General features: G+C 63.8%; 56 protein-coding genes, 1 pseudogene and 1 riboswitch (1 of these 58 cut by a window edge). Of the genes and pseudogenes, 24 read left to right on the top strand and 33 right to left on the bottom strand.

Annotation, left to right across the window (positions count from 1 at the left end; all coding sequences use genetic code 11):
- Positions 1–102: 102 nt before the first annotated feature.
- Complete coding sequence (locus HMPREF3227_RS09735) at positions 103–873, top strand: alpha/beta hydrolase family protein (RefSeq protein WP_255357140.1); 771 nt, start codon at positions 103–105, stop codon at positions 871–873.
- A 72-nt stretch (positions 874–945) separates the two neighbouring features.
- Here HMPREF3227_RS09735 and HMPREF3227_RS09740 read toward each other — a convergent pair whose 3' ends face one another.
- On the bottom strand, positions 946–2,256 hold the full coding sequence (locus HMPREF3227_RS09740; protein WP_066486743.1) for a DUF4921 family protein: 1,311 nt from the start codon (positions 2,254–2,256) through the stop codon (positions 946–948).
- Between the two features lie 36 nt (positions 2,257–2,292).
- On the opposite strand from HMPREF3227_RS09740, the gene HMPREF3227_RS09745 reads away from it, so the two are divergent.
- The 3 genes from HMPREF3227_RS09745 (at position 2,293) to HMPREF3227_RS09755 (ending at position 5,968) form a co-directional block, all read left to right on the top strand.
- Positions 2,293–3,102, top strand: a complete 810-nt coding sequence (locus HMPREF3227_RS09745) for a PhzF family phenazine biosynthesis protein (protein ID WP_066512623.1) — start codon at positions 2,293–2,295, stop codon at positions 3,100–3,102.
- Positions 3,103–3,110: 8 nt separating this feature from the next.
- A complete protein-coding gene (locus HMPREF3227_RS09750; RefSeq protein WP_066512625.1) occupies positions 3,111–4,484 on the top strand; it encodes a protein adenylyltransferase SelO family protein in 1,374 nt (457 codons plus the stop codon).
- A 197-nt stretch (positions 4,485–4,681) separates the two neighbouring features.
- The gene (locus HMPREF3227_RS09755) at positions 4,682–5,968 is read left to right on the top strand and encodes an ATP-binding protein (RefSeq protein WP_066486760.1); all 1,287 of its coding nucleotides are present in this window, start codon (positions 4,682–4,684) and stop codon (positions 5,966–5,968) included.
- A gap of 14 nt (positions 5,969–5,982) precedes the next feature.
- On the opposite strand, the pseudogene HMPREF3227_RS09760 reads toward HMPREF3227_RS09755, so the two are convergent.
- Both HMPREF3227_RS09760 and mqo read right to left on the bottom strand, forming a co-directional pair.
- Positions 5,983–6,723: pseudogene (locus HMPREF3227_RS09760) on the bottom strand (pyridoxal-phosphate dependent enzyme); the annotation flags it as partial.
- A gap of 23 nt (positions 6,724–6,746) precedes the next feature.
- Positions 6,747–8,246, bottom strand: coding sequence for a malate dehydrogenase (quinone) (gene mqo / locus HMPREF3227_RS09765; RefSeq protein WP_066486764.1), 1,500 nt, complete (start codon positions 8,244–8,246; stop codon positions 6,747–6,749).
- 348 nt (positions 8,247–8,594) lie between these two features.
- Between mqo and HMPREF3227_RS09770 the strand changes: the two genes are divergently transcribed.
- The 6 genes from HMPREF3227_RS09770 to HMPREF3227_RS09795 all read left to right on the top strand — a co-directional run bounded on the left by HMPREF3227_RS09770 (position 8,595) and on the right by HMPREF3227_RS09795 (position 13,487).
- Positions 8,595–9,581, top strand: coding sequence for an alpha/beta hydrolase (locus HMPREF3227_RS09770; RefSeq protein ID WP_066512633.1), 987 nt, complete (start codon positions 8,595–8,597; stop codon positions 9,579–9,581).
- Positions 9,582–9,786: 205 nt separating this feature from the next.
- Entirely contained in the window at positions 9,787–11,187 is a 1,401-nt protein-coding gene (gene mtr / locus HMPREF3227_RS09775; RefSeq protein ID WP_066512641.1) for a mycothione reductase, read from the top strand.
- Between the two features lie 316 nt (positions 11,188–11,503).
- Positions 11,504–11,908, top strand: a complete 405-nt coding sequence (locus tag HMPREF3227_RS09780) for a hypothetical protein (protein ID WP_066486773.1) — start codon at positions 11,504–11,506, stop codon at positions 11,906–11,908.
- A gap of 45 nt (positions 11,909–11,953) precedes the next feature.
- Positions 11,954–12,388 (top strand): hypothetical protein, encoded by a 435-nt coding sequence (locus HMPREF3227_RS09785; protein ID WP_066486776.1) that lies wholly within the window; start codon positions 11,954–11,956, stop codon positions 12,386–12,388.
- A gap of 314 nt (positions 12,389–12,702) precedes the next feature.
- Positions 12,703–13,044: a hypothetical protein gene (locus HMPREF3227_RS09790; RefSeq protein ID WP_066512643.1), complete on the top strand. Its 342-nt coding sequence runs from the start codon at positions 12,703–12,705 to the stop codon at positions 13,042–13,044.
- 50 nt (positions 13,045–13,094) lie between these two features.
- Entirely contained in the window at positions 13,095–13,487 is a 393-nt protein-coding gene (locus HMPREF3227_RS09795; protein WP_068801867.1) for a hypothetical protein, read from the top strand.
- Positions 13,488–13,676: 189 nt separating this feature from the next.
- On the opposite strand, the gene map is transcribed toward HMPREF3227_RS09795, so the two are convergent.
- The 5 genes from map to dxr form a co-directional block, all read right to left on the bottom strand.
- Positions 13,677–14,549, bottom strand: coding sequence for a type I methionyl aminopeptidase (gene map, locus HMPREF3227_RS09800; RefSeq protein WP_066486782.1), 873 nt, complete (start codon positions 14,547–14,549; stop codon positions 13,677–13,679).
- A gap of 74 nt (positions 14,550–14,623) precedes the next feature.
- The gene (locus tag HMPREF3227_RS09805) at positions 14,624–16,435 is read right to left on the bottom strand and encodes a penicillin-binding transpeptidase domain-containing protein (RefSeq protein ID WP_066486784.1); all 1,812 of its coding nucleotides are present in this window, start codon (positions 16,433–16,435) and stop codon (positions 14,624–14,626) included.
- A 50-nt stretch (positions 16,436–16,485) separates the two neighbouring features.
- The gene (gene ispG, locus HMPREF3227_RS09810; RefSeq protein WP_066486788.1) at positions 16,486–17,649 is read right to left on the bottom strand and encodes a flavodoxin-dependent (E)-4-hydroxy-3-methylbut-2-enyl-diphosphate synthase; all 1,164 of its coding nucleotides are present in this window, start codon (positions 17,647–17,649) and stop codon (positions 16,486–16,488) included.
- 162 nt (positions 17,650–17,811) lie between these two features.
- Positions 17,812–19,020, bottom strand: coding sequence for a M50 family metallopeptidase (locus HMPREF3227_RS09815; protein WP_066486794.1), 1,209 nt, complete (start codon positions 19,018–19,020; stop codon positions 17,812–17,814).
- Between the two features lie 12 nt (positions 19,021–19,032).
- On the bottom strand, positions 19,033–20,214 hold the full coding sequence (dxr, locus tag HMPREF3227_RS09820) for a 1-deoxy-D-xylulose-5-phosphate reductoisomerase (protein WP_066512815.1): 1,182 nt from the start codon (positions 20,212–20,214) through the stop codon (positions 19,033–19,035).
- Positions 20,215–20,397: 183 nt separating this feature from the next.
- Between dxr and HMPREF3227_RS09825 the strand changes: the two genes are divergently transcribed.
- Complete coding sequence (locus HMPREF3227_RS09825) at positions 20,398–20,835, top strand: DUF2631 domain-containing protein (RefSeq protein WP_066512645.1); 438 nt, start codon at positions 20,398–20,400, stop codon at positions 20,833–20,835.
- 233 nt (positions 20,836–21,068) lie between these two features.
- Here the strand turns inward: HMPREF3227_RS09825 and HMPREF3227_RS09830 are convergent, their stop codons facing one another.
- From HMPREF3227_RS09830 to rlmN, 3 genes are read right to left on the bottom strand one after another with little or no spacing between them, the layout of a single operon-like run.
- Positions 21,069–22,646, bottom strand: coding sequence for a hypothetical protein (locus HMPREF3227_RS09830; RefSeq protein ID WP_066512648.1), 1,578 nt, complete (start codon positions 22,644–22,646; stop codon positions 21,069–21,071).
- The gene (locus tag HMPREF3227_RS09835; protein WP_066512651.1) at positions 22,643–23,446 is read right to left on the bottom strand and encodes an ABC transporter ATP-binding protein; all 804 of its coding nucleotides are present in this window, start codon (positions 23,444–23,446) and stop codon (positions 22,643–22,645) included. Before HMPREF3227_RS09835 ends, HMPREF3227_RS09830 begins: the two co-directional genes overlap by 4 nt.
- Before the next feature lie 31 nt (positions 23,447–23,477).
- A complete protein-coding gene (rlmN, locus tag HMPREF3227_RS09840) occupies positions 23,478–24,584 on the bottom strand; it encodes a dual-specificity RNA methyltransferase RlmN (RefSeq protein WP_066486812.1) in 1,107 nt (368 codons plus the stop codon).
- A gap of 93 nt (positions 24,585–24,677) precedes the next feature.
- Between rlmN and HMPREF3227_RS09845 the strand changes: the two genes are divergently transcribed.
- Positions 24,678–25,112 carry a LapA family protein gene (locus HMPREF3227_RS09845; RefSeq protein WP_066512656.1) on the top strand — a complete coding sequence of 145 codons (435 nt, stop codon included), beginning with the start codon at positions 24,678–24,680 and terminating at the stop codon, positions 25,110–25,112.
- Between the two features lie 60 nt (positions 25,113–25,172).
- Here the strand turns inward: HMPREF3227_RS09845 and HMPREF3227_RS09850 are convergent, their stop codons facing one another.
- The 5 genes from HMPREF3227_RS09850 to rpsB all read right to left on the bottom strand — a co-directional run bounded on the left by HMPREF3227_RS09850 (position 25,173) and on the right by rpsB (position 29,587).
- Complete coding sequence (locus tag HMPREF3227_RS09850; RefSeq protein ID WP_197429525.1) at positions 25,173–26,066, bottom strand: phosphatidate cytidylyltransferase; 894 nt, start codon at positions 26,064–26,066, stop codon at positions 25,173–25,175.
- A gap of 93 nt (positions 26,067–26,159) precedes the next feature.
- Positions 26,160–26,717: a ribosome recycling factor gene (gene frr / locus HMPREF3227_RS09855; RefSeq protein ID WP_066486825.1), complete on the bottom strand. Its 558-nt coding sequence runs from the start codon at positions 26,715–26,717 to the stop codon at positions 26,160–26,162.
- A gap of 91 nt (positions 26,718–26,808) precedes the next feature.
- Positions 26,809–27,498 carry a UMP kinase gene (pyrH, locus tag HMPREF3227_RS09860; RefSeq protein WP_066486831.1) on the bottom strand — a complete coding sequence of 230 codons (690 nt, stop codon included), beginning with the start codon at positions 27,496–27,498 and terminating at the stop codon, positions 26,809–26,811.
- Between the two features lie 237 nt (positions 27,499–27,735).
- Complete coding sequence (tsf, locus tag HMPREF3227_RS09865) at positions 27,736–28,548, bottom strand: translation elongation factor Ts (protein WP_066486835.1); 813 nt, start codon at positions 28,546–28,548, stop codon at positions 27,736–27,738.
- Between the two features lie 232 nt (positions 28,549–28,780).
- The gene (gene rpsB, locus HMPREF3227_RS09870; RefSeq protein ID WP_066512658.1) at positions 28,781–29,587 is read right to left on the bottom strand and encodes a 30S ribosomal protein S2; all 807 of its coding nucleotides are present in this window, start codon (positions 29,585–29,587) and stop codon (positions 28,781–28,783) included.
- Between the two features lie 295 nt (positions 29,588–29,882).
- On the opposite strand from rpsB, the gene HMPREF3227_RS09875 reads away from it, so the two are divergent.
- Positions 29,883–30,395, top strand: a complete 513-nt coding sequence (locus tag HMPREF3227_RS09875; protein ID WP_066487205.1) for a M23 family metallopeptidase — start codon at positions 29,883–29,885, stop codon at positions 30,393–30,395.
- 10 nt (positions 30,396–30,405) lie between these two features.
- Here the strand turns inward: HMPREF3227_RS09875 and HMPREF3227_RS09880 are convergent, their stop codons facing one another.
- The 11 genes from HMPREF3227_RS09880 to rplS all read right to left on the bottom strand — a co-directional run bounded on the left by HMPREF3227_RS09880 (position 30,406) and on the right by rplS (position 39,192).
- The gene (locus HMPREF3227_RS09880) at positions 30,406–31,299 is read right to left on the bottom strand and encodes a tyrosine recombinase XerC (RefSeq protein WP_066486843.1); all 894 of its coding nucleotides are present in this window, start codon (positions 31,297–31,299) and stop codon (positions 30,406–30,408) included.
- A gap of 21 nt (positions 31,300–31,320) precedes the next feature.
- Entirely contained in the window at positions 31,321–32,502 is a 1,182-nt protein-coding gene (gene dprA, locus HMPREF3227_RS09885) for a DNA-processing protein DprA (protein ID WP_066486844.1), read from the bottom strand.
- Entirely contained in the window at positions 32,499–34,064 is a 1,566-nt protein-coding gene (locus HMPREF3227_RS09890) for a YifB family Mg chelatase-like AAA ATPase (RefSeq protein ID WP_066486848.1), read from the bottom strand. Before HMPREF3227_RS09890 ends, dprA begins: the two co-directional genes overlap by 4 nt.
- Positions 34,051–34,425: a YraN family protein gene (locus tag HMPREF3227_RS09895; RefSeq protein ID WP_066512666.1), complete on the bottom strand. Its 375-nt coding sequence runs from the start codon at positions 34,423–34,425 to the stop codon at positions 34,051–34,053. The genes HMPREF3227_RS09890 and HMPREF3227_RS09895 overlap by 14 nt, the downstream gene beginning before the upstream one ends.
- Positions 34,426–34,632: 207 nt before the next feature.
- Positions 34,633–34,938, bottom strand: a complete 306-nt coding sequence (locus tag HMPREF3227_RS09900; protein WP_066486858.1) for a DUF2469 domain-containing protein — start codon at positions 34,936–34,938, stop codon at positions 34,633–34,635.
- Positions 34,939–34,994: 56 nt separating this feature from the next.
- Complete coding sequence (locus HMPREF3227_RS09905; RefSeq protein ID WP_066512669.1) at positions 34,995–35,651, bottom strand: ribonuclease HII; 657 nt, start codon at positions 35,649–35,651, stop codon at positions 34,995–34,997.
- Positions 35,638–36,294: a signal peptidase I gene (gene lepB, locus HMPREF3227_RS09910; RefSeq protein WP_230384067.1), complete on the bottom strand. Its 657-nt coding sequence runs from the start codon at positions 36,292–36,294 to the stop codon at positions 35,638–35,640. The genes HMPREF3227_RS09905 and lepB (HMPREF3227_RS09910) overlap by 14 nt, the downstream gene beginning before the upstream one ends.
- 82 nt (positions 36,295–36,376) lie before the next feature.
- On the bottom strand, positions 36,377–37,129 hold the full coding sequence (lepB, locus tag HMPREF3227_RS09915; protein WP_231725020.1) for a signal peptidase I: 753 nt from the start codon (positions 37,127–37,129) through the stop codon (positions 36,377–36,379).
- Between the two features lie 131 nt (positions 37,130–37,260).
- Complete coding sequence (locus tag HMPREF3227_RS09920) at positions 37,261–37,935, bottom strand: hypothetical protein (protein ID WP_156452989.1); 675 nt, start codon at positions 37,933–37,935, stop codon at positions 37,261–37,263.
- Positions 37,936–37,952: 17 nt separating this feature from the next.
- Complete coding sequence (locus HMPREF3227_RS09925) at positions 37,953–38,753, bottom strand: cutinase family protein (protein ID WP_066512677.1); 801 nt, start codon at positions 38,751–38,753, stop codon at positions 37,953–37,955.
- A 94-nt stretch (positions 38,754–38,847) separates the two neighbouring features.
- On the bottom strand, positions 38,848–39,192 hold the full coding sequence (gene rplS / locus HMPREF3227_RS09930; RefSeq protein ID WP_066486884.1) for a 50S ribosomal protein L19: 345 nt from the start codon (positions 39,190–39,192) through the stop codon (positions 38,848–38,850).
- Positions 39,193–39,363: 171 nt separating this feature from the next.
- Positions 39,364–39,479, top strand: a riboswitch (TPP riboswitch).
- Here rplS and thiC point away from each other — a divergent pair.
- The 7 genes from thiC to HMPREF3227_RS13910 all read left to right on the top strand — a co-directional run bounded on the left by thiC (position 39,476) and on the right by HMPREF3227_RS13910 (position 45,175).
- Positions 39,476–41,221 (top strand): phosphomethylpyrimidine synthase ThiC, encoded by a 1,746-nt coding sequence (thiC, locus tag HMPREF3227_RS09935; RefSeq protein WP_066512683.1) that lies wholly within the window; start codon positions 39,476–39,478, stop codon positions 41,219–41,221. (Overlaps the previous riboswitch by 4 nt.)
- A 3-nt stretch (positions 41,222–41,224) precedes the next feature.
- Entirely contained in the window at positions 41,225–41,875 is a 651-nt protein-coding gene (locus tag HMPREF3227_RS09940; protein ID WP_066486889.1) for a thiamine phosphate synthase, read from the top strand.
- Positions 41,872–42,984, top strand: coding sequence for a glycine oxidase ThiO (thiO, locus tag HMPREF3227_RS09945; protein ID WP_066512686.1), 1,113 nt, complete (start codon positions 41,872–41,874; stop codon positions 42,982–42,984). The genes HMPREF3227_RS09940 and thiO overlap by 4 nt, the downstream gene beginning before the upstream one ends.
- Positions 42,985–42,986: 2 nt before the next feature.
- A complete protein-coding gene (gene thiS / locus HMPREF3227_RS09950) occupies positions 42,987–43,181 on the top strand; it encodes a sulfur carrier protein ThiS (RefSeq protein WP_066486896.1) in 195 nt (64 codons plus the stop codon).
- 2 nt (positions 43,182–43,183) lie between these two features.
- Positions 43,184–43,963: a thiazole synthase gene (locus HMPREF3227_RS09955; protein WP_066486900.1), complete on the top strand. Its 780-nt coding sequence runs from the start codon at positions 43,184–43,186 to the stop codon at positions 43,961–43,963.
- Positions 43,960–45,030, top strand: a complete 1,071-nt coding sequence (locus HMPREF3227_RS09960) for a ThiF family adenylyltransferase (protein WP_066512690.1) — start codon at positions 43,960–43,962, stop codon at positions 45,028–45,030. The genes HMPREF3227_RS09955 and HMPREF3227_RS09960 overlap by 4 nt, the downstream gene beginning before the upstream one ends.
- A 13-nt stretch (positions 45,031–45,043) precedes the next feature.
- A complete protein-coding gene (locus HMPREF3227_RS13910; protein WP_255356842.1) occupies positions 45,044–45,175 on the top strand; it encodes a hypothetical protein in 132 nt (43 codons plus the stop codon).
- Here the strand turns inward: HMPREF3227_RS13910 and HMPREF3227_RS09965 are convergent.
- Both HMPREF3227_RS09965 and HMPREF3227_RS09970 read right to left on the bottom strand, forming a co-directional pair.
- A complete protein-coding gene (locus HMPREF3227_RS09965; RefSeq protein ID WP_066512693.1) occupies positions 45,172–46,035 on the bottom strand; it encodes an NAD(P)H-binding protein in 864 nt (287 codons plus the stop codon). The two genes, HMPREF3227_RS13910 and HMPREF3227_RS09965, sit on opposite strands and share 4 nt — an antisense overlap.
- 65 nt (positions 46,036–46,100) lie before the next feature.
- A complete protein-coding gene (locus tag HMPREF3227_RS09970; RefSeq protein WP_066512697.1) occupies positions 46,101–48,380 on the bottom strand; it encodes a Tex family protein in 2,280 nt (759 codons plus the stop codon).
- A 37-nt stretch (positions 48,381–48,417) separates the two neighbouring features.
- Here HMPREF3227_RS09970 and HMPREF3227_RS09975 point away from each other — a divergent pair, with 37 nt between their 5' ends.
- Positions 48,418–49,401, top strand: a complete 984-nt coding sequence (locus tag HMPREF3227_RS09975) for an FAD-dependent oxidoreductase (RefSeq protein WP_066512700.1) — start codon at positions 48,418–48,420, stop codon at positions 49,399–49,401.
- 84 nt (positions 49,402–49,485) lie between these two features.
- Here HMPREF3227_RS09975 and HMPREF3227_RS09980 read toward each other — a convergent pair whose 3' ends face one another.
- The 3 genes from HMPREF3227_RS09980 to rimM are packed head-to-tail and all read right to left on the bottom strand — an operon-like array spanning position 49,486 to position 51,195.
- Complete coding sequence (locus HMPREF3227_RS09980) at positions 49,486–49,848, bottom strand: hypothetical protein (protein WP_066486932.1); 363 nt, start codon at positions 49,846–49,848, stop codon at positions 49,486–49,488.
- Positions 49,838–50,698 carry a tRNA (guanosine(37)-N1)-methyltransferase TrmD gene (gene trmD / locus HMPREF3227_RS09985; RefSeq protein ID WP_066512703.1) on the bottom strand — a complete coding sequence of 287 codons (861 nt, stop codon included), beginning with the start codon at positions 50,696–50,698 and terminating at the stop codon, positions 49,838–49,840. The genes HMPREF3227_RS09980 and trmD overlap by 11 nt, the downstream gene beginning before the upstream one ends.
- The gene (gene rimM, locus HMPREF3227_RS09990; protein ID WP_066486958.1) at positions 50,695–51,195 is read right to left on the bottom strand and encodes a ribosome maturation factor RimM; all 501 of its coding nucleotides are present in this window, start codon (positions 51,193–51,195) and stop codon (positions 50,695–50,697) included. Before rimM ends, trmD begins: the two co-directional genes overlap by 4 nt.
- An 81-nt stretch (positions 51,196–51,276) precedes the next feature.
- Between rimM and HMPREF3227_RS09995 the strand changes: the two genes are divergently transcribed.
- The gene (locus HMPREF3227_RS09995; protein ID WP_066486960.1) at positions 51,277–51,690 is read left to right on the top strand and encodes a cupin domain-containing protein; all 414 of its coding nucleotides are present in this window, start codon (positions 51,277–51,279) and stop codon (positions 51,688–51,690) included.
- Positions 51,691–51,748: 58 nt separating this feature from the next.
- Positions 51,749–52,447, top strand: a complete 699-nt coding sequence (locus HMPREF3227_RS10000; protein ID WP_082723196.1) for a TetR/AcrR family transcriptional regulator — start codon at positions 51,749–51,751, stop codon at positions 52,445–52,447.
- Between the two features lie 264 nt (positions 52,448–52,711).
- Here HMPREF3227_RS10000 and rpsP read toward each other — a convergent pair whose 3' ends face one another.
- Positions 52,712–53,218: a 30S ribosomal protein S16 gene (gene rpsP / locus HMPREF3227_RS10005; protein WP_066486968.1), complete on the bottom strand. Its 507-nt coding sequence runs from the start codon at positions 53,216–53,218 to the stop codon at positions 52,712–52,714.
- Between the two features lie 361 nt (positions 53,219–53,579).
- Between rpsP and HMPREF3227_RS10010 the strand changes: the two genes are divergently transcribed.
- Positions 53,580–55,390 carry the 5' portion of an acyltransferase family protein gene (locus HMPREF3227_RS10010; RefSeq protein ID WP_066512712.1) on the top strand. The gene runs 427 nt beyond the window's last position, so 1,811 of the gene's 2,238 nt are visible here — the first part of the coding sequence; it begins with the start codon at positions 53,580–53,582; its stop codon lies beyond the right edge, outside the window.

The raw sequence follows: 55,390 nt of genomic DNA on the forward strand, positions 1-55,390 counted from the left end.
CTAATCAATGCACTCTAAAACCGGAAGAGCCACTTTCTCTTCGCCCCGCAGCACGACATTGACGTCTACACTTCCCCTGCGCTGAAGGCCGCCCACACCCGCATCACTACCGAAGACGGGCTCGGTCTCGACGCCTGGGAGCTCGCACCGGACACCGACCCGAAGGGCGGCGTTGTCATCCTTTCCGGACTCCAAGGCCCAAGTGTGACGCACCTCCACGAGTTCGGCGAGTTTCTCCAGGACCAGGGCTACACCGCGCTGCTGCTGGAAATGCGCGGCATCGCCGGCTCCGAGGGCGACCACGAGGAGGGCGGCCTCGGCGAAATCCGGGATCTCAAGGCGGGGCTCACCTACCTCCGCTCCGAGCACCCGGATCTTCCGCTGGGTGTGTGGGGCACGTCCATGGGCGGCTTCGTCACCCTCGCGAGCCTCGACTATCTCGACGCGGACACCATGCCCGCCGCCGTGGTCGCCACGAGTTCGTATACCAATTTTCCTTCCATTTTCGCTGATACCGCGATTGCCTACGGCCTCCCCGAGAGCCAGCGCACCGCCGTGGAAGAAGGAATCACCGAAGAACTCGGCGACCGCTACGGCGAGTACACCACCGCCAGCGCCCTGCACGCCGTCCAGCACACGGACACCAAGATCATGCTCGCCTACGCCGAAGGCGACGTCCAAGTCCCCTCGCGCCACTCCAAGGAACTCATCGCCGCCGCCCGCGCCGCGGGCAAGGACCCTGAAGTCTTCGCCGTCGAAGGCAAGGAACACTTCATCGTCCCCGCCAACGAAGAAGGTCTCACCGAGTACGTCGGCGACACCTCCTACGGCCGCGCCGTCGCTGACTTCTTTGCACGCAACCTGCGCCGATAACGCACCTTCCTTAAACCTAAACTCATCCCGCGCACCAACGAGGGCCGCACAGCGCAACGAAGATATGCCGAGCTACAGCAGCGGGTTGTACCGCAGACTGTTGCGCCGCGGCTCGCATTCCGTTGCAATGCGAATAGACCGCGCCACGCGTCCCTCATCGCGCGCCTTATAGAGCGGATCCACAATCCGGTCCCGCAGATTCCACGGGGAAATCGTATTGATGTAAATCTTCGTGCCGCCCTCAAAGCCCGCGAGCGTGGACACGCGCAACTTGATCATCACGCGCCACGGCGCCGGCGTCGCGGTGGACGGCGGACGGTGGTGCCACTCCTCGTTACACGCGACGTGCGGCCCCACAGCCACGTGCGCGGCATGGATGAGGTCGCTCATCGCGTCGCGTTCCTCGCTCGACTGCAGCCACGGCTCACACGTCGCGGACTTGGAGTAGATCTCCAGCGTCGGATAGCGGTGGCCAAAACCGGCAAAGAGCACGGCGTGGTCGTTCTCAGCGATGATGAGGTTGTGCTGCATCGCGTAGTCCACGGCCCACTCGTTGTACATGTTGGGATGCGCACGCAGAATCTCGAGCTCATGGCCTGCCGCCATGCCGCGGTCATCGATGGCCACGAGCTGCTTGTGCAGGTGGTCAAAGGACGCGCCCGCCGGCGCCAACCAGTTCTGGAACGCAACGACATACGACGCATACCGATTGTGCTCATACAGGTCGCGCATACTATCGGCCGTAAACTGCACGAACAACCGGTGTTCTTCCGGCGTAAGCGTGCCCGAAGACGCCAGCCGGTCATCCGTCGTCGCACCCGGCACATAGTGATTGCGTCCCACGATGACGTCGTGTCCGCCGCCAAAGAAACAGTGCGACTGCGCCAGCAACGCCTCGTCGTCCGCGTCCGGCTGTCCGGAGGCCGCGCGCTTCGTCCGCACCGTGCGAAGAACATGCTCGCGCCCCGCCGGATCTGCGAGATAGGCATCCATGCGCGCCTGTGTCGCCGCGTCGAGCTGGTAGCCGTAGTTCTGCTCCCAGTAGTCGAAGGAGACAATCTCAAAAAGGTTCGGCACGCGCCGGAACAGCGGCTCCGTCGCATCGAGCGCCCCCGCCGACACACCGCGCAGAATCTCCCCAGTAGCCAGAATGCGGGATTTCTCCGGCGGCGTCTCCAGCCGGCGCTCCGCACAAAACGCACACGTTGCCACGTGTGCCTGCGCGTCAATATCGTGTACGGCAGACGCAGGCGTCGAGAAAGGCCGGTTTCCACGGCCCGGCACGGTCCATACCTCGGTGCCGGAGAAGGGATTGAGTTGTTTGACGGTGCCGTCCGCCATGCGCAGAATGGGCTCGGGGCGGCTGTAGAGGGACTGGGTCATACCGTTTAGACTATCGCGCCTCTACACTGGTGTCCCATGCAGCACGAGTATTTTGAGGTCGACGTTTTCGCCACTGCACCTTTCAGCGGTAACCCCCTGGGCGTCATCACGGGCGCAGATTCGCTCACCACCGCGCAGATGCAGAAAATCGCCAACTGGACGAATTTTTCAGAGACCACCTTCCTGCTCGAGCCCCACCACCCAGAGGCTGACTACCGCGTGCGCATTTTCACTCCCACAGAGGAGTTCGACTTCGCCGGCCACCCCACGCTGGGCACCGCCCGCGTCTTCAGCGAACTCACCGGCACACGCCGCGCCCTTGTCCAGGAATGCGGCGTGGGCTTGGTCCACCTGCGCGAGGAGGGCGGCGTCTATTCCTTCGCCACCCCGCCTCTGCGCCGCGAAGGCGCTCTGAGCCCCGAAGAGCTCGAGGAGACGTGCCGCTTCCTTAACATCACTCCCGCCGACGTCGTCGATTCCGGCTGGGTCGACAACGGCCCCGGCTGGCGGCTCATCCAGCTTGCCGATGCAGCCTCCGTCCGCGCCCTGCAGCCGTCCCCCATCCCCGGGGTCAAGGTCGGCGTCGTGGGCCTCGAAGCTCCCGGAAGCGAGACCGCCTATGAGGTTCGCGCATTCACGTCCGCATTCGAAGACCCCGTCACCGGCTCGTTCAACGGCGGCGCCGCACAGTTCCTCCGCGGCCGCGGCCTCGTGCCCAATACCTATGTCGCGGCGCAAGGCTCGCAGCTCGGTCGCGCCGGCCGCGTCCACATCCATGACGACGGCACCGATATCTGGGTCGGCGGCGCAGTCGCCATCCGCGTGCGCGGCACGCTGGAATCCTAAGGAGCACCATGCACCCCTCCATCGAGCACAGCTACGCCAGAGCACTTCCGGACCTCGTCGCGGCCGCGCGCGGCGAAAGCCATCCCGACGCCCGTCTCGTGCTGCTCAACGAGGAACTCGCCACCGAGCTCGGCTTCGACGCGGAGTGGCTGCGTTCGCCCGAGGGCATCGAGTTTCTCCTCGGCCACGGCGAAGAGTCCTACGCCATGGCGTACGCGGGCTACCAATTCGGCCAGTTCAATCCCCGCATGGGCGATGGCCGCGCACTGCTTCTCGGCGAGGTCGTCGACGGCGACGGCGCCCGTTGGGATCTCCACGCCAAAGGCACCGGTCGCACGCCGTTTTCTCGTCCGGGCTCGGACGGCCGCGGCACGCTGCGTTCCATGCTGCGCGAATACCTCGTCTCCTCGGCGCTTCACGCACTTGGCGTGCCTACCACCCGACCGCTGGCGGTACTCTCCACCGGTCGCAAGATTCAACGCCAGATGGTCGAGCCCGCCGGCGTCATCGTGCGCGTCGCCGCCAGCCATATCCGTGTGGGCACGGTCCACTACGCGCAGATGGTCGGTGAAGACACGCTGCGCGCCCTCGCCAACGTTGCTATCGAGCGCCACTATCCCGACCTTGCCGCAGGCGACTACACGGGACTCTACGAATCAGTCATGGCATCCCAAATCCGTACCGTCGCCGCGTGGCAGCGCCTCGGCTTCCTCCACGGCGTCATGAACACGGATAACACGACGCTTACCGGCGAGACCATCGACTTCGGCCCTTGCGCCTTCGTCGAAACCTTCGATCACGACACGGTGTACTCCTCCATCGACACGCAGGGCCGCTACCGCTTCGGCCACCAGCCCGGCATCCTCGGATGGAACCTCGCGCGCCTCGCCGAGTCCATGCTGCCGCTCTTCGACGCCGATCCCAACGAGGCCGTCTCCTTCGCGCAGGAGACCATCAACGGTTTCTACAACGCCTTCGAGACCGAACACCACGCTCAACTCGCCCAGGCGCTCGGTCTCAAACCGGAGACCTCCCGCGAGTTCACCACGGATCTCCTCGCCGCGCTCCCCGGTCACGACCTCACGCAGACTCTCGCCGCACTCCGCTACGGCCGCGATGTTCCGGCCGGAGCCTTGGCAGAATGGCAGCAGCGCTACGCCGCGGCAGCCCCCGCCGCGCCCTCGGAGACCGGACCACGCGTCCCGGTTGTTATTCCCCGCAACCTCGCCGTCGAAGCCGCGCTGCGCGACGCGCCTACCGACATGAGCCAGTTCCTCCGATTGCTCGATGCCGTCACGCACCCGTTCACGCCGAACGACGAATTCGAGGCGCCCAGCGCCCCCGCACAGCTGGAGATGTACCGCACCTACTGCGGAACCTAAACGGGCTCCAGCAGAAGACGCACGTATCGTCCCCGAACCTCCGGCGACGTCTACACGACGATACCCCGCATCTCATAAGATTTTCTTCCTCTATTACCGCGAATCGGCGAGAACAACTACGCGAATCGGCGAAGGAATAGTCGCAAAACGGCGAAGACTATCACTTTGAATCGCATTTTGCACTAAAATACGAGCTCATGAGCGGTTACGTCATCCAACGCAATATCATGCCCCGGGCGAAGGAAATCCTCGCTTTTAGCCCCGTGACTGTTATCTCGGGCGGACGTCAGACGGGCAAGAGCACCCTCGCCCAAGAGCTCGTACGAGATACCGATGCAGTCGTCGCCAATCTCGACGTTGAGGCGTACCGCGAGGCCGCAGATGCTGATCCTGACGGATTCATTCGCCAGTTCAGCGACCGGCCCCTCGTCATCGACGAGATCCAACGCGTTCCGAAGCTCTTTCTCGCCATCAAGGCGGCCGTCGACGCTGACCGTCGGCCGGGACGCTTCGTCGTGACTGGGTCGTCCAACTTCTTTAGCCTGTCCGGGACCGAGGAAAGCCTCGCAGGACGAGCCATCACCATCCCCATGCGCGGACTCAGCCAAGGCGAGCTACGCGGTATCACTGACGATTTTGCAGCATGGGCATGGAAGCTGCCGGAGAATCCGTCGCCACAGCTCGACCTCCCGGAACTCAGCCGTCGTGACTATCTCACTACCGTCGTGCAGAGCAGCTTCCCGGAGATCCACAATGCACCCGCCGCCCTGGCTGAGGCCTGGCTCGACGCCTATGTCGAGAGGGTGACCAACCTTGATGCACGCCTGGTCCGCCGAGTTCAGCACCCCGACCGTTTGGGGCGATTGTTGCGACTGCTCGCCGCGGAACCAGCCATGGAGTTTGTCGCAGCCAAAGCCGGTCGCAGTCTCGACGTTCCGGCACGCAGCATCCCCGCGTACTTAGACACGCTTCGCGATGTCTATCTCATCGACGAACTGGATCCCTGGGGACGCAACCTCTCGTCACGCGTGGCGGGGCGAAAGAAGGTGATGTTTAACGACACCGCGATCGCGAGCATCCTGACCGGCACGGACGTGGAAAGCCTTGAATACGACATCGCGGGGCAGCTCACCGGCGGCCTCGTTGAGAATTTCGTTGCCACCGAATTAGCGAAACAACGCGCCTGGTCTTCGGTGAAATTCAATATCATGCACTACCGACATCGCGATGGCGAAGAGGTCGACCTCATCCTGGAAAACCGCCGCCACCAGATCGTCGCCATCGAAGTGAAGACGACCACCACCGTTCGTGCCCAGCATGTACGCAACCTTCGTTCGGTGAGGGACAAGGTAGGTGACGCATTTATCGCAGGAATTGTGCTCTACACGGGCACAAAAATACTGCCGTTCGGCGACAATATCTGGGCCGTGCCGATCAATGCTCTCTGGGAAACCGGAGAGGCCCACTCCCCGACCGAGGGTTAAAGCTCGGCCGCGGTTTAGAGTCCCTCGCGCGCGTTGGACTCGGCAGTCATCTCCGCGAGCACGCCCTCGATGTTGAGATTGACTACCGGATGAGTGGCCGGGTCTTCGGCTGCCAAGTCGCCTTGGATGCGGCGGACGTAGTCCACGTCCTTATCGCCGCGACCGGAGAGAGTGACCAAGATGTTCATCTCCTCGCCGGTCTCCTCGCACTGCTGGGCGAGCTTGAGAGCATACGCCAGCGCGTGCGAGGACTCGAGCGCCGGGATGATGCCCTCGTAGCGTGAGAGCATGCGGAAGGCATCGAGGGCCTCCGCGTCCGTGACGGCCGGGTACGCCGCGCGGCCGGTGTCCTTGAGGTAGGAGTGTTCCGGGCCGATCCCCGGGTAGTCCAGGCCCGCAGACACCGAATGCGGATGCAGGATCTCGCCGTCCTTGAGCAACGCATACGAGCAAGATCCGTGCAGGATGCCCACCACACCCTTGTTGAGCGGCGCGCCGTGCTTGTCCGTGTCAAGGCCCTCGCCTGCCGGCTCGACACCGATGAGGCGGACATTGTCGTTGCCTGCATACTGCTCGCCGTCCTCCATGCCGAGCAGGTACTCGGCGAAGGTGCCAATGGCGTTGGAGCCGCCTCCGGCGCAGGCCACGACGGCATCGGGAAGCGCACCGGTGCGCTCAAGCATCTGCGGACGCGACTCGCGGGACCAGGCGGGGTGAAGAAAAATGACCAACGGCCCCCTCGCCGAAGCGAAAAGGGCCGTGTATCCAGCGCGAGGATTTACTGCTCGAGCTTGAGGGTCTTCTGGGTGTACTCCCACATCTCGTCGTAAAGCTTGACGTTCTTGGCGAGCGTCTCACCGTAGGACGGGATCATCTCCTGCAGCTTCGGGCCCCACTGGATCATGTGCTCACCGAAGCAACGCTCGATGAGTTCGACCATGACGGCCGGGGCGATGGAAGCTCCCGGGGAAGCGCCGAGCAGGCCGGCGATGTTGCCCTCCGGGTTGTTGATGAGCGTCGTACCGAACTCGAGGGAACCGAAGCGCGGTGCAGCGGCCGGCTTGATGACCTGGACGCGCTGGCCAGCGATGACGGTCTCCCAGTCAGCCGGGTCTGCGGACGGGACGTACTCCTTAAGGGTCTCAACGCGCTGCTCGAAGTCCTTGAGGACCTCGGAGACGAGGTACTTGGTAAGGCCAAACTCCTGGGCGGCAACGCCGAGGTAGGACGGGATGTTGTCCGGACGGATGGACTTGAACAGGTCGAGGTAGGAGCCCTTCTTCAGGAACTTCGGCGACCAACCACCGTACGGACCGAACAGCAGGCCCTTCTCGCCGTCGATGACGCGGGTGTCGAGGTGCGGCACGGACATCGGCGGAGCGCCCACAGCAGCCTTGCCGTAGACCTTGGCCTGGTGCTGGGAGATGAGCTCCGAGTTCTTGGCGCGCAGCCACAGACCAGAGACCGGGAAGCCAGCGTAGCCAGCAACTTCCTTGACGCCTGCCTTGCGCAGCAGGTCGAGGGCGTAGCCGCCTGCGCCGACGAAGACGAACTTCGCACGGATGACGGAGTAATCACCGGTGTGCACGTTCTTGGCGTACACCTTCCAGTTCGCACCATCGCGCTTGATGTCGATGACCTCGGAACCGTAGCGGATTTCGGTGCCGGATGCCTTGGCAGCAGTAAAGAACTGCTTCGCCAGGGCACCGAAGTTCACGTCGGTACCGGCATCGGTCCAGGAGATGGCGACCTTCTTAGAGTTGAAGTCGCGGCCCTTTGACATGAGCGGCAGCTTCTCCTGGAAGACTGCGTCATCGTCGGAGAACTCCAGGCCCGGGAACATGTGGTTGTCCTTGAGCAGCTCGTAGCGGCGCTTCAGGTAATCGACCTGAATGGAGCCCTGAGCGAAGGACACGTGCGGAACCTGGTTGATGAAGGCCTTGGGATCCGTGAGGATGCCGTTGTTGAGCTGGTGTGCCCAGAACTGGCGGGAAACCTGGAACTTCTCGTTGACGCCGAAGGCCTTGGTCGCGTCAATGCGGCCGTTCTTCTCCGGGGTGTAGTTGAGCTCGCAGAGCGCGGAGTGGCCGGTACCGGCGTTGTTCCACGGAGAGGAGGACTCCAGAGCCGGACCGTCGAGGCGCTCGAACACCATCTGCGTCCAGCTCGGCTCTAGCTCACGGAGCATGGCGCCGAGGGTAGCGGACATGATGCCGCCGCCGACGAGGGCTACATCAACTTCTTCAGTGACCTGTGCGGTCTTCTTTGCGGAGGACACGGTGTTAAACCTCTTTGACTTTCGCTTGATCGTGCACGTCTTATAAAGCTGTGCGCTCATACCGCGCCGCGTGCAGGACCTAAGCTCTCCGATCAACCTGCGGTGTACGCATGTAAAGGCAGTCTCCTCGCGACTACCCAAGCCCACCAAAGACCTCAGTCACATCCGCGGCGCAAGCACTCAACGCATTACTTATCAACCTTACGCCTTTACCCACTCGCGCAAATATCAGCCCAGCAGAACGCACGTACTGCCCATTTTGCGCACCATTCCCTACCCCCGTTCGTGCTCTCCAGCTCACGGCGTACCCTCAAGCGGCCCCACTCGGCTATGGATAAGCTGGTCCACATGAGCACTGAACTTCATTGGACCGAGGATATGCTGGGCCCCGACTTCACCCAGGCAACGCTTCCGCTGGGGCCGGACCCTGACGGCCAAGGCGATGTCTCCGCCACCCTCGTCGCCTACAAGCGTGACACCCCCGATTTCTCGCAGCGCCCTGCCCTCCTTTGGGTCCACGGCATGACGGACTATTTCTTTGATGCTCATGTCGCGCAGCATTATCAGGAGCTGGGCTACGCTTTCTATGCCGTCGACCTCCGCAAGTGTGGCCGCTCGCGCCGCGAGGGCCACACCTGGCACTACATTTCGGATCTCACGCTCTATTACCAGGATCTTGATGCCGCTCTCGCGGCCATCCCTAACTCCCGCGTCGTCCCCATGGGTCACTCCACGGGTGGGCTCATTTGCGCGCTGTGGCTCGACGCCGAACACCCTGAGCAGGTTCCTGGTCTTATCCTCAACGGTCCCTGGCTCGACATGATGAGCGTGCCCCGCCCGGTGGTCAAGGCGCTCTCCCCTGTCATCGACCGCGCTGGCAAACGCTTTCCGATGCTCGCCTTCCCCGGCGGTAACCTCACAGCCTTCGGCGATTCCATGCATGCCAGCAAGTATGGCGAGTGGGACTACGACCTCACCCTCAAGCCGCTGGGCGGTCACCGCAAGTACGTAGGCTGGCTGCGCGCCATCTTCGGTGGCTTTGCAAAGCTGCACCGCGGCGTCGACGTAGGCGTTCCCTACCTCACTATCTGCTCGACTCGCTCCATCCTGGGCAAGCCCTACTCGGAGGAAATCAACTACGTCGACTGCGTCGTCGACGTCACCCAAACCATGCACTGGGCACCCACCCTCGGCAAGGAGTGCACGCTGCGTCCCATCCATGGCGCACGCCACGAGGCTTTCGCCTCCCGCCTCGAAATCCGTCCCGAAGTCTTCCGCACGGTCGATGATTGGCTCGCCACCCATCTCCCGGCCGAGCCGACGCCCAGTCACTAGCCATCCATCGCCGACGTCCGCATCCGGCACAACCCAATCAGAAATAAAGATGTAGTCTGGGCTGTTTCCGCGAATATGCACGCCACGTAACAGCAGCGACAGTCTCCATTGCCGTTCAGCGGTCACATAGTTACTTCCGCGAATCCGGCCAGCAGGCTTAGGTAAAATACACAACTTATTCCTATATATATTAAAGGAGAATACATTGAACACCTCGAATACCAGCTCCCCCGCAACTCCGTCGGCGCATTACGACCTCATCATCATCGGTACGGGCTCGGGAAATTCCATCCCCACCCCGGAGTACGACGATGTCTCCATCGCCATTATCGAGGAAGGCACGTTCGGCGGTACCTGCCTCAACGTCGGCTGCATCCCCACCAAGATGTATGTCTATGCCGCAGACGTCGCCCTTGCTGCACGCGAGGCAGGTCGCCTCGGACTCGATGCTCAGGTCAATAGCGTGGACTGGGACTCCATCGTTGACCGCGTCTTTACCAACCGCATCGACCGCATCGCGCAGGGCGGCGAAGCCTACCGCCGCGGCGACGAGACCCCGAACATCACGGTCTATGACCAGCACGCCCGTTTCGTCGGCCCGAAGACCATCGAGGTCGGCGGCGAAGTCATCACCGGCGACCAGATCGTCATCGCCGCGGGCTCTCGCCCCACCATTCCGCCGGTCTACCGCAACTCTGGCGTGAAGTTCTACACCAACGAAGATGTCATGCGCATGCCCACACAGCCAAAGAGCCTCATCATCGTCGGCGGCGGCTACATCGCGATGGAGTTTGCCCACGTCTTCGACGGCCTGGGCACCAAGGTCACCATCGTCAACCGCTCAGAAAAGCTCTTGCGCTTCCTCGATGAAGACCTTGTCACCCGTTTCAACGCCATCGCCCGGGAGCGCTTCGATATCCGCATCGGCAACGGCACTCTCCTCGAACAAACCGAGAACGGCGTCAAGCTCACCCTCGACAACGGCGAGACCGTTGAGGCCGACGCCATCCTCGTCGCCACCGGTCGCACCCCCAACAGCGATCTCATGGACGTGGACACCGCCGGCATTGAAATGCACGAGGACGGTCGCATCAAGGTCGACGAGTACGGACGCACTACCGCCGAGGGCGTGTGGGCCCTGGGCGACGTCTCGTCGCCTTATATGCTCAAGCACGTCGCTAACGCTGAGACCCGTGCCATCTCGCACAACCTCCTGCACCACGACGACCTTCGCCCGATGCCGCACGAGCACGTCCCGTCTGCAATCTTCACTCACCCGCAAATCGCCACCGTAGGCATGACCGAGGCTCAGGCTCGCGAGGCTGGCTACGACGTCACCGTCAAGGTCCAGAACTACGGCGACGTTGCCTACGGCTGGGCAATGGAGGACCACACCGGAATTGTGAAGCTCATCGCAGAACGCACCACCGGCAAACTCCTTGGCGCGCACTACTTCGGCCCTCAGGCATCCACGCTCATCCAGCAAATGATTACTGTGATGACATATGACCTCGATCTTCGCGACTTCGCGCGTAACCAGTACTGGATCCATCCGGCCCTTGCCGAGGTGACCGAGAACGCGATTTTAGGCCTCGAATTTGCCTAATTAGCGTTACGTGACATAAATCACGTCCACCCCCTCTTACCTAGTCACATGAGTAACATTCGCCACCCAACCTTGGGATTTAGTGAACGTTACTAGTATGAAGTTGACAGGATTATGGGGTGGATTTTTGCTTAACATGCACTTAAACGCACCACCCGACGTGCATATTCAGAATCGGACGGCTAGAGTCCCCCAATGACACCGGCTCAAGCCGTTATACCGGCGACCGCGTGTTTCTGGATTTCCCCTGGGAATCCAATAACACTTAGGTTTCCATTTGGGAGCCTTGCAAGTACGACATTTAAGGACATTTGATATGCGTATCCGCAATGCAGCCATCGCCGGCGCAACCGCTCTCGCAGTCGCTTTCGGCGGCACCACCGTTGCTTCCGCTGAGGACACCGCCGCTCCGAAGCAGGAGCAGTCCTCCACCGCTAACGGCTCCTCCACCTCGGACAACAAGGGTGAGTCCACCCCGGACGAGAAGGATGCCGCAAAGGGCGCTTCCCTCTCCTCCAAGATCAACACCGGCCTGAAGCTCGAGGGCGACAAGGAAGCTGACGGCCAGAAGATCTTCGGCTCCTCCAAGGACCTGTCTGAGCAGCCGAAGTGGGCCAAGGTCCTGTACGGCACCACCATCGCCACCGCTATTGCCACCCTCATCGGCATGGTTGTCGGCCCGCTGGCTAACTTCGTTCAGTTCGGTCCCTTCTCCCGCTAAACGCAGCTCACCGGCTCACACCACTTTCGAAAGGTAAAACACACAATGCGTAACTTCCGCACCGCAGCCGTTGCTGCTGCCACCGCCGTCACCGTCGCTTTCGGCGGCACCGCTATCGCTTCCGCTGAGACGGGCGAGAAGCCGGCCAACAACGAGACCATCACCGAGAACCAGGACGTCACCAAGGACGCTACCGCCTCCGAGATTTTTGATGCTCTCTCCTCCAAGGACGAGAACTACCCGACTGGGTCCTCTAAGGTTGGCGCTGTCACCGACAACAAGGTAAAGGCCAAGGGTACTGACCTCTTCGGCAAAGAGGTTAATGACGAGGCTAACCCGCAGTGGTCCAAGATCTGGCGCGACGGCACCTACGCCCTCATCGGCACCACCATTGCTGGCGCCCTGATCGCTGCCTACAACTTCGCTGTGTACAACCACATCCTGCCGAACCACATCCTTGACCCGATCTTCAACCGCTAAGCCACTCGCTTAGACGAAGACGTCTGGATGAAGACCCGCACATTGTGCGGGTCTTCTTTTTGTTTTGATTCACCCAAATTTCATTCAGGCAGATAAATGGGGCTAACGCAGTAAATATTTATCTACCTGTAGGCGAATTGTTACCCCCATGCCCCTTTGCTGTGCGTAATGCTCTATACTTGCTAGCGCAACATCGACCGTCCGTTACATTTCCGTAATCGGACTCGAGATGCTCGAGAATCTCTTCGTGAGATTCACACATGGGTTTCCTTCCCCCGGAAGCCGCGCACAGACAACTCTTAAGGATTTTTGATATGCGTATTCGCAAGGCCGCCATCGCTGGCGCAACCGCCCTCGCCGTCGCTTTCTCCGGCGCTTCCATCGCCACTGCGGCTGAGGCTCCTTCTGACCAGAACACCACCTCCTCCAACCAGACCGAGAACAAGGGTGGCTCCTCCAAGATCGGCGACGCTCTGGACGCCGACACGAACGCCGATGGCCGTAAAATCTTCGGCCAGGACGCCGACGTTTCGTCCCAGCCGGCTTGGGCACAGGCTCTGTACGGCATCGGAATCGCTTCCGCCGTCGTCACCGTCATCGGTGGCCTCGTCGGTCCGGCCCTGAACTTCATCAAGTTCGGCCCCATCAAGTTCTAGTAACGGCCTTACAGCCCCTACCAAAATCTTTTTGAAAGGTATTCACTTCAATGCGTAACTTCCGCACTGCCGCCGTTGCTCTTGCAACCGCCACCACCGTCGCTTTCGGCGGCGTTTCCGCTGCTACCGCTGCCGAGACCGAGAACACCGGCGCTCTGTCTGCTGCCGCTAAGGGCGCTTCCTCCGAGGGCGAGGGTTCGCTGTCCTCCAAGGCTGGCGATGCTACCGGCAAAGACACCCCCGCCAACGGCCGCGACCTGCTCGGCTCTTCCGTCGACGACGATAAGAACCCGCAGTGGGCTCAGCTGTGGCGCGACACCACCTACGTCGGTGTTGCCGCTGCTGCTGTCTCCGTTGCCGTCGCAACCTACAACTTCGCTGTGTACAACGGCGTTATCCCGGACTACGTTGCTCAGGCAATGAACGGTCAGCTGAAGTTCTAATGTAGAACCTTCACGCCTTCAAGCGCTCCGCACTGCGGGGCGCTTTTTCATCTCTCAAATAGGACTGAGCTTAAGGCATAGGGATGAACAGTAGGCACAGAGAAGCGCCCGTTCCACCGCACAGTGGTGGGACGGGCGCTTCTGTTCGCTCTGTGAGTCGCTATGAGGTTCGTTGAGCGACTGTTTCGATTAGTCCTCGTCGGGAAGAGTGAGGATTTCCGGCTCGCCCTCTTCCTGGATGACGAGGGTGTGCTCGAACTGAGCGGTGAACTTTCCGTCCTTGTTCTGGACGGTCCAGTCGTTATCCCAGATCTCGTAGTCCAGGCCGCCTAGGTTAATCATCGGCTCGATGGTCAGCGTCATGCCCGGCTCCAGTACGTTTCGGTAGGCCATGGAGTCGTAATGCAGGACAACGAGGCCGTTGTGGAACGTGGGCCCCACACCGTGGCCGGTGAAGTCGGTAACGACGTTGTAGCCGAAGCGGTGTGCGTAGGACTCGATAACGCGGCCGATGACGTTGATCTCGCGACCAGCCTTGGCGACCTTGATGCCGCGCATCATAGCTTCCTTGGTGCGTTCGACAAGCAGCCGGTGCTCTTCGGAGACGTTGCCAGCGAGGAAGGTGGCGTTGGTGTCGCCGTGGACGCCGTTCTTGTAGGCGGTGACGTCAATGTTGACGATGTCGCCGTCCTCGATGACGGTCGTGTCCGGAATGCCGTGGCAGACGATCTCATTCAAGGAGACACAGCAGGACTTCGGGAAGTTCATGTAGCCCAGGGTCGACGGGTAAGCACCATGGTCGCACATGTACTCGTGCGCAATGCGGTCGATCTCGTCGGTGGTCACGCCGGGGGCGACAGCCTTGCCCGCTTCTTTGAGGGCGTTGGCGGCAATCTTGGACGACTCGCGCATGGCCTCGATGACCTCAGGGGTCTGAACGAAAGGTTCGCCGATGTTTTCTTGGACCGAGTCCTTCCAGACGTACTCGGGACGCTCGATAGAGTCAGGGACGGTGCGAACGGGGGTGGGCTTTCCTGGGGTAAGTTTTGCGCGATTGCTCATGCCGTCTATGGTAGTCCCCCACCCTGTCACCCCGGCGGTCGGGCTGGGCGGCGGCGATGAGGGGCATCGGCAAGCTACTCGGCGCCGCCGGTGGCGACCTGCTCGGGGTCCTGCTGAGTGCGCAGTTCGTCAAGACGCTTGAAGAAGCTGTCCGTGATGGCGACGGAGGTCTCGGAACCGCCGCCGAGGACGACGAGGGTGGCAAAGGCAATGTCATCATCGCGGAAGCCGGTGAACCACGCGTGGGAACCGCCGTTGATTTCGGCCTCACCGGTCTTGCCATAGATGGTGCCGCCAGCGCCCATGCCGCGTGCGGTACCGGACGTGACCGTGGCGCGCATGAGGGTGCGAAGGTTGTCGATGACGACGGGTGACGGGCCATCGGGGTTCTCCGAGACGGTCGTCTTCTGCCCCGCGATGAGGGTCGGAGTGGGACGCACGCCTGCGGCGACGGTGGACGAAGCCAGAACCATGCCGAAGGGGCTCACGAGGTCCGCGCCCTGGCCGTAGCCGGCTTCGGTGCGCTCCAGTGGAGTCTCTCCCTCGGGGATGGAGCCGGTAATCGTGGTCAATCCAGGAATGTCATAGTCGAGGCCCAGACCGAAGCGGGAGCCTTCCTCCTTGAGTTCGCCCTCACCGAGGTCGGTCGAGATGTTTGCGAAGGTCGTGTTGCAGGACTGTGCAAAGGCTTCTTCGAGCGAGACGCTGCCCAGGGAGAAGCCGTTATAGTTCGTGACGGTGCGGCCGTAGATATCCATCGTGCCGGGGCACGGGACGATAGTGCCGGAGTTGAGGCCTTGCTTGTCCACGCCAGCGGAGGCGGTGATGATCTTGAACACGGAGCCGGGCGGGAACTGACCGGACAGGGCCAGGTCGCCTTTCTTATCGGCGGCATCGGTCTGCGCGACGGCGAGGATTTCGCCGGTGGAGGGACGCATGGCGACAAGCATGGCCTCGGAGTCCGCGCGGAGATCCACGGCTTGCTCCGCGGCGCGCTGGACGTTGTAATCAATACCCACGCGGATGGCGGGCGACGGGGTGGCGTCGTGGAATTCGACGTCGCTGAGTGAAGCGCCGTTCTCGTTAACGACGGCGATGCGCCAGCCATTCGTGCCGTCCAGCTTGTCCGCGACGATGGAACGCACACGGGACATGATGTCGGTGGCAAAGCCCGTCTCTTTGGTGATGAGCGCCGGCTCTTCATTGAAGCGGACTCCGGGAAGGTTGGCGCCTTGGATGGCGTTGCGGTCTCCCTCGTTGTAGAGACCCACGGAGTAGGTCTCCCCTGCCTCTTCAAGGTTCGTGGCGAGCTCGCCCGCGTCCTGGTTGACGAGGGGCGCGAGCTGGCCCGCGAGCGCGCGCATATCGCCGGAGGAGGTGTCGACGAGAAGGCGGTATTGAACGCCCGGGCTCATAAGCTCGACGCCGTCGGAACTCACGACGGAGGCTCGGTCGGCGACAACGGGGCGCAGCTCGAGGTGCTGGTGGGCGCCGAGCTTGGGGTGCAGCGCCGTGGATTCCCAATTAACGGTCCACGTTTTATCGACCTTGGTGAGTACGGCCTTGGCGTCGTAGGTGAGTTCGCGGTCCTTGGGCAGGTCCCACGTCACGGAGTAGTTGGCGGTAGCGACGGAGTCTCGTTGGTCGATAGAGGTGAGCTCAACGTCGAGGCCCTCGGCTTGGAGGCCGGAGTACGTTTCCCCGTACTGTTCCGCGGCAATGTCAGGGTCGTCGACGACGCTTTTGAGTGCGTCGACGTCGTGGTTTTCAAGCGCCGCAATGAAGTCCTCAGCGACCGGATCCGCCGCGACCGGTTTGGGCGTACACGCAGCCAGCGAGGTGCCCATAATCCCCGCTACGCAAAGAAAAGCCGCCGTCCGTTTCATGTCTTTCAACACTACTGGGACGGCGGCACAACGCGGGTTAGGCGCGCGGTTTAGCGGGTAACGCGAACCTCGGCCTTGGCGCCTTCGACGGCCTCAAGGCCCTGCTCATCGGCAATGCGCATGGCTTCTTCGATGAGGGTTTCCACAATCTGGGACTCAGGTACGGTCTTGACCACTTCGCCCTTGACGAAGATCTGGCCCTTGCCGTTGCCAGAAGCAACACCAAGGTCAGCGTCGCGGGCCTCGCCCGGACCGTTGACGACGCAGCCCATGACGGCCACGCGGATGGGGAACTCCATGCCCTCGAGGCCAGCGGTGACTTCCTCGGCGAGCTTGTACACGTCGACCTGGGCGCGGCCGCAGGACGGGCAAGAGACGATCTCCAGCTTGCGCGGGCGCAGGTTGAGCGACTGCAGGATCTGGTCACCGACCTTAATCTCCTCGACCGGGTCTGCGGACAGGGAGACGCGGATGGTGTCGCCGATGCCCTGCGAGAGCAGAGCGCCGAAGGCGACGGAGGACTTGATGGTGCCCATGAACTTCGGGCCAGCCTCGGTCACGCCGAGGTGGAGCGGGTAGTCCGTCTTCTCTGCGAGCTGGCGGTAGGCCTCGACCATGAGGACCGGATCCGAGTGCTTGACGGAGATGGCCAGATCGCCAAAGCCGTGCTCCTCGAACAGGCCAGCCTCCCAGATGGCGGACTCGACGAGGGCCTCCGGGGTGGCCTTGCCGTACTTTTCGAGCAGGCGCTTGTCCAGGGAGCCACCGTTGACGCCGATGCGGATCGGGATACCAGCGTCAGAAGCCGCCTTAGCGACCTCCTTAACGCGGCCGTCGAACTCCTTGATGTTGCCCGGGTTAACGCGGATAGCAGCGCAGCCAGCGTCGATAGCCTGGAAGATGTACTTCGGCTGGAAGTGGATGTCCGCAATGACCGGGATGGGCGACTTCTTCGCGATGGCAGGCAGAGCGTCCGCGTCCACGGTCTTCGGGCAGGCGACGCGCACGATATCACAGCCGGAAGCCGTGAGCTGAGCGATCTGCTGGAGGGTCGCATTGACGTCATGAGTCTTGGTGGTTGTCATCGACTGCACCGAGATCGGGTGCTCGGAGCCAACGCCCACGGGGCCGACGAAGAGCTGACGCGTTTTACGACGCGGCGCCAAAGTCGGGGCAGGTCCGTCCGGCATTCCGAGTCCGATGGGGGTTGACATACGTTCTCCTATTTACTGGAAAAAAGATGGGTACACGGGGGTTTAGATGCAAACCACTCTACGCTATCCATACAGTCTAATGACTATGGCAAATGGGCAGAGCTGGAGGTTCTGAGTTTCACCATCGGTGCAGTCAGTGACACGTCCTACACCACGTGGCGTTTAGCCAAAGAGACGAATCGGGTTCACCACATCCGCGATGATGACGAGCGCGCCGAAGGTCATGAGAATGGCCGCCATGACGTAGGTGACCGGCATGAGGCGCGTGTAGTCGGCCGGACCCTTGGCTGCCAGGCCGCGGGCGCGGCGCAGGGCGTCGCGGATTTTCTCGTACGCGATCACCGCAATGTGGCCGCCGTCGAAGGGCGGCAACGGGATGAGGTTAAACAGCGCAAGGAAGTAGTTGAGCGAGGCCAGCATCATGAAGAAGGAGGACCACAGGCTATTCTCCACGAGCTCGCCGCCCACGCGGGAGGCACCGACGACGGACATGGGCGAATCATCGGCGCGGTTGTGGCCGAAGATGGACGCGACGATGCCGGGGACCTTCTCCGGCATGTGGATGATGGCGTCGACGGTGGACTTGGCCAGGTACCACGAGTAATCCGCGGTCGCCGGGACAGCGGTGGCGGCATTGTATTTCTTGACGATATCGAGCGGCGCGTTGGTGAGACCGATGGAGCCGGCCTCGACCGTCTGCCCGTCCGTGGTGAGACGCTTGACGGTGTCGAGGTGGACTTCAAAGTCGCGGGGCTGGCCGTCGCGTTCGACGGTGAGCGTGACGGTCTCCCCCGGCTTGGCGATGACCGCCTCGCGCAGTGCGTTGAAGTCCGCAAGCTCCTCACCGTCGAGGGCGACGATGATATCGCCGGGCTCAACGCCGGCCGCGCCGGCAGGACCGGTGCCGGTGCAGTCTTCGTAGGTGCTTTCGTCGATCTGGTCGGCGGAGCACACCACCTCGCCGACTTTGGGACGCACGTCCGCGTGGACGTCGGGCAGGCCTGTGGTCACGGCGACGCAGAAAAGAATAGAGAAGCCCAGCACGATGTTGACGAGGATGCCGGCGGCCATGACGAGGACGCGCTGCCAGGCTGGCTTCTTGTACATCGCATACGGCTCTTCCTCGTCGGTGAGGAATTCGTCGTTGGCGGTCATGCCCGCGATGTCGCAAAAGCCGCCCACGGGCAGGGCCGCGAATCCGTACTCGGTGCGGCCTTTCTTCTTCGCCCATATCTTGGGGCCGAAACCGATGTAGTAGCGGCGTACCCACATGCCAAACGAACGGGCGGTGAGCATATGGCCCGCCTCGTGCAGGGCGATGGTGATGCCGATGCCTAGGGCGAAGAGAAGAATGCCCAGAATATAGGCCATAGGTGAAGTGTCCTAGCGTGCGATCTGTTCAATTCGCGCGTCCGCCTTGGCGCGCGCCTCGCGCTCCACGGCGAGGATGTCATCGACGCTAGAGAGTACACCAGCCAACTGAGAATACTGGCCCATCACGTGCGCGACTGTGTCCACTATCTCTGGGAAGTGGATGCGACCAGCAAGGAAGGCGGCGGCGGCCTGCTCGTTCGCCGCGTTGTAGACCACGCCTGAGCTGTTTTGTGCGGCCTCGCGGGCGAGCTGGACGGCCGGGAAGGCGGCATCGTCAAGCGGCTCAAAGTGCCAGTCCAAAACCTGGCTGAAGTCGAGCTGCGGTTGCGCGTCCGGCACACGTCGCGGCCAGTAGAGCGCGTGGGAAATGGGAAGCTTCATCGACGGCGGAGAGGCCTGCGCGATGGTGGCGCCGTCCACAAACGTCGCCATGGAATGAATGATGGACTGCGGGTGGACGGTGACGTCAATGCGCTCGGGCTCGATGTCGAAGAGCAGGGTGGCCTCGATGAGCTCCAGGCCCTTATTGATCATCGTCGCGGAGTTCAGCGTATTCATCTGCCCCATGGACCACGTGGGGTGCTTCGCGGCCTGCTCAGGCGTGACGTCCCACATCTGCTCGCGGGTCCAGCCACGGAAGGGGCCTCCCGATGCCGTCAGCACCAGCTTGTCGAGTTCGCCACGCTCGCCGGAGCGCAGGCACTGCGCCATGGCGGAGTGCTCCGAGTCCACCGGAATAATCTGGCCCGGCTTGGCCAGGTTGATGGCCAGCTTTCCGCCGGCGACGAGGGATTCCTTGTTGGCGAGGGCGAGGTACTCCCCCATCTCGATGGTCGCGAGGGTGGCTGCAAGCCCCATGGAGCCCACGAGTCCGTTGAGGACCGTGTCGGCTTCCACCTCACGGGTGAGCCGCTCCGCGGCGTCTGGCCCCTCGAGGACCGCGCCGCCAAGAGCCGCGCTCACCTTATCCGCGGCGTGCGTGTTGGCGACGGCGACGTGGTTAGCCGAAAGGTTGAGGGCCTTCGCCTGATCGATGACGAGGTCCGGGTGTCCGCCGCCAGCCGCGATGCCGACGACGACAAACTTATCGGGATTATCCGCGATGACTTCCAAAGCCTGGGTGCCAATGGAACCTGTGGAGCCGAGGATAAGGACGCGTTGTGCAGTCTCTGGCGCATGCTGCGCTGCAATGTCGGGATGAGTCACGAGCCCCTACTGTAGTAGGTCGCTCGGGACGCCCCTCCACCCACGCGGGTGTGACGTAGTTTACTTCCTCGCGTGGAGCTCGAAATCTCGGGGGTAAGTGCCACGTTCCGGCGGGCCATGGACTATTCTATTGGGGACAAATAGGCACGTACACGCGAAGGAGAACAAGTGTCTTCCCACAAAGTGACCTCTGAGGTCTACAACGGCGTTTCCACCGACGACGTCCCGTCTGCAGCGTTCGGCTGGTCCAAGACCCCGCGCAGCGGCATCCAGATTGCCGGTTGGTTCTCCGTCTTCATGCTCTTGATGTTCAACTTCGGTAACCACAAGGGCCACGTGGAGACCATCTTCCTTATTCTTTTGGCTGTCGTTATTGCGCTTCTGCTGCTCATCCACCTCTTCCAGCCGAAGCTCGCCAACGTGCGAACCCTTACCGCCCGCAACCAGCCGCTCGGCCACGCCGAGCCGGAGTGGGCATACGAACAGAAGACCCTGGGCCACACCTACGCCGAGCTGACCGATGATGAGCTTCGTGCCCTCAACATCGACCCGGCCCACGTAACCCACCTGCGCGCCGTTACCGAGGGCAAGCACGCCGCTCACTAAGCGCTGCTGCTTCTCACGGCTTTAAGCCTCCGCCTGGTGCGGAGGCTTTCGTTGTTTTCGCGCTACGTACTCTGCGTGACCGCCCCCTCTCCCCACGACGTGCACATGAGGTGCATTGAGGTCAAGTCCTGGGGAGTCAAGAAATTGCGCGTCGTGGTGGTCCACCTTGGCCATCGCAAGAACTTCTATTCTGGATTGTCACCTTCAGCCGAAGGTTATTCGCCGTTGCGCTATCACGACACGTACGTGCGCACCTTCGCATAGATCTCCGGCATCTGAGCGTCGACGCGGCGGGAGGCCAGCCACAGCGCAAGGACGTAGATGGCGGCGGGGACGACGAGTCCGACGGCGGCGCCAGCGAACTTGAGACCGGAGTCGGCGCCGAGGATCACCATGATGATGCCCGGAGCGGCGGGTAGCCAACCGAAGAAGAAGCACACGATTGCAGCGATGAAGGCACCGGCGGAGTATCCGGACTTATCCGTCCATGGGTTGGTGCCGGGCGGAGAGACGGGATACGGGTTGAACGCGGAGAGCAGCGCGGCGAAGCTGCCGGAGGAGAGCACCATGCCCACGGCAAGGGCGGCTATGCAGGCGGCGAAGGCGCGGTCCGGTGCCAGGAGGAGAAGGACGACCGCGCCGAGCGCGATGACCACGGCGGTGGTTGTGAGGTGCGCCCAGTGCCGCGCGCGGAAGAGGACCGAGGCGCGCACGGGGGCGAGCATCTTCACCCACAGGGAAGGTCCGTCGTAACCACAGTCGTTGATGGCCACGATGCCGCCGAGAACACCCAGGTAGCCCACGAAGAAGTACCCGAGGACCTCCTCGCCGCGCCAGAGCTGGTACAAGGCGAAGGCGAGGAAGACGGGCAGCATGACGAGCGTCATGGTGAGCCGCGAGTCGCGGAAGAAGTAGCGCAGGGAACGAGAGTACTCCATCCACGCGGGGCTGCGGTAGGCCAGACCGCCGAGCGAAAGGGCCGTGACACCCTCGGCGCGTGGGGCGGCGCTCGGGGCGTTGCCGTGGACGGGGCTTTCGAAGGTTTGGCGCGCGGTGAGGTCCCAGCCCCAGGCGAGGAGGGCGAGGGTCACCAGGCCGATGAGCAGCTGCGCCAGCGCCGGGGCGAGGGCACCGTCGGCCAGCGAGGCCACCCATCCGGTGAGCGCGGACAGCGGCGTCCAGGCGAGGACCCCGCCCACGGTGCCCAGCGGCACGATGTTGTTCAGGATGCCCTGCAGGTTCGTGAAGATGAAGAGGAGCGCCACGCCGCCCAGGCCCATGACGAGGTTCGCCTTGTCCTTGCTCAGCGCGGCCGAGCCGAGGGCGCCCACGAGGTCTGCGGCAAAGACTGTGAGCGCGAGCGAGAACGCCATGGAGACTACGAACGCGGCCGCGAGCAGGGGACGGCCGTGCGTGGTGAGAAAGACCGCGCCGCCCACGGCGAAGATGACAGTGAAGAGGGTCGCAATGATGGAGCGGGTGGTGAGAAACAGGGACCACGCGAGCGCGGGGCGTACCTCGCGGTAACTCAGCGGGAAAGTCCCCAGTTCGGCAGGGGTGAGCTGCTTCTCCCCCGCCGGCATCATGACGGACAGCAGAATATACATGGCGACGCCGAGACCGTTGATGACGGTGAGGACGTGAAAGCTGTGGGTAGCATCGGCAAAATCCATGTAGCCCGCCAGGCTGAGCGAGACCAGGCCGAGAAGTCCGTAAAACCCGATGAGGAAGGCCAGGATGAACTGCTGCGGGTTGGAGTGCAGCGCGCGGGTCCACAATGTGCGGTGAAGTGTGATGAGGGTGCGGGTCATCGCGAGCCCTCCCCCAGCCAGTCGAGCGAGGCCTCGTCGAAGTCGCCGCCACCCACGAGGTCCACGAAGACGTCGGTGAGGCTGCGCCCGTCGCGCACCTCGTCCACGTGACCGGACGCGACGACGCTACCTTGGTCGATGATCGCCACGTGATCACACAGTCCCTCCACGAGGCTCATGACGTGGGAAGATAACACGACGGTGCCACCGCGTGCAGCAAAGGAACGCAGCATCTGTTGGATAAGGCGTCCGGAGACAGGGTCAACGGCCTCGAGCGGCTCGTCCAGGACGAGCACCTCCGGCGAATGGAGCAGTGCGCCGGCGAGCAAGATCTTCTTCGTCATGCCGGCCGAGTAATCGGCGATGGGCTTGGAGGCGGCATCGGAAAGCCCGAGAGCCTGGAGGAGCTGCGCGGCGCGGCGGGTGGACTCCTCCTCCGGGAGGCGGCGCAGAGCGCCCAAGTAGTAGAGATATTCCGCGCCGGTAAGCCGGTCGAAGACGGGAGCGCCGTCCATGAGCAAGCCGACGGCGGCCTTGGCGGGCAGTGGATCCTCCCAGACGGAGTGCCCCGCGATAAAGGACGCGCCGTGGTCCGGGCGCAACAAGCCGCACGCCATGGTGAGCATGGTGGTCTTGCCTGCGCCGTTGGGCCCCACCACGCCGTACATGGCGCCGCGGGGGACGTCGAGGCTCAAGCCTTGGACAGCGGGGCGGCCGTCAAAGGCCTTGGCGAGGTCGCGCACCGCAAAGGCGCACTCGCGCGGGTCGGGTACTAAAGCAGAAAGGTGTGGAGACGTCATGTCTCCACACCTTAACTAAAAATGGTCTGCTTTACGCGGACTCGCGCTCGTCGGCGGCGAGCTGGCCGCAGGCCGCGGCGATCTCGTCGCCCTTGGTGTCGCGCACCGTGCACGGCACGCCCTGCGCGATGACCCGGCGGACGAACTCGTCCTGGCGGGCCTTCGGTGCTGCGTCCCATTCGGAACCCGGGGTCGGGTTAAGCGGAATGACGTTGACGTGGACCTTGGAGCCCAGCGCCTGGTGCAGCTTGCGGCCGAGCATGTCCGCGCGGAAGCCCTGGTCATTCTTATCGCGGATGAGCGCGTATTCAATGGAGACGCGGCGGCCTGACTTGTCGGCGTAGTAACGCGCGGCGTCGAGGACCTCGGAGACCGGCCAGCGGTTGTTCACCGGCACGAGGCTATCGCGCAGCTCATCATCCGGCGTGTGGAGCGAGACAGCCAGGGTGCAGGCCAGCCCCTCGTCCGCGAACTTGCGGATGGCCGGCGCCAGACCCACCGTGGACACGGTGACGTTGCGCTGGGAGAGGCCAAAGCCTTCGCCGTCCTGGCCGGTGATCTGGCGTACCGCGTGCATCACGCGCTTGTAGTTGGCCAGCGGCTCGCCCATGCCCATGAACACGACGTTGGACAGGCGACCGCCCTCGGCCTCCATCTGCGCGGACGCGTTACGGAATTGCTCCACGATCTCCGCGGTGGACAGGTTGCGGTCGAGGCCGCCCTGGCCGGTGGCACAGAACGGGCAGGCCATGCCGCAGCCCGCCTGGGACGAAATGCACAGGGTGGCGCGGCCCGGGTAGCGCATAAGCACGGACTCGAGCAGCGTGCCATCGTGGAGGCGCCACAGGGACTTCGTGGTCGAGCCATCGTCCGTCGAGGTCTGGCGGATGGGCGTCATGAGTTCCGGAAAGAGGGCTTCCTGCACGGCCGCACGCTTCTCGGCCGGGATATCCGTCATCTTCTCAACGTCGTTGGTGAGGTGCTGGTAGTAATGCTTCGCCAGCTGCTTGGCGCGGAACTTGGGCAGTCCCAGCTCGGCGAGCTTCGCAACGCGCTCGTCGACAGTAAAGTCCGCAAAGTGCTTCGGCGGCAAGCCACGCCGCGGGGCGGAGAAATTCAGTTTCAAAGGTTCAGCCATGGTGCTCGCTATTGTCCCACTCTCGGCGCTCAACGGCTAATTAAAAGGAACCTAAAGTGATGAAGTCAACGCCGCGCCGGTATCTTGGTATCCATGACTTCCAAGGACCCCCGTAACGTTCAGCCCGACCCCTCCGCTGAGCTTGCCGATGCCCCCTCCGCTACGCCCGACTCCACCCCAGCGTCTGCTCCCGCTCCGGTTCCTGTCGCTCAGGACTCGTTCTCTGCGGAGGACCGCGTCGCCTTCGCCGAGTTTCAAAAGGAGCAGTCCAAGGTGAAGGGGTCCTTTGCTGCCAGCACGTGGGCCGCGCTCATCGTGGGCTTCCTGCTGCTAATTCTGCTCATCATCTTTATCTTGCAGAATCAGCAGCCGGCCGAGCTCAACTTCTTCAATTGGTCCGGCCAGCTGCCCGCAGGCATCGCGTTCCTCATCTTCGCCATCGCCGGCGCGCTCATCATGGCGCTTGTGGGCGGCTGGCGCATGTTCGAGCTGCGCCGCCAGGTGCGCAAGCAGGCCCAGCGCCACTAACGCTTCACCGCATAATGAAAAGCCGCGTCCTCGTGGACGCGGCTTTTGTGTGCGTGGTGGCTACGGCAACGGCACGAAGCCGGTGGCGAGGGCGTTCATCGCCACCCAGGTCACCATGGCCGACGGCAACATGCCGTCGAGGCGGTCCATGAGTCCGCCGTGGCCGGGCAGGATATGCGACATGTCCTTGATGCCCAGCTCGCGCTTAAATTGGGATTCCACGAGATCACCCAGCGTCGCGCAAAAGACGAGCAGCAAGCCCATGATGGCGCCGACCCAGGCGTCGTGATGGAGCAAGAGCTTCACCGCCAGCGCGCCGGTGAGCGTGCCAAAGACGATGGAGCCCACGAAGCCCTCCCAGGACTTCTTCGGCGAGACAGCCGGGGCCATGGGATGCGAGCCGAACATAACGCCAGCGACGTAACCACCGGTATCGGACGCGACGACGCAGAGCATAAAGACGATAATCGACGCGGCACCCGAGGCCAATGGCGTATCGATGTACGACAACATCGCCGCGAACGAGCCGAAGAGTGGAATCCACGTGAGCACGAACAACCCGACGGACATATCGCGCAGGTAGTTAATGGGCGGACGGTGCCGACCGTTGTGGAAGAGTCGGCCAAACATGAGCGCCAGGACGCTCAACACGTAGACCGCCACGAGGCCTGACGCCCCTGCCACCCACGAGGCCCAAATCATGACCTGGCACAAAACGATCAGCAACGTGCGCGGCACTTGGTAGGAATGCTCACGCAGTCGCGTGGTGACCTCCCACATGGAAAATCCCAGCGCGGCCGCCACCACGATATACCACGCGAGCGGACCCGCCCACACGGCAAAGACGACGAGTGCGCCCAACCCCACGCCCACGCCGATGGCTGCCGGTAGGTTGCGGCCGGCGCCATTCTTCGGCTTAGGCAGGTGGCGATTCTGGGAGGCGGTATCGGGCACGACCAGACATCCTTTCGCGGGGTAGGGCATGAAACGAGCCGCCGAAGCGTGAATGCGTCCGACGGCTTGTTGTGTACATGTGGTGCGGAGGGTCTAGACCTCCATCAACTCGTCTTCCTTAGCGGCGACGAGCTTGTCCACCTGGTCGATGTAGGAGGCGGTGATCTTCTCCATCTCCTTTTCTGCGGCGACGACCTCGTCTTCGCCCGCGTCGCCATCCTTCTGCAGCTTCTTCAGCTGCTCCATGGCCTTGCGGCGCAGGTTACGGATGGCCACCTTGCCATCCTCGCCCTTGGACTTGGCGAGCTTGACCATGTCACGGCGACGCTCCTCGGTCAGCTGCGGAATGGTCACACGCAGAACCTGACCGTCGTTGGTCGGGTTGACGCCCAGGTCCGAGTTACGGATAGCGTTCTCGATCTCGTTCATCATGGACTGCTCGTAGGGCTTGATGAGCAGCATGCGTGGCTCCGGAACCGAGATGGTCGCCATCTGGGTAATGGGGGTCATCACGCCGTAGTACTCGGCCACGAGACCGTTGAACATGGCCGGGTTGGCACGGCCTGTGCGGATGGTCACCAACTGCTCGCGGGTGTGCTCCACCGAGGCGGTCATGTGCTCTTCGGCGTCGAGCTGAATCTCATCAATCATGAGGAAGAATGTTCCTTCTGTGTGTCGTAGGTGCTGGGTAGAAAATCTAGCAGGTTTTTCGCCGCTTGCGGGTCATATTCCCCGGCGGGGCTTACTTCGACTGAACGAGGGTACCGATAGGCTCGCCCTTGACGGCGCGCTCGATATTGCCCTCAGTGAGCAGGTTGAAGACCAGGATGGGCATGTTGTTGTCCATGCACAGGCTAAACGCGGTGGCGTCTGCAACCTTCAGGCCCTTCTCGATGACCTCGCGCGGCGTGATTTCCGTGTAGAGCTCCGCGTCCGGGTTGGTGCGCGGGTCGTCCGAATAGACACCGTCCACGGCCTTGGCGAGGAAAAGGACCTCGGCGCCAATCTCCAAGGCACGCTGTGCCGCGGTCGTGTCCGTGGAGAAGTACGGCATACCCATGCCAGCGCCGAAGATAACCACGCGGCCCTTCTCCAGGTGGCGGTCAGCGCGCAGCGGCAGGTACGGCTCCGCGATCTGCGCCATGTTGATGGCGGTCTGCACGCGGCAATCCACGCCCTGCTGCTGCAGGAAGTCCTGGAGGGCCAGGCAGTTCATAACGGTGCCGAGCATGCCCATGTAGTCCGAGCGCGCACGGTCCATGCCGCGCTGGGAGAGCTCCGCGCCACGGAAGAAGTTGCCGCCACCGATGACCACGGCGACCTCGGTACCCTGCTTGGAAATGTCCGCGATCTGGCGGGCGACGTTTTCGACGACGTCCGGATCGATGCCGACCTTGCCGCCGCCAAACATTTCACCACCCAGCTTGAGCATCACTCGCTTGTACGCAGTTCGCTTGGAATCCGGGGTAGTCACCTGGAGACGTCCTTCCACTTAAAGGGGCACAATTTTCTCCGACCATCTTACCTGTTAGGACGCCCCGCTACCTAACACCGCGCCTCGCCGGCGGCACGCAAAAGCCCACGTCCCCGCGGAAGCGGAGCGTGGGCTGATTTTCGAGCGAAAGTTCGCCCTCACGCAGCAGCAGTAACCCTGCCGCGGGAGTGAGACTTAGGCACCGATCTCGAAACGCTTGAAGGCGGTGATGGTGGTGCCAGCCTCGTCAAGAACCTGCTTGACGGTCTTCTTGTGGTCCTCCAGTGCGGCCTGCTCGAGCAGGACAACGTTCTTGAAGAAGCCACCCAGGCGGCCTTCCACGATCTTCGGGATAGCCTTCTCCGGCTTACCCTCTTCGCGGGTGGTGGCCTCAGCGATTTCGCGCTCCTTCTCGACGACCTCAGCCGGAACCTCTTCGCGGGTGAGGTACTCAGCCTTCATCGCGGCGATCTGCAGAGCAGCCTGGTGTGCGGCCTCAGCGTTGCCCTCGTAGGCAACGAGAACGCCCACTGCCGGCGGCAGGTCTGCGGAACGCTGGTGGAGGTAGACGGCGACGTTGTCGCCCTCGATGGTGGCAGCGCGGGCAGCCTGCAGCTTCTCACCGGTCTTTGCGGACTCTTCGGTCACAATGTCGGCGACGGTCTTGCCGTCGATCTCGAGAGCATTGAGCTCCTCAGCGGAGTTGACCTTAGCCTCGCCTGCGGCCTCAGCGATCTTGGCTGCGAAGGACTTGAAGGCGTCGTTCTTTGCCACGAAGTCGGTCTCGCAGTTGATCTCGACCATGGTGTTGCCGGAGACGGCGATGAGACCCTCAGAAGCCTCGCGGTCCGCACGCTTGGAGACGGACTTTGCGCCCTTGATGCGCAGGATCTCAACAGCCTTGTCGTAGTCGCCGTTGGACTCTTCCAGGGCCTTCTTGCAATCGAGCATGCCAGAGCCGGTAGCTTCGCGCAGGGCCTTGACGTCTGCAGCAGTGTAGTTCGCCATAGTTGGGGCGATCCTCCTTGTTGATCAAACAATGTTCGTTGAAACAGCGTAGTCGACGCACGCGCCGCGCGCCGCTCTAGGGGGCTAGAAAAATGCCCCCGCGCCGTCGAAATACCGTGCCACGGCTCCACACGCGCGCGATGCACGTGAGACACGTCGTGTCACGACAAACCCCCGTGGCCTTAGTCGGCACAACGGGGGTTTAAAAGTCAGCCACAGAAATTAATCTGTATTACTCAGCGGACTCGGCAGAAGCCGGGTCGGATGCAGCAGCGGCCTCAGCGGCGTCGCGCTGCTCCTTTTCTGCGGAGTCGCCAGCGGCTTCCTTAGCAGCGGCAAGCTGGCGCTCTTCGCGAGCCTTCTTGCCCTCTTCCACAGCGGTGGAGATGATGCCGGTGAGCAGCTTGGTGGCGCGGATGGCGTCGTCGTTGCCCGGAATCGGGAAGTCGACCTCGTCCGGATCGCAGTTGGTGTCAAGGATGGCAACAACCGGGATGTTGAGCTTGTGAGCTTCCTTGACCGCGATGTGCTCCTTGTTGGTGTCAACAATCCACAGGGCGGACGGAGCCTTGGACATGTCAGAGATGCCGCCCAGGACGCGCTCCAGCTTCGTGCGCTCGCGGGTGAGCATGAGAACTTCCTTCTTGGTGCGGCCCTTGTAGCCATCCTCAGCGGCGTCCATGGCCTGAAGCTCCTTCATGCGCTTCAGACGCTTGGACACGGTCTGGAAGTTGGTGAGCATGCCGCCCAGCCAGCGGTGGTTGACGTACGGCATACCCACGCGGGTAGCTTCCTCAGCCACGGCTTCCTGAGCCTGCTTCTTCGTACCCACGAACAGGATGGTGCCGCCGTGTGCGACGGTCTCCTTGACGAACTCGAAAGCCTCGTCAATGTAAGTCAGCGTCTGCTGCAGGTCGATGATGTAGATGCCATTACGGTCAGTGAAGATGAAACGACGCATCTTCGGATTCCAGCGACGGGTCTGGTGCCCGAAGTGGACACCGGCGTCGAGGAGCTCGCGCATGGTTACAACTGCCATGATTCGCTCGCTTTCTATTTTCTTTAGGTTTTCCAATACGTGTTGTGCGGGCTTTTATCCCACACCCTGGCTGCAAGTCCTAGCTGTCAACACCCAAGTCATGAACAGATTCGGGACCACGTTGACTGCGTCATTGTTCTTGCCGCGCGTAGTCAATGAGTCCAAAGGACACACTGCTGCCGGATAGCTTATATGCTTCGCCACGCTTTGCCAAAACGGCGCGCACGCGAACTGCCTGCAAAATCCCACCAACACAACCTAGCGCTCTGCCCCAAAATCCGGCATGGTGGAGACCATGAAACTCTCTCGCCTCATTTTTAGTTCTCTCCTTATTACTGCAACCACTTTCGCCACAGGCGCTACGCTTCCGGCCGCCGCCGCACCATCGCCCACCGCCGCGCAGCCCTCCGCCCGCGGCTATTCGCCACCCGTTCCACTCCGCGTTATCCGCGCCTTCGATAATCCGGACCACAATTGGCTGCCGGGACACCGCGGCGTCGATCTTGCGGCAGACGTTGGCCAGCCCATTGCCGCCGCGGGCCCCGGGACCGTCGCCTTCGCAGGCGTTGTCGCCGGCACCCCGTCGGTTTCCGTCGAGCACGCGGACGGACTGCGCACCACTTACTCCCCCGTCTACGCCCACGTCCAGGTCGGGCAGACAGTCGCCGCCGGAGACGTACTCGGCACGCTCGCGCCTACCTTCGACGGCTATCCCGGCCTGCATTGGGGCGCACTCGACGGCCCGGATTCTTATCTCAATCCACTCGAGCTTCTTGATGCCCCCACGATCCGCCTGAAGCCCGTCTAGGTCTGCGTCCTTAAGCCCGCGGGTGCGCCTGCTCGTAAATCTTCTTCAGGCGTGCCGCGGAGACGTGGGTATAGACCTGCGTTGTCTGGAGCGAGGCGTGTCCCAGCACTTCCTGGACCACGCGGAGGTCGGCGCCGCCCTCGAGCAGGTGTGTCGCCGCCGAGTGCCGCAGCCCGTGTGGTGTTAGTCCCGTCGTCCCGGTGACCTGGCTGGCGCGCTCCACAACGCGGCGCACCTGACGCTGGTCGATCCTCTTGCCGCGCGTGCCGAGAAAAAGCGCGTTCTCGTCTGCTGCGGGTGGAAACTCGCCGCGCACGTCGAGCCACGCGGCAATCGCGTCTGCGGCGGCATGTCCGAAGGGCACGACGCGTTGCTTATTGCCTTTACCGGTCACGCGCGCGGTGCGGCGTGACAAGTCGACATCACCCGCATTAAGCCCGGTGAGCTCCGCGACGCGCATGCCCGTAGCGTAGAGCAGCTCGAGCATCGCGCTGTCGCGCAGGAAGTGCTTCTCGTCCGGAGACACAGCATTGCCCATAAGCTCCCCTGCCTCGTCCTGGGCGAGAACCTTGGGCAGGTGGCGGCCCACCTTAGGCGTGACGAGCCGCGCGGCGACATCCGCGGCGAGGTAGCCCTCGCGCGCCGCCCACGTGGAGAAAGCACGCGCGGCCGCGGTGCGCCGAGCGAGCGTGGCACGGGACTTCCCCGCCGCCACGGCATCGCCCAGCCACGCACGCAGGGCGTCGAGCGTGAAATGCGCGAAGTCCGGCACGCGCGCGGCCAGGTCGCGCAGATCCGAGCGGTAGCCGCGGATGGTGGCCTCGGATCGGCCGAGCACTAGACGTTGGTACTCGGCAAAATCCTCGATGGCCTGCTCAAGCTGACCGCCCGGCGTGTTACTCATGGGGCCAGAGTATACCCGTGGTTAGTCCACGTCGAGGCGCTGCCACTGTCCGCCGCGGCGCACGACCAGCCCCTGCTTCTCCAAGGTGACGAGCAGATGGATGGTAAGCGGCAGCCGCAGCCCCGCCTCGCGTGCGATGTCTTGGGCGCTCGCCGTCTCGTCGACCGGCGTCGAGCCGAAAACTTGCAGCTCGTTACGGGACAGCCGCTGCGTCTTCGAGGGCGCGTAGACGAGTTCCAACTGCGCTTCCTCGTCGACGGCACCGACCTGCTCGAGGAGTTCGCGCACACCGTCGGGGCTCATGACGAGCTGCGCGCGATGTTCCTGGATGCGCTTGTGACATCCCACCGAGCCTGGCCCCGTAATCGGTCCGGGCACCACCATCGCGACACGGCCAAGCGCCTCCGTCCAGTTGAGCGTATTGAGCGCTCCCGAACGAAAGGCCGCCTCGATGCACACCGCGCCCGATGTGAGTGCCGCGACCAAACGATTGCGGGTTAAGAACCGATGGCGCTGCGGCTTCGAGCCCGGCGCGAATTCAGTGAGGATGGTCCCGCCGCGGTCCACGATCCGCTCGTAGAGCTTTGCGTTGCGCGCGGGATACGGCTCGTCGATGCCGCACGCGGCGACCACCGCGGTGATACCGCCATGTTCGAGCGCCTGCTCATGTGCAACGGTGTCGACACCCATCGCACCACCCGAAACAATCGTCCACTGGTGTGGCACGAGTCCGGAAACCATGAGGCGCGTCGCGTCAAAGCCGTAGCGGGTAATCGCGCGCGTGCCCACGACAGCGACGGCCTGGCTAACGACCTCGCCCACCGGAGCACCGCGGACCCACAGGCAATGGGGCGCGACGGCGGCCTTGTCGAAGTCCGCGGGGGCATCGGCAAGCCCCGCCGCATAGAAGCCGAAGGCGGAGTTGAACTGCGCGGCCGGCCACTCGGGACTCTCCGGCGTGATGAGCCGTGCGCCCACTTTCTCCGCGGCCGCGATGTCCTCGTCCTGGCGCAGCCAGTCCCGGCGCGCCGAGGTCTCGTCGCGCAGCGCACCCAGCCAGTCCGCCTGGTGATAAATGCCGTGCGCAATGTGCTCCGGGGTGTAGTCCTGAAGCAGCGCGGCCAGCGTGCGCGACGGACCTTCCACCACGCGGTTGAGGTAGACCCACGCCTGCAGCGGCGTATCCAACTTAAGCTCGGTCATGCCGCCACCTCCTCGCGAACGGCGTCGCCGCGAAGATCAAGGGCGGAGGATACGTGTTCGATGGTCGGGCGATCCTGCCCCGCCAGATCCGCGAGCGTCCACGAGAGCTTGAGCGTGCGGTCCACGCCACGCTGGCTTAGCTCTCCCGTCGCGAGGTACGCGCGCAGGAGCTCCATCGCGTCGTCCTCCGCGGGAAAGCGCCGACGCAGGAGGGCGGAGGGCATGCCCGCGTTGGTGTGGACCTGGAGACCGGCCGCCTGCCAACGCGCACGAGAACGCTCGCGCGCGGCGGCGACGCGGTCCGCGATAGCCGCCGAGGTCTCCTCCCCGTCCGCGTGGAGCTGTGCTGAACGGCCCGAGAGCCGCAGGACCATGTCGAGACGGTCGCGCAACGGACCGGAAAGGTTGGACAGGTAGGCCTGCCGCTGTCCCGGCGTGCACGTGCACCGCGCCGGGTCCTCGGCGGCACAACGGCATGGGTTCGCAGCAAGCACGAGTTGGAAGCGCGCCGGGTAGACGACCTCCCGGCGCGAGCGCACGAGCCTCACCTCGCCTTCCTCGAGTGGGGCACGCAAGCCATCGAGGGCGCCGGCGGCGACCTCGGAGGCCTCGTCGAGGAAGAGCACGCCATGGTGCGCGAGCGAGACCGCGCCGGGCCGCGGGCGCCCTGAGCCGCCGCCGAGCAAGGAGGCGCGGGTAATGGAGGAATGCGGCGCGACGAAGGGCGCGGCCTCCACGACGCGTCCCGGCGAGCCCGCGATGGAGTGAATGGCGGTGGCTTCCAGGGACTGCTCCGTGGTGAGCGGCGGCAAAATGGACGGCAAGCGAGCAGCAATCATGGACTTGCCCGCGCCAGGCGGGCCGAGCATGAGCAGATGGTGCCCACCGGCGGCAGCGACCTCGGCCGCATGCTTGGCCGCATGCTGTCCCGCGATATCGCTCATGCAGGGCGCCGGCCCAGCCTCGGGGCGCGTGGGCTGCGCCAGCGACCCCGCGCGAGGCAGGAGGCGACGGCCACACGCCCAGCCGAAGGCATCGGCAAGCGTGCGCGCAACATAGACGGGCATGTCGGGCACGAGTGCGGCCTCCGCCGCGTTGCCAGGCGGGATGACGAGCGACTCGAAGCCGTGGTTTTGCGCGGCGAGCAGCGCAGGAATAACGCCGGGCACGGGACGCACCGTGCCGTCGAGGCCCAGCTCCCCGAGGAAGAGCGTTGTCTCCAGACGGCGCACGATATCGCCGGAGAGCCCGAAGCCGCCTAGCTCTTCTTCCTGTTCCGTCAGCCCCGCGGTGAGAATGGCGAGTGCAATGGGCAGATCGAAGTGCGCGCCGGACTTGGGCAGGCTCGCGGGCGCCATGGACACGATGATCTTCGTCTTTGGCCACGGCAGCGTGCTATTAGACACGGCGGTGCGAATCCGCGAGCGCGCCTCGCTGATTCCGGTATCGGCCATACCCACGATCTGAATGCCGGGCAGGCCCACCCCGATATTCGCCTCGACGTGGACCGGATGCGCGAGCACGCCGTCGAGGGCCGTCGTCGCAGCCTTACCCAGCGCCATGTTCGACTCCTGCGTAATAGTCCACGTCAAAGTCGTCGCCGCGAGCGGTGAGCGCGAGGACGTCAAAGCGCACGTCGGTGAGCGGCCGGGCCCCGGCGAGCCACTGCTGCGCGGCCTTGCGCATGCGCTTGAGCTTGCGCGGGGTGACAGCCTCCGCCACGCCGAAGGCCGGCGTGGAACGCGTCTTTACCTCCACGAAGACGATGGTGCCGTCCTTCTCACGGACAATGAGGTCTAATTCGCCGCACGCGTAAGCGACGTTGCATCCCAGCACCGTCGCGCCCCGAGCGCAATAAAAGCGGGCGGCCCAGCTTTCCCCGCGCCGGGCCAGGTGCGTACGAGCCTGAGTTTTCGTTTGCATGTGTCTGTCTCCTAGTTAGTTACGGACCGCAGTACTACGGCCTCGTACCTAGCCAAGCGGCAGATACACCACAACGACAAGGGGCCGCCTCGCGGGCGGCCCCGATTCTGTGGATAACGTAGTTCACGATATGAGTTATCCACAGAGAGATTGTTCAACACATTGACAGGTCTCATGCCGGTGTGAATGGCACCGGCACGAACGCGCCTAATCCGGCATGATGAAGTCCGGTTTATCGAGCTCCTCGATATTGACGTCCTTGTACGTAATGACGCGGACGTAACGGACGAAACGCGCGGAGCGGTACATGTCCCACACCCAGGCATCAGACATGCGGACCTCGTAGTAGACGTCCGAGCCGGAGGTGTGCGGGATGAGCTCGACGGCGTTGGCAAGGTAGAAGCGGCGCTCGGTCTCCACGACATAAGAGAATTGGCTCACCACATCGCGGTATTCGCGGTAGAGGGACAGCTCGACTTCGGCCTCGTAGTTGTCCAGTTCCTCAGCGCTCATCGTTGCTCCTTGAGAAAGTTACCTCGTTCTTACAGGCTTTAAACTCTAGCGCCCCGTTACGCCCGCGCCACGTTGCCACGCGCGAGAAATTCCGCCTGCGCTCGGGCCACGTTCGCATAGCTCATGCGGTGCTCCGGCGTGGCGCCCAGCTTTCCGATGGCCCCCTCGTGTGTCTTGGTCCCGTAGCCCTTATGCCCCGCAAGCCCATAGCCTGGGTAACGCTCGTCGAGGTCCACCATAATGTGGTCACGGCTCACCTTGGCCAGCACGCTCGCCGCGGCGATACACCGCGCGGCGGCGTCGCCGCCTACCATCGGGAGCTGGGGCACGGGCAGACCGGGGACCTTGAGGGCATCGGTAAGCACATAACGCGGGCGCACCTCGAGGCGCGCGACGGCGCGGCGCATGCCGGAGACGTTGGCATGCTGAATGCCCCAGTAGTCGATGTCTGAGGCCTCGATGTGGACGACCGACCACGCAAGCGCCTTCGCCTTGATGATAGGAAAGAGCTTCTCGCGTGCGGCGGGCGTGAGCTTCTTCGAGTCCGTGAGCGTCGCCAGCTCCGGGATAATCCGCTGGGGTAGCACACACGCGGCGATGGTGATAGGACCGCAGCACGCGCCGCGGCCGGCTTCGTCTACGCCTGCGACGGGCCCCAAGCCGGCTTGGGCGAGCGCGACCTCGTAGGTGCGCTGCTGTTTAAGCGTGCGCATGCTCAACGGTGCCGATGCGGCTCAACGGCATGACGATGGCACGAACCTTGCCGCGCACGTTGTCGACCGGAATGGTGCCTTGCTCCGCGTCACCCAAGTGCGCGCGGGAATCTGCGGAGTTCGTGCGGTTATCTCCCATGACCCAGATGTGGTCCTCGGGTACTGTGACCGGTCCGAAGTAATCGCCGCCGCAGGCCAGCGAGCCCGTCTCCGGCGAAATAGGATTCTGCGGGGGCTGAAGCACGTACGGCTCCGTGCGCGCCTGGCCATCAACCATGATGCCGGGGTCCCCCGCCTGGCACGAGACCGTCTGGCCTTCGGTCGCGATGACGCGCTTGACGAGGATATTCGCGTCGCCCTGAATAAGGCCCGCCGCGGCGAAGAGGTTCTGCAGGCCGCGAATAAACACGTTATGCGATCGCTGCAGCTCATACGTCGTGTTCCACGAGGGCTCGCCTTCGAAGACGACGACATCCCCGGGCTTGGGATCTGCGAAGTAGTAGCTCACTTTTTCCACCGCGATGCGGTCCCCGTTGCAGCCCTGGCACCCGTGGAGCGTCGGTTCCATGGACCCCGACGGGATAACGTAGATGCGTCCGATGAGCGCCGATCCCACCGCCAACAGTACGAAGGCGGCGAGCATGGTTTTCAGCAGCCATGAGGCGTCATCCCGCACGGATTGCCCCAGCGTAATGCGCTGAGGTTCGCGCGGCAGGCGGTGAGTGTCAGCCCTGGATGTCGATGGCATCAACGCCGCCAATGCGCGTGAACGGGAAGAAGATGAAGGAAACCTTGCCGCGAATATTCTCCTCCGGGATCGTGCCCTGGTATTCGTCTTGCATGTGGTAACGCGAATCAAGCGAGTTCGTGCGGTTATCGCCCATCACCCAATAGTTGCCCTCCGGCACGGTGATCGGACCGAAGTACGGGCCGCCGCACTCCTCCGAGCCGTTCGACTCATCGACGGGGTACGTGGGCGGGTTCTGGATATAGGACTGATCGATAGGCTTGCCGTCGACCATAACGGCCGGGTCGCCCGCCTGGCACGAGACCGTCTGGCCACCCGTCGCAATGACGCGCTTGACCAGCGTGTTCTCATCCGGTGGCGTCAGCGAGACGTAGGACAGTGCGTCCTGAATCTTGTGGATGGTCGGGTTATCCGAGCGCGGCGAGGTATACGCGCCATTCCACGAGTCCGTGCCCTTGAAGACCACAACATCGCCCGGCTCCGGATGCTTATCCCCGTAGTAGCTGACCTTCTCGACGAAGATGCGGTCGCCCGTGCATCCCTGGCAGCCATGCAGCGTCGGCTCCATGGACGCGGACGGAATGACGTACTGGCGGCCGATAGTGTTTTGCACCAAACCCACCACCGCGAGCACCGCGACGACGATGAGCAGAGTCTCTACCAGCCACGGCAGCTGCTTCTTCTGCTTCTTCTCGTTCTTCGATCTGGTCTCATCCGGCACACCCGGCACGTGCGAGTCACCGGATGCGGGTACAGCATTATTAGTCACGGGCTAAAGCCTACAACACGACTCGCCGCGTACTGCAGATCCCTCGGATGCCCAAGTCTCGCCGTCGGCTACGCATCGCGTCAGCGCGACATTTAGCGCTCCCGCAGCACTCCCCGCGCGACCTCAAGCAGCCACTCGTCCGCCCAGTCGCGGCCTAGCTTGCCGTCGACGTAGAAGCCCTGCTCGAAGTAGGACACGTGCGTATAGCCGAAGTCGCCGGCGACGCGCAGCGAGTTGATGGTTCCTTGGTTGGCTGGATCCGCCATCGCCGCATCCAATCCCGCCGCGTGTTGAAGCTGCGCGACGAGCTGCGTCGTGACCTGCTTCGCCGCACGCTGGCGCAGCTGCGTGGGCGTGTCCAGCTGCGGCGCGAGTCCCAAGTGATAGGCCTGCCAGTAGACGGATTCGGCGGCATCGACGGCCTTGAAGCCCTCGACTGCTACGTCGAACCAGGCGCCGACCTCGGGGCTTATCGAGTTCAGCGGCTCGGACGCGACCTCGAGCACCGGGATGAGATAGTCCGACATCGCGCCCTCATACGCAAGGTTGGGCAACGCCGCGATGAGCCCGATACCCACGAGCTGCTCAATAGATAGTCCCGGGTGCGTATGCGACTCGAGAATCAGGTAGTACTGGGACAACTCCGCCACGGTCGCCACGAGTGTGGGCACCTGGAGGACGGACGCACCCGACTCGGCCAAGGCCGCGCCCACATCTTTGCCCTCTGACATCCCGGCGAGGAAGCGCTCCACCACGCGGGGCGTCAACGTATCCGAGGGCCCTCCTATTCGACGCGATTGGCGTAGTCCGCGATATCGCGCACGATGGTATCCGAGGGCGTCGCACATGCCATGTCCGTGTTATTGCGCAGGGAGACAACCTTGCCCTCCATGCCTGCGAAGTTTCCGGGGCGCTGGCCGGTCATGCCCTCGCGACCAGCGCTCACGCCCGTCCCGCCGTCGAGGATGATCTCGCCATTCGCCGCGCGTGTGCCCGCGGGCACCGGACCGTAGAGCTTCGCGGGTCGTGCAGGTGGGGCGCCGAGCCGTGCGCGGCCGGGGTCGGCAACAAGGATGACCGCGGCGACATCGTCAGGCGTTACGCCCTTCACGCGGCCGGCGGAAATCTCTGCGGCGATATCACCGGCGACCGAGGCACCCTGGGAGTAGCCAATCACCATGTAGCGCGTGGAAGGGCACGCACGCTCGACGTACTCGAGCTCGCGGCGCGCGTCCTCGACGCCTGCACGCACGGATTCACCATAGGTCGCGGCTTCCGAACCCAGCGCGTTGGGTTGGAAAGCGCTGAATCGGCCGAGGGAGGCCGGATATTGGATATTCGTACCGCTCACATCATCTGCGCCGAGACGAATCTGGAGCGTATCTACGGGATTCCACCCGCTGAAGTCGAGCCCCACCGGCTCCGCGGTGTAATACCGCGCGCTAAATCCCGTGCCGGCCGCCTGCAGAACGTGAATGGCCGTGCACTGGCGTGCGACCGCGCGCGGGGCCGCATGCACCGAAAGCACGGCAATCACAGCGACCAGAAGGCAGGCAAGCACAGAGCGGAGAGCAGAGAGCGTCACGAGGGAATTCTAAGCCGTGCCGTGTAGCCCCGCATAAAACGGCGGAACCGCCCCGCTCCAGCACAGGAGACGAGGCGGTAACAGCGCGCTAGAACTAGCGGCGCTCCTTGATGCGAGCCTTCTTGCCGCGCAGGTCGCGCAGGTAGTACAGCTTCGCACGGCGGACACGGCCACGGCGAACGACCTCGATGGAGGCGATGTTCGGGGAGTGCACCGGGAAGGTACGCTCGACGCCGATACCGAAGGAAACCTTACGGACGGTGAAGGTCTCGCGGATGCCAGCGCCCTGACGGCGGATGCAGACACCCTTGAACAGCTGGGTACGCTCGGTGGTGCCCTCGATGACCTTGACGTTGACGTCAAGGGTGTCGCCCGGGCGGAAGTTCGGGATGTCCTCGCGCAGCGAGGCCTTGTCCAGCAGATCAATCTTGTTGGTCATTGATTTTCCTTTTCAATTTAAGACAGAGGACCCAAGCGCTTCCTCAGGGAAGCTGACCGGTTCGTGCCTGTTACATAGAACAGCCATCTATTGTTCCATAACCCCTGCACCCAAACAAAATCTCTCAAATCGCTGACAAACCCGAGGCCTTGTGTTTAGTCTAGGACTCGCACTTATCCCCACGGGAGCCCGCATGGAAGCGGGCTGAGATGGCCGCTGGAACCGCGGCCGCACCGTTCGAACCTGTCTGGTTAGCACCAGCGAAGGAAGAGAGGTCAGGCCCATGTCGGCTACCCATGAGCAAGAAATCCACCCCAAGCACTCCTACTCGCCGATCCGTGAGAAGGGTCTCGAGGTCCCGGAAACCGAAATCCAACTCGACGACTCCCCCACCGGCCCCAACGAGTCTTTCCGCATCTACCGCACCCGCGGCCCGGAATGCGATCCCACGCAAGGGCTTCCGCCCCTGCGACAAGCATGGATCGAAGAGCGTAACGACACCGAAGAATACGAGGGCCGCGCACGCGATCTCGCTGACGACGGCAAGTCTGCCCAGAAGCGTGGTGCCGCGTCCCAGGAATGGAAGGGCACAAAGCCCACGCCACGTAGGGGGACCAAACGCGTCACCCAAATGCACTACGCCCGCCAGGGCATTATCACCAAGGAAATGGAATTCGTCGCCCTGCGCGAGCACTGCGATCCAGAGTTCGTCCGCTCCGAGGTCGCCCGCGGGCGCGCCATCATCCCCAACAACATCAACCACCCCGAGTCCGAGCCCATGATCATCGGCCGGAAGTTCCTCACCAAGATCAACGCCAACATCGGCAACTCGGCGGTCACAAGCTCCATCGAGGAAGAAGTGTCAAAGCTGCGCTGGGCCACTCGCTGGGGCGCGGACACCGTCATGGATCTCTCCACGGGCGACGATATCCACACGACCCGCGAGTGGATCCTGCGCAACTCCCCTGTCCCCATTGGCACGGTGCCTATCTACCAGGCACTGGAAAAAGTAAACGGCATCGCGGAGGACCTCACCTGGGAGATCTTCCGTGACACCGTCATCGAGCAATGCGAACAGGGCGTGGACTACATGACCATCCACGCCGGCGTGTTGCTTCCCTACATTCCGCTCACCACCGAGCGCGTCACCGGCATCGTCAGCCGCGGCGGCTCCATCATGGCAGGCTGGTGCCTCGCCCACCACAAGGAGTCCTTCCTTTATGAGAACTTCGACGAGCTCTGCGAGATCTTCTCCCGCTACGACGTCGCCTTCTCCCTCGGCGACGGCCTGCGCCCCGGCTGCCTCGCGGACGCCAACGACACCGCGCAGTTTGCGGAGCTGAAGACCATCGGCGAGCTCACCCGTCGCGCCTGGGAGTACGACGTCCAGGTCATGGTCGAGGGCCCCGGCCACGTCCCGCTCAATATGATTCAGGAAAACAACGAGCTGGAGCAGGACTGGGCTTCCGATGCCCCCTTCTATACCCTCGGTCCCCTCGTCACCGATATCGCGCCCGGCTACGACCACATCACCTCGGCCATCGGTGCGGCCCACATCGCGATGGGCGGCACGGCGATGCTCTGCTACGTCACGCCGAAGGAGCACCTCGGCCTGCCCAACCGCGACGACGTGAAGACCGGCGTCATTACGTATAAGCTGGCGGCCCATGCCGCCGATGTCGCCAAGGGGCACCCCGGCGCCCGCGCCTGGGACGACGCGATGAGCAAGGCCCGCTTCGAGTTCCGCTGGCACGACCAGTTCGCGCTCTCCCTCGATCCGGATACCGCGCAGGCCTACCACGACGAAACCCTGCCGGCCGAGCCTGCGAAGACGGCCCACTTCTGTTCCATGTGCGGCCCGAAGTTCTGCTCCATGCGCATCAGCCAGGACATTCGCGACACCTTCGGCGCGAAGCTCGGCATGCCCACCATGCCTGCGCCCGCTGGCGCGTCCGCAGAAGCAGCAGGAGAAGCCCTCAAAGCCGCCGAGTTCCGCGCCGCCGGCTCCGAAATCTACCAGGAGGTTTAATCCATGCGCGCCGATCTGCGCTGTTACTTTGTGACAGGTTCCGAGCCTTCCGATGCCCTCGCCCGCCGCGCCGCCGCAGCTGCTTCAGGTGGGGCCGGGGTCATCCAAGTACGTTCGAAGCCCATTTCGGCGCGCGACCTCTATGACCTCGGCGCGGCTGTGTCCACCGCCGTCCACGCCGCGAACCCAGGCACCGCCGTCGTCATCGACGACCGAGTCGACGTCGCCCTCGCCCTGCGCGAGGCGGGCTTCCCCGTCGCCGGTGTCCACCTGGGCCAGGACGATCTCTCCGTCCGCGCGGCCCGCGAGCTCCTCGGCCCCGACGCACTCATCGGGCTCACGACCGGCACCCTGTCCCTCATCGAGGACGCCAACCAGTACGCGGACGTCCTCGACTACGTCGGCTGCGGTCCTTTCCGTGCCACCCCCACGAAGGACTCCGGCCGGCCACCGCTGGGACTCGCGGGCTATCCCGCCATCGTCGCCGCGTCGCAGCTGCCCGTCATCGCTATCGGCGACGTCACCGTCGACGACGCGGCCGACCTCGCCGCCACCGGCGTCGCGGGCGTCGCCGTCGTGCGCGGCATCATGCATGCCGACGATCCGGCCGCCTATTGCACGCGGATCCGCGCCGCCTTCGAGGAGCGCGCATGAGCCACGTCGTCATCGCCGGCGCCGGAATCGTCGGCCTCACCACCGCCGTCGAGCTCGCGAACGCCGGCCACAACGTCACGGTTCTTGATCCCGCGCCTGCCTCCGGCGCCACGCACCACGCCGGCGGCATGCTTGCTCCCGCCGCCGAGGTCGTCTATCAGCAAGACCCGCTCTTCCCACTCATGCAGGCGGCCGGCGCCTGGCACCCGCGGCTCATCGAACTCGTCGCCGCGCACACGGACCTGCCCACCGGCTACCGCGCCGAGGGCACCCTCGTCGTCGCCGCGGACCGCGCGGACGCGCAACACCTCTCCGAACTGCTCGACTACCAGACCGCCCACGGCATGGAGGTCGAACGCATTACGACCCGAGCCGCCCGTTCCATGGAGCCCGCGCTCTCCCCGCGTCTCGCCGGTGCCGTCTCCATCCCCGGCGACACGCAGCTCTTCCCGCGGATGTTCGCCGCGGCCGCCCTCGACGCCGCGCGCAATCTCGGCGTCGACGTCCGCACCGAGCGTGTCGCCCGTATCACCCCAGACGGCGCGGTCACCACCGACCAAGGCACCCACCAGGCTGACACTGTGGTGCTCGCAGCCGGACTCGGCGTCGCCCACATCAACGGCTGGTACGAGGACACGAACCCGCTTCAGCTGCGTCCCGTCTATGGCGACATTCTGCGCCTCCGCGTACCCGTCTCTCTCCAGCCGCTTGTCACTCGCGTTGTCCGCGGCTTCGTCGAGGACCGCCCCATTTACGTCATCCCCCGCGTCGACGGCACCATCGCAGTGGGAGCGACGACCCGCGAAGACAGCCTCCCCCGCCGCGTCGGCAGCGTCTACGACCTGCTCCGCGACGCCATCCGCGTCGTCCCCGGCCTCGAGGAATGCGAACTCCTCGAAGTCACCACCGGCGCCCGCCCCGGCACGCCCGACGATCTCCCCTACCTCGGGCGCCTCCCGCACGCGCCACAGATCATCGTCTCCACCGGCTACTTCCGGCACGGCATCCTGCTGTCTGCTTTCGCTGCTCGCACGACCCGCGAGCTCATCGAAGAGCAGACTCTTACTCTCGACCTCACCGCCTGCGATCCGCTCCGGCATAAGGACTAACCATGCATATCACCCTCAATGGCTCCCCATACGAGACCAACGCCACAACACTCGCCGAGCTCATCACCGAACTCGGCGCGCCCGAAGACGGCACTGCCGCCGCTATCAATGCCCGCGTCGTGCCCAAGTCGGGGTGGCACACAGCGCTCGAGCCCGGCGCGACCGTCGACTTACTCACCGCCGTCCAAGGAGGCTAAGAATGCTCACCATCGCTGATAAGAACTTCGACTCCCACCTCATCATGGGTACCGGCGGCGCCACGAGCTTCGACGCTCTCGAGTCCGCGCTCGCGGCTTCGGGCACGCAGCTCACCACCGTCGCCATGCGCCGCTTCAACCCTCACGCCGGCGGCGAGTCCGTCTTCGGGCTGATCAAGCGACTGGGTATCACACCGCTGCCCAATACGGCGGGCTGCCGCACGGCCCGCGACGCCGTGCTCACGGCACAGCTCGCCCGGGAGGCGCTCGGCACGAACTGGGTGAAGGTCGAAGTCATCACGGACGAGCACACGCTGCTTCCCGATATCGTGGAGACCCTCGACGCCACCGAGCTCCTCGTCGCGGAGGGCTTCACAGTTCTCGCGTACACCAGCGACGACCCGGCCGCAGCACAGCGCCTCGAGGACGCCGGCGCCGCCGCAGTGATGCCGCTCGGCGCACCCATCGGCACGGGACTAGGCATCCTCAACCCGCACAATATCGAGCTCATCTGCTCCCGCGCGTCCGTACCCGTCCTCATCGACGCTGGTATTGGCACAGCTTCCGATGCCGCCCGCGCCATGGAGCTCGGCTGCTCCGGTGTCCTCCTCGCCAGCGCCGTCAACCGCTGCCAGGATCCGACGGCCATGGCGAACGCCATGCGCCTCGCAGTTGAATCCGGCCTTCTTGCGCGCGACGCTGGCCGCATTCCGAAGCGCGAACATGCCCAAGCTTCCTCCACCTTCGAGGGCTTCGCGTCGTGGCAAGAGGCGGTTCTGTGACGCCCTTATCTCCGGAGGAAGAACGTCGGACCGCCCGCCAAACCCTGCTCATCGGTCGCGACGCGCAGCAACTACTCCACAACGCACACGTCCTCGTCGTGGGCGCTGGCGGCCTGGGCTGCCCGGCACTGCAGCAGCTGGTAGCAGGAGGCATCGGCAAGCTCACGCTCATCGATGACGACGTCGTGGATCTGACAAACATCCACCGGCAGATACTCTTTGGTGCCGCGGACGTTGGTCGCCCCAAGGCGGAGGTCGCAGCCGCCCGAGTACGCGACCTCCAGCCCGGCGTACAGATCAACGCGCGACGCGAGCGTCTCACTTCAGACAACGCGCTCGACCTCGTCGCCGTGGCAGACCTCGTCCTCGACGGCAGTGACACCTATGCAACGAAGTATCTGGTCGCGGACGCCTGCGAGATGACGTCGACCCCGCTCGTCTGGGGCACAGTCCTGCGCTTCCACGGCGACGTCGCGCTCTTCCATTCCGGCGCCGACACCCCGGACGGTCGTGGCGTGGGCCTGCGCGACCTCCTCCCCTCCCCGCCGTCAGACACCGCGACGTGCGAGACCGCCGGCGTCCTCGGCGCGACGACATCCGTCGTGGGCGGACTCATGGCGACCACGGCCTTGGGGTTTCTCTCTGAACTCGACGCACCGGTCGGACGGGTGACGAGCTACGACGCGTTCCCACCGCTATTCCGCACGCTCACCGTGGGCGCAGACCCGGCGCGCCCACTCGTCACCCACCTGCCGGAAGCACAGAAGACTAGCGCTATCGCGCGATGGCCCAGCGCGGTTCTCGATATCCGCGAATACGAGGAGCGACTCTTGGTTGAGCTCACGCCCCCGCCCGGCACACGTCTCGTTGAGCTGCCGCTCTCCCGCATCCACGACGACGCCCACGTCGCCAACGCCCTCCGAGAGCTCGACGCCGACGACGTGGGAGTCCTGTGTGCTCTGGGCAAGAAGTCCGCCGCTTTCGCACTGCGTTACGAGGAGCTTGCGCACACGTGCGGTGCACGCCTACACAACATTGACGGCGGAGCTCGTGTCCTCGGTTCCTAGCTAAACCAGTGGCATGTCTATCGAGCTCAAGTCTTGGTCGGTGACCGACTATCTCGACAGCCCTGAAACCATCGCAGCTCACCGAGATCGTGAAGCCGCTCGCGCCGTCGGGCTGACCCTGCGCGTCGACACGATGGAGGACTAGCCAGCGATTTCCTCGCGGAGTGTCTGCTCCAACGTCGTCGTGTCGTGGCCGATGAGCTGAGACAGGGTCTCGAACGGGCCGTCGAGGCCGCCCTGGGCCACGGCGGTGTCCATGCCGAGCAGGAAGCCCATGGTGCCTTCGTCGACGCCTTCGGCCTCGAGCTTGGCGCGGTGACCATCCTCGTCGGACTCGAGGAACTCGATTTGCTGGCCCGAGACGTCAGCGACGGTCTGGGCGAATTCGAGTGCGGTCCAGGCGGTCTGGCCGCCCAGCTCGAGGGTTTCGCCACGGTGCTCATCCGTCGTGGCGAGAACAGCGAGCGCCTCCGCGTAGTCCTTGCGGGAAGCGGATGCGATCGTGCCGTCGCCGGAGTGGGCAAAGTGTGCACCGCGGGCGACGACGAGCTGGTAAGCGTCGAGGTAGTTCTCGTTGTACCAGTTGTTGCGGGCAATCGTCGCGGTAATCGGCGAAGCAGCGAGACGCTCCTCCGTCGCCTTGTGCTCCGGCGCGACGAAGAGCGGAGAGTTATCCGCGCGGGTCGCCGAGGTGTAGATGATCTCCTTCACGCCGGCCTTCTCGGCTGCGTCGATGACGTTGGCGTGCTGCTGCTCGCGCTGGCCCATCTCGGAGCCGGAGATGAAGATGAGGGTCTCGACGCCATCGAGTGCGGCGTCGAGGGTCGCCGAGTCGTTGTAGTCCACGACAGCGGTCTGCAGACCCACGTCGGCGAGTGCCTGCAGCTTGCCCTCGTGACGGCCCATGCCGCGGATATCGCCGGGCTGCACGCCACGATTCATGAGTGCGACGACGGTGAGCGCGCCGAGCTGGCCGGTGGCGCCGGTCATGCCGATGGTGGTCATGAAAAACTCCTTACAGTTAGTGTGTTTTCCACGACTCTACCCCGCTTTAATCTTGAAGCGGCGAGCTAGCGGCCAAAGCCGGCGTTGCGGAGGGCATCGGCAAGCGAGCCGCCGCCCTGGTTGCCACGGGACTGCTTACTGCCGCCCTTGCTCTTCGGGCCGCCTTGGCGGCCCCCGCCGCGCTTTTTCGGCGCAGGCTGACCCGGCTCGTCATTGAGGCGCAGCGACAAACCGATGCGCTGACGCTCGACGTCGACCTCCATGACCTTAACCTTGACGACTTGGCCGGAGCGAACGACCTCATGCGGGTCCGAGATAAACTTGTCGCTCATCGCGGAGACGTGGACGAGGCCGTCCTGGTGGACTCCCACGTCAACAAAGGCGCCGAAGGCCGCGACGTTGGTGACGGTGCCCTCGAGGATCATGCCCGGCTTCAGGTCGGAGACCTTCTCGACGCCCTCCTTGAAGGACGCGGTCTTGAACTCCGGGCGCGGGTCGCGGCCGGGTTTGTCGAGCTCCGCAATGATATCGGTGACGGTGGGCACGCCGAAGGTCTCGTCCGCGAAATCCGCGGGCTTGAGCTTGGTGAGGACGGCGGAGTTGCCGATGAGTTCGCCAACTCCCAGGCCGGTGGACTCAGCGATGCGAGCGACGACCGGGTAGGCCTCCGGGTGGACGGCGGAGGCATCAAGCGGATCCGTGCCGCCGGTAATGCGGAGGAAGCCGGCGGCCTGCTCAAACGCCTTGGGTCCGAGTCGCGGGACCTTCTTGAGTTCCTTGCGCGAAGCAAAGGAACCGTTCTCGTCACGGTAAGCAACGATATTGCCCGCGATGGTGGAGTTCACGCCGGCGACGCGCTCAAGCAGCGGGACCGAGGCCGTGTTGAGGTCCACGCCCACGCCGTTGACGGCGTCCTCGACCACACCGTCCAGGGTGCGAGCAAGCGCGGTCTGGTTCACGTCGTGCTGGTACTGCCCCACGCCGATAGCCTTGGGGTCGATCTTGACGAGCTCCGCGAGCGGGTCCTGGAGGCGACGGGCGATGGACACAGCGCCGCGGAGGGAAACGTCCATGTCCGGGAACTCGTCGGCGGCCAGTTGCGAGGCGGAGTACACGGAGGCGCCGGACTCGGAGACCACGACGGGTGTGGGGCGCTTGCCGCCGGCCTTCGCGATGAGGTCCGCGACTTCGTTGGCCATCTTCTCGGACTCACGGGACGCGGTGCCGTTGCCCACGGCCATGAGATCGACGGCGTGCGTCGCGCAGAGCCCGGCGAGGGTCTGCACGGCGTCGTTCCAGCGGTTCTGCGGCTGGTGCGGATACACAATCGCGGTGTCGAGCACCTTGCCGGTGGGGTCCACGACCGCGCACTTCACGCCGTTGCGGTAGCCCGGGTCGATGCCCAGGGTCGCGCGCTGGCCGGCGGGTGCAGCAAGCAGGACGTCGCGCAGGTTCGTAGCGAAGACCTTGAGCGCGCCATCTTCAGCGATTTCTTTGAGGCGCATGCGCACGTCGAGGCCAGACGAGATGTAGAGCTTAGTGCGCCAGCCCCAATGGACGGCGTCGGACAGCCACTTTGAGTCCTTGACATCCAAGTCGAAGCGGTCGGCAATGAGCCCTTCGTACTGGGTATCGTCGCCCGCGTCGAGGTTGAGCTGCAGGATGCCTTCGCTCTCACCGCGCAGGAGCGCGAGGATTCGGTGGGACGGAAGCTTGTCGAAAGGCTCGGAGAACTCGAAGTAATCCTTGAACTTCGCGCCTTCTTGCTCCTTGCCCGCAACGACGCCGGCTGTCATGGTGCCGTCGGTAAACATCTTCTCGCGGACCTCGCCGACGAGGTCCGGGTCGAGTGCGAAACGGTCAATGAGGATGGCACGGGCGCCCTCGAGGGCCTTCTTCGTGTCTTCGAAGCCCTCGGTCTTGTAGTGTTCCGCCAGCTCGGCCGGGTCCGCGGTCGGATTCTCGATCAGCTTATCGGTGAGCGGCTCGAGGCCGGCCTCGCGCGCGATGTCCGCCTTGGTCTTGCGGCGCTTTTTGTACGGCAGGTACAGGTCCTCCAGGCGCGCCTTGGTCTCGCAGCCGCGGATGAGCGCCTTGAGGTCGTCCGTGAGCTTGCCCTGCTCCTCGATGGCGGCAAGCACCGTCTCCTTGCGCTCCTCGAGTTCACGCAGGTACGTCGCACGCTCCTCGATGGTGCGCAGCTGACTGTCGTCGAGCCCGCCGGTGACTTCCTTGCGATAACGCGCAATAAACGGCACGGTATTGCCCTCGGCGAGCAGCTTGAGCGCTGCCTCGATTTGGGACTCGCGTACCCCGATTTCTTGTGCAATGGTAGCTGCAATCATTCGCCTGATTCTACCGGTCGCTTTAGACTCGATCTGTATGAGGGATTGCATCGTCATCGGCGGCGGCCAAGCCGGACTCGCGACCGCGTACTACCTGCGCCGAGCTGGAATCGAACCGCTCATTCTCGACGATCAGAACGGCCCCGGCGCGGCGTGGCGCCATGTGTGGCCGTCCATGACGCTATTTAGCTTGGCGAGCTTTTCTAATCTGTCGGGCATGCCTATGCCGCACTATGACGGTTTCCCGCCAGCCAGTCACGTCATTGCATACCTAGAGAAATACGAAGAGCGCTACGGCTTTGAGGTGCACCGACCCGTACACGTGTCCTCCTTGTCGTGGACTGGTTGCTCCTATGCGCTGGAGACCTCCGTCGGCGCGATGGAGGCGCGCACCGTCGTCGCAGCGACGGGCACGTGGTCCGCGCCGTACGTGCCCTTCGTCCCCGGCGCCTTCGACGGGACCCAATGGCATTCGGCCCGCTACCCCGGATCTAAGCCTTTTGAGGGCACGCGCGTCGCCGTCGTCGGCGCGAAGAACTCAGGCGCGCAGATCGCAGCGGAGCTCACCCGCGTCGCTGAAGTGACGTGGTACACCCGCCACGAGCCGCGGTGGATGGCGGATGATGTGGACGGGCGCGTGCTTTTTGAGGACGCACACCGCCGCGCCATTGCGCTGATGCGCTGCGAGCCGGATCCCGGGCCAGGCCCTACCGGGGACATCGTCATGCTGCCAGAGATCCTCGAAGCGCGTGATTCCGGCAGGTTGAAAGCGACACCGATGTTCGACTCCCTCGACCGGGTCAAGGCAGATCACTTGATTTGGTGCACCGGGTTCCGTCCGGCGCTGCGCGCGCTGCGGGCTGTCCTTGACTCTTCGAGCGGCACGCCAGTGCCGCTCCATCCGGGTCTCTTTCTCGTGGGCTACGGCGACATCGTGGGCCCGGGCGCCGCGACGATAACCGGCGTAGGTCCGTATGCCAAGCGCGCAGCGGCCGGAGTTAAAGAGCTTCTGAACGACTAGGCTAAACGCCCTTTCCCCACCATAACTTCGAAATTCTGACAGATTTTCGGAGTTAGGGTGGGGAAAGCGCTGGGGCTCGGCATGCTACAGGCACTGCGCCTTGCCGGGACGCGTATCAAAGGCATCATCCGCGAGGTGGCCCTCGTTGGAAGTGCCGTACCAAAGCGTGTTCTCCGGCAGGGCCGCGACGACGGCCTGCGTCAACGCGCGCGGGGCAAGTTCTGTCTCCACATTGAGGGTGAGGCGGTACGTGCCTTGGGTAATCGGCATGGAGTCGTACTTCGCAGTGTATTCGGACACCAGGATGTTCTCCGGGGTGCAGGCGGACTCGACGAGGGTACATGACTCACGCTCGACGGTCGTCTCGGGAGCGAGGGCCGCAGCGAGGTCGAGGCCCGCGATGTCCTGCGGCGACATGAGCACGGTGAGATCAGTACTAGCCTTCAAACCCAAGTTCCTTTAAGTAAGCGCGGTCTTTCGTGTCCAACGCCACGCCTTCCAGCAATTCGGGGCGGCGCTCCAGAGTTCGCTTGAGGGCTTGGTCGCGGTGCCAGCGGTCGACGAGCGCGTGGTTACCGGAGGTGAGCACTTCGGGAACCTCGAGCCCGCGCCATTCGCGGGGCTTGGTGTAACTTGGGCCCTCGAGCAGCCCATCGGAGAAGGAATCCTCTTCGTGCGAGCGTTTATTGCCCAGGACGCCCGGGATCAGGCGTACGACGGCCTCGGCGATGACGAGGACGGCAACTTCCCCACCGATGAGGACGTAGTCGCCAATGGAGACCTCGCGCACGCGGTACCGGTGCGCCGCATCATCGACGACGCGTTGATCGATGCCTTCGTAGCGTCCGCATGCGAAGACGATGTGCTCCTCGCGGGACCAGGCGCGGGCATCGGGCTGCGCGAAAGGCTTTCCAGCGGGAGTTGGCACGATAAGCAGCGGCAACGACGGGTCTTCGCCTTCACGCACGTCACGACCCTCGTAGGGGGTTGCCTCAACGCCCTCAACATCGTCGTGCGTCGGACGAGCAAGGTGCGGAAGCGAGGACTCGAGTTCAGTGGCCGCGGCGGTCCCCGCGGCGACATCATCCAGCGCAGGGCCCCAGACCTCCGGCTTCATGACCATGCCAGGGCCGCCGCCAAACGGCGAGTCATCCACTGACTTGTGGACGTCCGTGGCCCAGCCGCGCAGGTCGTGGACGCCGACAGAAAGGCGACCTTGTTCGATCGCTTTGCCCAGCAGCGCGTGGCGCAGCGGGTCGAGATACTCGGGAAAGATGGTGACAACGTCGAGCCTCATAGATCGAACAGCCCCTCTGGCGGAGTGATGGTGCACGTGCCAGCCTCCAGGTCAATGTCGGGCACAATTTCCTCGACGAACGGGACCAAGACTTCCTTGCCACCGTCGAGAGTGAGCTCGAGGAGCGACTGCGCGGGGCCGTGCGTGACACCGGTGACCTCACCGACATCGGCACCGTTGTGAATGACGCGCAGGCCTTCGAGCTCGTGGTCGTAGAAGCCATCATCGTCCGGGTCTTCAAGCGGCGGCGCGAAGAACTGGGTGCCGCGCAGCGTATCCGCTGTCGTGCGGTCGTGAATCTCCTCGAAGAAGATAAGGAGTCGTCCCTTGTGTACGCGCACGGACTTCACCGTGAGCGTGTGTTCCTTTTTTCCTTGCGTGCCATGCAGGACCTCGCCCACGGCGTACCGGATCTCCGGTTCGTCCGTGGTGGGCTCGACAACGAGTTCGCCCTTGATGCCGTGCGATTTGATGACGCGGCCGATGAGTAATTCCATGCCGCCTACTCTATAGGGTCAGGCTTTCGCTGCGACCAAGAACACCTACCAGGCGGTTGAGCGGGCCCGTAGGCTGGGCGCATGACAACCCCAGAGAACCCTTCCTCCCTGCCCATCAATGACGTGACGACCTTCGGCGACGCTGCGCATGAGGGCGGCGGACTCGTCTTCCTCGATTTCCTTGCGGAGGCGCCTGCTGCCGATGCCTCCCGCCCGCGACCCGCAGTCAAGCGTGTCCTCAGCGGACACCGCGCCAACCACATCGTCTTCACCTTCGTGCCCGGCCAGACCTTGCCGGATCATAAGGCGGCCCACCCCATCACCGTGCAAGTCCTCACAGGCTCTGTGCTCTTCGAGTGCGAAGGCGACACCCACGAACTGCACCCGGGTGTCGCAGTCCACCTGCCGGCCCACCTTCCGCATGCGGTGCGGCTGCCGAAAAACTCTGATCACGGCCAGGCGATCATGCTGCTCACCATGCACACGGGTGAATAAAGCCGATAAGAACTCGCGATAACACCCACTGGACCTGAGACACTTATAATCTATTTCTGTGAGTACGAAGCCTTATCACCACGGAAACCTCAAGGGCGAGTTGTTGCGCGTCGCCGAAGAGATCGGCCGCGAAGAAGGGCCCGAAGCGATCTCCATTCGCCAAGTCACCCGCCGCGTCGGTGTGTCCCCCACGGCGGCCTACCGTCACTACACGGACCAGGAGGAGCTCCTCAACGCCGTGTCCACCCGCGCGGTCGACGAGCTCATCGCGCGTCTCAACGTGGTCCTCACCGATCGCGAGAGCCGCCCCCTCGTTGCGGACCGCATGATGGCGTGTGCGTGGGTCTACTTCAACTTCGCGATGGAAGAGCCCCAAATGTTTCGTTGCATGCTCGCCGGACGTGGCTTGGACCTTCCCACCGTGATGGGCGGCAGCGGCGGTGATGAGGAGCATCTCGAGCCACACGTACAGGCGCTGCGAGAATTCTCCGAGTGTTTCCGCATCCATGCCCAGCGCACGGACGGCGTGAGCCACCTCCAGTACTTCATGCAGAACGCGCTCGCCGCGTGGTCCACGGTCCACGGCTTTACCGTGCTCTGTACGACCGGCCAGATGGCGGATCTGCCGCGTGAGATGAAGAACGAGCTCGCCCAAGGCGTCTTCGCCTCCGCCATGCGCGGCACAGACTTCACGGATGTCAACGACCCGTTCCGCAACTACCCCGACGGCAAGCCGGATTCGGACGACGATACCTAGGCCGTCGCGCCCATTACATTGGAAGCAGTTCCGCCCTAGGGCGCCGAAGATTCATAGCCTGTCCACCCGAGTGGGCGGGCTATGTTTATGCCCATTCCCGCCGTCCGAAAGGACAGTGGAACTCGTCGCTGGCTTCGGTATGGCCTATTCCTGTCCCTGTCTGACAATAATCCGGGGGTGTTCCTGCTCCAGGGCCGCATTGTATGGGGAAAACGCGTAAAACCCCGCAACCGCGAACGGTGACGGGGTAGCGCTTAAGCAGAATTACTCTGCGGACTCCTCAGCCGGAGCTTCCTCAGCAGCCTCAGCCTCAGCGGCAGCCTTGGCCTCAGCCTCGGCGGCGGCAGCAGCCTCAGCGGCAGCCTTAGCCTCAGCCTCTTCCTTGGCCTTGCGCTTCTTCTCGGTGATGGCCTCGAGGGTCGGGCCGTTGGCAGCCTCAGACAGGGCAGCGTTGAAGAGGTCAAGCTTGGACGGCTTCTCCTCGGCCACCTGGAGGGTGCCCTCGGCGCCCGGCAGGCCCTTGAACTTCTGCCAGTCACCGGTGACCTTCAGCAGAGCGAGTACCGGCTCGGTCGGCTGTGCGCCGACGCCCAGCCAGTACTGTGCGCGCTCGGAATCGATCTGAATGAGGGACGGCTGCTGCTTCGGGGAGTAGATGCCGATGTTCTCGATAGCCTTACCGGAACGACGGGTGCGGGCATCAGCGATGATTACGCGGTACTCAGGGGTGCGGATCTTACCGATACGCTGCAGCTTAATCTTAACGGCCATGATTGGCTCCTTTGCGTGTAGTCACTGGGCAGTACAGACACGCGAGCCGTGTGCTCGCGCCGGTTCAACCCTCGGATTTAGCCTGCGTGTGACATGCCCGCCGTCCGTAGGCGGTGGGGGCGTTACGCAGGATAAGTGTCAAATTGTGCCGCCACATGCGTGGCAACCCGACATATACTACAGGCAACCAGGCCAATTCCGGAAATCACGTCGCGTCAGTTCCGGTTTTCATGCATGCGCCAGGTAACCTTACGGGCCGTACCTAGTTTATAGCTTCCCGTTTGCCTGCTCTTTCTTTCCCGTCTCCTGCGACGGGATTATAGGAGGAGCACTAAGGACGAGGTCAGGACCCACCCACACCATGGCAGAATCAACACGAAATTTTCGCTACCGTTACGATCTTGATGGACTGCGCGGCATCGCGATCGGCCTCGTCGTCCTCTATCACGTCTTCGTGGGACGCGTCTCCGGCGGCGTGGACGTCTTCTTGCTGCTCTCTGGCTACTTCTTCCTGGGCTCCCAGCTACGCTACGCGGAAAAGCCGAATGCCTCTTTTAACCCGTGGTGGCCGATCTGGCGCACGCTGCGCCGCCTGGTCCCGGCGCTTGCGCTCACGGTGGGTACAACGTTCCTCCTCGTCAAGTTCTTCACCCCGCAACTGCTGCGCACGGAGCTCGTCCAGCAGATCACGGCGACGGTGTTTTACTACCAGAACTGGGAGCTGGCACGGCAGAACGCCGATTATGCGGCGGCATCGGCAAGCACCTCGCCGCTGCAGCACCTGTGGTCCATGGCCGTGCAGGGCCAGTTCTATGTCATGTCCATCGCGTTTGCGCTGGGCTTGGGGCTCCTCGTCCGCGCACTGGGCCGCCGCACCCTCACCGTGCAGAAGATCGCCGGCCCCATCCTCGTTATCGTCACGATCGCGTCCTTCGCATACGCCTGCCGCTTTGGTCTCTACGGCCCGGCCGCAAACTACTACTCCACCTGGTCGCGTGCGTGGGAGCTCACGCTCGGCGGCGTGCTCGCCATCTACGGTGCAAAGCTGGCCGTCCCCCAGCGTTTTTCCAACTTCTTTACGGGCTTCGGCCTCCTCGCGCTCATCTGCACGGGCGCGCTTATCGCGAATACGGCGGCCTACCCCGGTCCGCTGTCCTTGCTGCCGCTCGGCGGTGCCGTGCTCATCATCCTGGGCGGCGGCGGATCCCTGTCCCAGGCCATGGCCTCGAAGAAGGCACGCTGGCTCGGCGACGTCGCCTACCCGCTCTACCTGTGGCACTGGCCGCTGCTCATCCTGTCCACGGCGTACCTGGGCATGGAGCGCCCCACCTGGTGGCTGGGCGTTATCATCATCGCCATTTCGCTCGTCCTCGCGGATCTCACGCACCGCTTCCTCGAGCGTCCGCTGCGCCAGCGCCGCAAGCGCCCGACGCGCGACGATATGCCGGTCAATTCTGCGCTCGCCTCTCTGCGCACTACGGCCGGCGCCTGGCGCGGCGTGGGCGGCGTGCTTATGGGCGCAGCGACCATTGCGCTGCTTACTATTCAGCCCGTGTGGATGTCCCAGGTCCGCGACGGCGAGGGCCTCACCCTCGACCCCGCGCGCTACCCCGGCGCCATGGCGTTCAACGGCACCACGGCCCCAGAGGGTGTCACGGTCCAGCCGGATCCTATCCTCGTGGGCGGCATCATGCCTCCGACCTCGACCTCGCATTGCTTCGTGGCGAAGCAGGCGGATCCGAACTACTACAACACGGAACGCGTAGACGGAACGCCGTGCATCTTCGGCGACCAGGATGCGGACTTCAAGGTCTACCTCGTCGGCGGTTCCCACGCCGAGCAGTGGGCCTCGGGCCTGGACAAGCTTGGCCGCGAGATGCACTTCCAGCTCGTTCCGATCGTCCGCCAAGACTGCCCCATCGAGTTGGGCGATGACGTAACCGTCACCCCGGAGTGCAAGGCCTGGGCCGAGGGCGCCGTCGAGCAGATCGTCGATGGCGGTGCGGACCTCGTCATCTCCAACACGACGCGTCCACAGGACTTCTACGGGCACGGCCCCGACGTCGTGCCAGCCGGCTACGCCGCGTTCTGGGACTTCCTCGCGGAGCAGAACATTCCGTTCATGGGCCTGCGCGATAACCCGTGGGGCTTCGACGCCGCTGGCGTGGGCCG

The organism is Corynebacterium sp. CMW7794 (assembly GCF_001563605.1).
GTDB lineage: Bacteria > Actinomycetota > Actinomycetes > Mycobacteriales > Mycobacteriaceae > Corynebacterium > Corynebacterium phoceense.

Excerpts from the sequence above, each read along its gene's own strand:
- pyrH (WP_066486831.1), bottom strand. The coding sequence starts at position 27,498 with ATGCTCAAGCTGGGTGGTGAAATGTTTGGCGGCGGCAAGGTCGGCATC.
- HMPREF3227_RS09740 (WP_066486743.1), bottom strand. The coding sequence starts at position 2,256 with ATGACCCAGTCCCTCTACAGCCGCCCCGAGCCCATTCTGCGCATGGCG.
- thiC (WP_066512683.1), top strand. The coding sequence starts at position 39,476 with ATGTCGGCTACCCATGAGCAAGAAATCCACCCCAAGCACTCCTACTCG.
- HMPREF3227_RS09875 (WP_066487205.1), top strand. The coding sequence starts at position 29,883 with ATGAAACTCTCTCGCCTCATTTTTAGTTCTCTCCTTATTACTGCAACC.
- rlmN (WP_066486812.1), bottom strand. The coding sequence starts at position 24,584 with ATGGCTGAACCTTTGAAACTGAATTTCTCCGCCCCGCGGCGTGGCTTG.
- HMPREF3227_RS09975 (WP_066512700.1), top strand. The coding sequence starts at position 48,418 with ATGAGGGATTGCATCGTCATCGGCGGCGGCCAAGCCGGACTCGCGACC.
- HMPREF3227_RS09805 (WP_066486784.1), bottom strand. The coding sequence starts at position 16,435 with ATGAAACGGACGGCGGCTTTTCTTTGCGTAGCGGGGATTATGGGCACC.
- HMPREF3227_RS09815 (WP_066486794.1), bottom strand. The coding sequence starts at position 19,020 with ATGGCCTATATTCTGGGCATTCTTCTCTTCGCCCTAGGCATCGGCATC.
- rplS (WP_066486884.1), bottom strand. The coding sequence starts at position 39,192 with ATGACCAACAAGATTGATCTGCTGGACAAGGCCTCGCTGCGCGAGGAC.
- HMPREF3227_RS13910 (WP_255356842.1), top strand. The coding sequence starts at position 45,044 with ATGTCTATCGAGCTCAAGTCTTGGTCGGTGACCGACTATCTCGACAGC.
- HMPREF3227_RS09900 (WP_066486858.1), bottom strand. The coding sequence starts at position 34,938 with ATGAGCGCTGAGGAACTGGACAACTACGAGGCCGAAGTCGAGCTGTCC.
- thiO (WP_066512686.1), top strand. The coding sequence starts at position 41,872 with ATGAGCCACGTCGTCATCGCCGGCGCCGGAATCGTCGGCCTCACCACC.
- HMPREF3227_RS09835 (WP_066512651.1), bottom strand. The coding sequence starts at position 23,446 with ATGACGTCTCCACACCTTTCTGCTTTAGTACCCGACCCGCGCGAGTGC.
- HMPREF3227_RS09970 (WP_066512697.1), bottom strand. The coding sequence starts at position 48,380 with ATGATTGCAGCTACCATTGCACAAGAAATCGGGGTACGCGAGTCCCAA.
- HMPREF3227_RS09780 (WP_066486773.1), top strand. The coding sequence starts at position 11,504 with ATGCGTATCCGCAATGCAGCCATCGCCGGCGCAACCGCTCTCGCAGTC.
- tsf (WP_066486835.1), bottom strand. The coding sequence starts at position 28,548 with ATGGCGAACTACACTGCTGCAGACGTCAAGGCCCTGCGCGAAGCTACC.
- HMPREF3227_RS09895 (WP_066512666.1), bottom strand. The coding sequence starts at position 34,425 with ATGCAAACGAAAACTCAGGCTCGTACGCACCTGGCCCGGCGCGGGGAA.
- lepB (WP_230384067.1), bottom strand. The coding sequence starts at position 36,294 with ATGCTCGCCGCCTTCGTACTGTTGGCGGTGGGATCGGCGCTCATCGGA.
- rpsB (WP_066512658.1), bottom strand. The coding sequence starts at position 29,587 with ATGGCAGTTGTAACCATGCGCGAGCTCCTCGACGCCGGTGTCCACTTC.
- HMPREF3227_RS09795 (WP_068801867.1), top strand. The coding sequence starts at position 13,095 with ATGCGTAACTTCCGCACTGCCGCCGTTGCTCTTGCAACCGCCACCACC.
- HMPREF3227_RS09995 (WP_066486960.1), top strand. The coding sequence starts at position 51,277 with ATGACAACCCCAGAGAACCCTTCCTCCCTGCCCATCAATGACGTGACG.
- HMPREF3227_RS09880 (WP_066486843.1), bottom strand. The coding sequence starts at position 31,299 with ATGAGTAACACGCCGGGCGGTCAGCTTGAGCAGGCCATCGAGGATTTT.
- HMPREF3227_RS09845 (WP_066512656.1), top strand. The coding sequence starts at position 24,678 with ATGACTTCCAAGGACCCCCGTAACGTTCAGCCCGACCCCTCCGCTGAG.
- map (WP_066486782.1), bottom strand. The coding sequence starts at position 14,549 with ATGAGCAATCGCGCAAAACTTACCCCAGGAAAGCCCACCCCCGTTCGC.
- HMPREF3227_RS09830 (WP_066512648.1), bottom strand. The coding sequence starts at position 22,646 with ATGACCCGCACCCTCATCACACTTCACCGCACATTGTGGACCCGCGCG.
- HMPREF3227_RS09905 (WP_066512669.1), bottom strand. The coding sequence starts at position 35,651 with ATGCGCACGCTTAAACAGCAGCGCACCTACGAGGTCGCGCTCGCCCAA.
- HMPREF3227_RS09965 (WP_066512693.1), bottom strand. The coding sequence starts at position 46,035 with ATGACCACCATCGGCATGACCGGCGCCACCGGCCAGCTCGGCGCGCTC.
- trmD (WP_066512703.1), bottom strand. The coding sequence starts at position 50,698 with ATGAGGCTCGACGTTGTCACCATCTTTCCCGAGTATCTCGACCCGCTG.
- HMPREF3227_RS09890 (WP_066486848.1), bottom strand. The coding sequence starts at position 34,064 with ATGGCGCTGGGTAAGGCTGCGACGACGGCCCTCGACGGCGTGCTCGCG.
- HMPREF3227_RS09770 (WP_066512633.1), top strand. The coding sequence starts at position 8,595 with ATGAGCACTGAACTTCATTGGACCGAGGATATGCTGGGCCCCGACTTC.
- HMPREF3227_RS09955 (WP_066486900.1), top strand. The coding sequence starts at position 43,184 with ATGCTCACCATCGCTGATAAGAACTTCGACTCCCACCTCATCATGGGT.
- frr (WP_066486825.1), bottom strand. The coding sequence starts at position 26,717 with ATGATTGATGAGATTCAGCTCGACGCCGAAGAGCACATGACCGCCTCG.
- HMPREF3227_RS09745 (WP_066512623.1), top strand. The coding sequence starts at position 2,293 with ATGCAGCACGAGTATTTTGAGGTCGACGTTTTCGCCACTGCACCTTTC.
- ispG (WP_066486788.1), bottom strand. The coding sequence starts at position 17,649 with ATGTCAACCCCCATCGGACTCGGAATGCCGGACGGACCTGCCCCGACT.
- HMPREF3227_RS09755 (WP_066486760.1), top strand. The coding sequence starts at position 4,682 with ATGAGCGGTTACGTCATCCAACGCAATATCATGCCCCGGGCGAAGGAA.
- HMPREF3227_RS09790 (WP_066512643.1), top strand. The coding sequence starts at position 12,703 with ATGCGTATTCGCAAGGCCGCCATCGCTGGCGCAACCGCCCTCGCCGTC.
- HMPREF3227_RS09940 (WP_066486889.1), top strand. The coding sequence starts at position 41,225 with ATGCGCGCCGATCTGCGCTGTTACTTTGTGACAGGTTCCGAGCCTTCC.
- rpsP (WP_066486968.1), bottom strand. The coding sequence starts at position 53,218 with ATGGCCGTTAAGATTAAGCTGCAGCGTATCGGTAAGATCCGCACCCCT.
- thiS (WP_066486896.1), top strand. The coding sequence starts at position 42,987 with ATGCATATCACCCTCAATGGCTCCCCATACGAGACCAACGCCACAACA.
- HMPREF3227_RS09785 (WP_066486776.1), top strand. The coding sequence starts at position 11,954 with ATGCGTAACTTCCGCACCGCAGCCGTTGCTGCTGCCACCGCCGTCACC.
- HMPREF3227_RS09750 (WP_066512625.1), top strand. The coding sequence starts at position 3,111 with ATGCACCCCTCCATCGAGCACAGCTACGCCAGAGCACTTCCGGACCTC.
- dprA (WP_066486844.1), bottom strand. The coding sequence starts at position 32,502 with ATGACCGAGCTTAAGTTGGATACGCCGCTGCAGGCGTGGGTCTACCTC.
- rimM (WP_066486958.1), bottom strand. The coding sequence starts at position 51,195 with ATGGAATTACTCATCGGCCGCGTCATCAAATCGCACGGCATCAAGGGC.